This is a genomic window from Gloeomargarita sp. SKYB120 (assembly GCA_025062155.1).
Lineage (GTDB): Bacteria > Cyanobacteriota > Cyanobacteriia > Gloeomargaritales > Gloeomargaritaceae > Gloeomargarita.
Window position 1 is genome coordinate 111,976 of sequence record JANXAM010000003.1, and the last position, 48,689, is coordinate 160,664.

At 57.3% G+C, this 48,689-nt stretch carries 49 protein-coding genes, 2 tRNA genes and 1 pseudogene (1 of these 52 running past the window's edge); 22 read left to right on the forward strand and 30 right to left on the reverse strand.

Features of this window, described 5'->3' with window-relative positions:
* The 3 genes from urtB to ureG all read right to left on the reverse strand — a co-directional run.
* Nucleotides 1–245, reverse strand: the 5' portion of a protein-coding gene (urtB, locus tag NZ705_02350; GenBank protein MCS7291802.1) for an urea ABC transporter permease subunit UrtB. Its footprint begins 907 nt before the window's first position; only the first 245 of its 1,152 coding nucleotides appear in the window; the start codon lies at nucleotides 243–245; the stop codon falls past the left edge of the window.
* Nucleotides 245–1,510 carry an urea ABC transporter substrate-binding protein gene (gene urtA, locus NZ705_02355; protein ID MCS7291803.1) on the reverse strand — a complete coding sequence of 422 codons (1,266 nt, stop codon included), beginning with the start codon at nucleotides 1,508–1,510 and terminating at the stop codon, nucleotides 245–247. The genes urtB and urtA overlap by 1 nt, the downstream gene beginning before the upstream one ends.
* Nucleotides 1,511–1,649: 139 nt before the next feature.
* Nucleotides 1,650–2,264, reverse strand: a complete 615-nt coding sequence (gene ureG / locus NZ705_02360) for an urease accessory protein UreG (protein ID MCS7291804.1) — start codon at nucleotides 2,262–2,264, stop codon at nucleotides 1,650–1,652.
* Between the two features lie 62 nt (nucleotides 2,265–2,326).
* On the opposite strand from ureG, the gene ureE reads away from it, so the two are divergent.
* Genes ureE through NZ705_02375 form a run of 3 tightly spaced genes read left to right on the forward strand, consistent with a single transcriptional unit; the run spans nucleotide 2,327 to nucleotide 4,286 of the window.
* Nucleotides 2,327–2,764, forward strand: a complete 438-nt coding sequence (gene ureE / locus NZ705_02365; GenBank protein ID MCS7291805.1) for an urease accessory protein UreE — start codon at nucleotides 2,327–2,329, stop codon at nucleotides 2,762–2,764.
* On the forward strand, nucleotides 2,761–3,429 hold the full coding sequence (locus tag NZ705_02370; protein ID MCS7291806.1) for an urease accessory protein UreF: 669 nt from the start codon (nucleotides 2,761–2,763) through the stop codon (nucleotides 3,427–3,429). The genes ureE and NZ705_02370 overlap by 4 nt, the downstream gene beginning before the upstream one ends.
* 2 nt (nucleotides 3,430–3,431) lie before the next feature.
* On the forward strand, nucleotides 3,432–4,286 hold the full coding sequence (locus NZ705_02375) for an urease accessory protein UreD (protein ID MCS7291807.1): 855 nt from the start codon (nucleotides 3,432–3,434) through the stop codon (nucleotides 4,284–4,286).
* Here the strand turns inward: NZ705_02375 and ureC are convergent.
* The 3 genes and pseudogenes from ureC to NZ705_02390 form a co-directional block, all read right to left on the reverse strand.
* On the reverse strand, nucleotides 4,254–5,960 hold the full coding sequence (gene ureC, locus NZ705_02380) for an urease subunit alpha (protein MCS7291808.1): 1,707 nt from the start codon (nucleotides 5,958–5,960) through the stop codon (nucleotides 4,254–4,256). The two genes, NZ705_02375 and ureC, sit on opposite strands and share 33 nt — an antisense overlap.
* A 20-nt stretch (nucleotides 5,961–5,980) precedes the next feature.
* Nucleotides 5,981–6,262 (reverse strand): annotated as a pseudogene (locus NZ705_02385) (urease subunit beta).
* Between the two features lie 4 nt (nucleotides 6,263–6,266).
* Nucleotides 6,267–6,572 carry an urease subunit gamma gene (locus tag NZ705_02390; GenBank protein MCS7291809.1) on the reverse strand — a complete coding sequence of 102 codons (306 nt, stop codon included), beginning with the start codon at nucleotides 6,570–6,572 and terminating at the stop codon, nucleotides 6,267–6,269.
* Nucleotides 6,573–6,730: 158 nt separating this feature from the next.
* Between NZ705_02390 and NZ705_02395 the strand changes: the two genes are divergently transcribed.
* From NZ705_02395 to NZ705_02405, 3 genes are read left to right on the forward strand one after another with little or no spacing between them, the layout of a single operon-like run.
* Nucleotides 6,731–8,023, forward strand: a complete 1,293-nt coding sequence (locus NZ705_02395) for a hypothetical protein (GenBank protein ID MCS7291810.1) — start codon at nucleotides 6,731–6,733, stop codon at nucleotides 8,021–8,023.
* A 40-nt stretch (nucleotides 8,024–8,063) separates the two neighbouring features.
* A complete protein-coding gene (locus tag NZ705_02400) occupies nucleotides 8,064–9,041 on the forward strand; it encodes a hypothetical protein (GenBank protein ID MCS7291811.1) in 978 nt (325 codons plus the stop codon).
* Nucleotides 9,042–9,052: 11 nt separating this feature from the next.
* Nucleotides 9,053–9,463 carry a hypothetical protein gene (locus NZ705_02405; protein ID MCS7291812.1) on the forward strand — a complete coding sequence of 137 codons (411 nt, stop codon included), beginning with the start codon at nucleotides 9,053–9,055 and terminating at the stop codon, nucleotides 9,461–9,463.
* Nucleotides 9,464–9,550: 87 nt separating this feature from the next.
* On the opposite strand, the gene NZ705_02410 is transcribed toward NZ705_02405, so the two are convergent.
* The 4 genes from NZ705_02410 to NZ705_02425 form a co-directional block, all read right to left on the reverse strand.
* Nucleotides 9,551–9,622: transfer RNA gene (locus tag NZ705_02410), tRNA-Val, on the reverse strand.
* A 23-nt stretch (nucleotides 9,623–9,645) separates the two neighbouring features.
* Nucleotides 9,646–12,843, reverse strand: coding sequence for an efflux RND transporter permease subunit (locus tag NZ705_02415; protein ID MCS7291813.1), 3,198 nt, complete (start codon nucleotides 12,841–12,843; stop codon nucleotides 9,646–9,648).
* Nucleotides 12,840–14,210 carry an efflux RND transporter periplasmic adaptor subunit gene (locus tag NZ705_02420; GenBank protein ID MCS7291814.1) on the reverse strand — a complete coding sequence of 457 codons (1,371 nt, stop codon included), beginning with the start codon at nucleotides 14,208–14,210 and terminating at the stop codon, nucleotides 12,840–12,842. The genes NZ705_02415 and NZ705_02420 overlap by 4 nt, the downstream gene beginning before the upstream one ends.
* A complete protein-coding gene (locus NZ705_02425; GenBank protein MCS7291815.1) occupies nucleotides 14,207–14,740 on the reverse strand; it encodes a PadR family transcriptional regulator in 534 nt (177 codons plus the stop codon). The genes NZ705_02420 and NZ705_02425 overlap by 4 nt, the downstream gene beginning before the upstream one ends.
* Nucleotides 14,741–15,117: 377 nt before the next feature.
* On the opposite strand from NZ705_02425, the gene NZ705_02430 reads away from it, so the two are divergent.
* The 7 genes from NZ705_02430 to NZ705_02460 all read left to right on the forward strand — a co-directional run bounded on the left by NZ705_02430 (nucleotide 15,118) and on the right by NZ705_02460 (nucleotide 18,668).
* The gene (locus tag NZ705_02430; GenBank protein ID MCS7291816.1) at nucleotides 15,118–15,843 is read left to right on the forward strand and encodes a 4-vinyl reductase; all 726 of its coding nucleotides are present in this window, start codon (nucleotides 15,118–15,120) and stop codon (nucleotides 15,841–15,843) included.
* Entirely contained in the window at nucleotides 15,828–16,040 is a 213-nt protein-coding gene (locus tag NZ705_02435; protein MCS7291817.1) for a hypothetical protein, read from the forward strand. Before NZ705_02430 ends, NZ705_02435 begins: the two co-directional genes overlap by 16 nt.
* Nucleotides 16,041–16,044: 4 nt before the next feature.
* Nucleotides 16,045–16,482, forward strand: coding sequence for a hypothetical protein (locus tag NZ705_02440; GenBank protein ID MCS7291818.1), 438 nt, complete (start codon nucleotides 16,045–16,047; stop codon nucleotides 16,480–16,482).
* An 18-nt stretch (nucleotides 16,483–16,500) separates the two neighbouring features.
* Nucleotides 16,501–17,151 carry a 4-vinyl reductase gene (locus NZ705_02445; GenBank protein ID MCS7291819.1) on the forward strand — a complete coding sequence of 217 codons (651 nt, stop codon included), beginning with the start codon at nucleotides 16,501–16,503 and terminating at the stop codon, nucleotides 17,149–17,151.
* Nucleotides 17,152–17,154: 3 nt separating this feature from the next.
* Nucleotides 17,155–17,649 (forward strand): 2Fe-2S iron-sulfur cluster-binding protein, encoded by a 495-nt coding sequence (locus NZ705_02450; GenBank protein ID MCS7291820.1) that lies wholly within the window; start codon nucleotides 17,155–17,157, stop codon nucleotides 17,647–17,649.
* A 24-nt stretch (nucleotides 17,650–17,673) separates the two neighbouring features.
* Nucleotides 17,674–18,144 (forward strand): hypothetical protein, encoded by a 471-nt coding sequence (locus NZ705_02455; GenBank protein ID MCS7291821.1) that lies wholly within the window; start codon nucleotides 17,674–17,676, stop codon nucleotides 18,142–18,144.
* Between the two features lie 209 nt (nucleotides 18,145–18,353).
* Entirely contained in the window at nucleotides 18,354–18,668 is a 315-nt protein-coding gene (locus tag NZ705_02460; protein ID MCS7291822.1) for a hypothetical protein, read from the forward strand.
* Here NZ705_02460 and NZ705_02465 read toward each other — a convergent pair.
* A tRNA-His gene (locus NZ705_02465) sits at nucleotides 18,669–18,741 on the reverse strand. It abuts the gene before it with no gap.
* Nucleotides 18,742–18,820: 79 nt separating this feature from the next.
* On the opposite strand from NZ705_02465, the gene dacB reads away from it, so the two are divergent.
* Nucleotides 18,821–20,398 (forward strand): D-alanyl-D-alanine carboxypeptidase/D-alanyl-D-alanine-endopeptidase, encoded by a 1,578-nt coding sequence (dacB, locus tag NZ705_02470; GenBank protein MCS7291823.1) that lies wholly within the window; start codon nucleotides 18,821–18,823, stop codon nucleotides 20,396–20,398.
* Between the two features lie 38 nt (nucleotides 20,399–20,436).
* Here the strand turns inward: dacB and NZ705_02475 are convergent, their stop codons facing one another.
* From NZ705_02475 to NZ705_02490, 4 genes are all read right to left on the reverse strand, one after another.
* Nucleotides 20,437–22,563: a glycosyltransferase gene (locus NZ705_02475; GenBank protein ID MCS7291824.1), complete on the reverse strand. Its 2,127-nt coding sequence runs from the start codon at nucleotides 22,561–22,563 to the stop codon at nucleotides 20,437–20,439.
* Nucleotides 22,563–23,867 (reverse strand): HlyD family secretion protein, encoded by a 1,305-nt coding sequence (locus NZ705_02480; protein ID MCS7291825.1) that lies wholly within the window; start codon nucleotides 23,865–23,867, stop codon nucleotides 22,563–22,565. The genes NZ705_02475 and NZ705_02480 overlap by 1 nt, the downstream gene beginning before the upstream one ends.
* Nucleotides 23,868–23,961: 94 nt before the next feature.
* Nucleotides 23,962–25,290 carry a peptidoglycan DD-metalloendopeptidase family protein gene (locus tag NZ705_02485; GenBank protein ID MCS7291826.1) on the reverse strand — a complete coding sequence of 443 codons (1,329 nt, stop codon included), beginning with the start codon at nucleotides 25,288–25,290 and terminating at the stop codon, nucleotides 23,962–23,964.
* Between the two features lie 231 nt (nucleotides 25,291–25,521).
* The gene (locus NZ705_02490; protein ID MCS7291827.1) at nucleotides 25,522–25,773 is read right to left on the reverse strand and encodes a DNA-directed RNA polymerase subunit omega; all 252 of its coding nucleotides are present in this window, start codon (nucleotides 25,771–25,773) and stop codon (nucleotides 25,522–25,524) included.
* A 127-nt stretch (nucleotides 25,774–25,900) separates the two neighbouring features.
* Here NZ705_02490 and NZ705_02495 point away from each other — a divergent pair, with 127 nt between their 5' ends.
* Together NZ705_02495 and NZ705_02500 are read left to right on the forward strand one after the other, a co-directional pair.
* Nucleotides 25,901–26,512, forward strand: a complete 612-nt coding sequence (locus tag NZ705_02495; protein ID MCS7291828.1) for a shikimate kinase — start codon at nucleotides 25,901–25,903, stop codon at nucleotides 26,510–26,512.
* A gap of 30 nt (nucleotides 26,513–26,542) precedes the next feature.
* Nucleotides 26,543–27,736: a trypsin-like peptidase domain-containing protein gene (locus tag NZ705_02500; GenBank protein MCS7291829.1), complete on the forward strand. Its 1,194-nt coding sequence runs from the start codon at nucleotides 26,543–26,545 to the stop codon at nucleotides 27,734–27,736.
* Nucleotides 27,737–28,027: 291 nt separating this feature from the next.
* On the opposite strand, the gene NZ705_02505 is transcribed toward NZ705_02500, so the two are convergent.
* From NZ705_02505 to mnmG, 10 genes are all read right to left on the reverse strand, one after another.
* Entirely contained in the window at nucleotides 28,028–28,282 is a 255-nt protein-coding gene (locus NZ705_02505) for a FeoC-like transcriptional regulator (GenBank protein ID MCS7291830.1), read from the reverse strand.
* A gap of 3 nt (nucleotides 28,283–28,285) precedes the next feature.
* Entirely contained in the window at nucleotides 28,286–30,592 is a 2,307-nt protein-coding gene (gene feoB, locus NZ705_02510) for a Fe(2+) transporter permease subunit FeoB (GenBank protein ID MCS7291831.1), read from the reverse strand.
* 2 nt (nucleotides 30,593–30,594) lie between these two features.
* Complete coding sequence (locus NZ705_02515; GenBank protein ID MCS7291832.1) at nucleotides 30,595–31,179, reverse strand: ferrous iron transport protein A; 585 nt, start codon at nucleotides 31,177–31,179, stop codon at nucleotides 30,595–30,597.
* A 77-nt stretch (nucleotides 31,180–31,256) separates the two neighbouring features.
* The gene (thiL, locus tag NZ705_02520) at nucleotides 31,257–32,261 is read right to left on the reverse strand and encodes a thiamine-phosphate kinase (GenBank protein MCS7291833.1); all 1,005 of its coding nucleotides are present in this window, start codon (nucleotides 32,259–32,261) and stop codon (nucleotides 31,257–31,259) included.
* Entirely contained in the window at nucleotides 32,252–32,848 is a 597-nt protein-coding gene (gene hisB, locus NZ705_02525) for an imidazoleglycerol-phosphate dehydratase HisB (protein ID MCS7291834.1), read from the reverse strand. Before hisB ends, thiL begins: the two co-directional genes overlap by 10 nt.
* Entirely contained in the window at nucleotides 32,827–33,693 is an 867-nt protein-coding gene (locus NZ705_02530) for a metal ABC transporter permease (GenBank protein ID MCS7291835.1), read from the reverse strand. Before NZ705_02530 ends, hisB begins: the two co-directional genes overlap by 22 nt.
* Before the next feature lie 163 nt (nucleotides 33,694–33,856).
* A complete protein-coding gene (locus NZ705_02535) occupies nucleotides 33,857–34,300 on the reverse strand; it encodes a DUF3592 domain-containing protein (GenBank protein ID MCS7291836.1) in 444 nt (147 codons plus the stop codon).
* A gap of 600 nt (nucleotides 34,301–34,900) precedes the next feature.
* A complete protein-coding gene (locus NZ705_02540; GenBank protein ID MCS7291837.1) occupies nucleotides 34,901–35,248 on the reverse strand; it encodes a hypothetical protein in 348 nt (115 codons plus the stop codon).
* A 39-nt stretch (nucleotides 35,249–35,287) separates the two neighbouring features.
* Nucleotides 35,288–36,088, reverse strand: a complete 801-nt coding sequence (locus tag NZ705_02545; protein ID MCS7291838.1) for a hypothetical protein — start codon at nucleotides 36,086–36,088, stop codon at nucleotides 35,288–35,290.
* Nucleotides 36,089–36,092: 4 nt separating this feature from the next.
* Entirely contained in the window at nucleotides 36,093–37,973 is a 1,881-nt protein-coding gene (gene mnmG, locus NZ705_02550; GenBank protein ID MCS7291839.1) for a tRNA uridine-5-carboxymethylaminomethyl(34) synthesis enzyme MnmG, read from the reverse strand.
* A 63-nt stretch (nucleotides 37,974–38,036) separates the two neighbouring features.
* Between mnmG and NZ705_02555 the strand changes: the two genes are divergently transcribed.
* Complete coding sequence (locus NZ705_02555) at nucleotides 38,037–38,783, forward strand: HAD family hydrolase (GenBank protein MCS7291840.1); 747 nt, start codon at nucleotides 38,037–38,039, stop codon at nucleotides 38,781–38,783.
* Here the strand turns inward: NZ705_02555 and NZ705_02560 are convergent.
* Nucleotides 38,716–39,558 carry an undecaprenyl-diphosphate phosphatase gene (locus NZ705_02560; protein MCS7291841.1) on the reverse strand — a complete coding sequence of 281 codons (843 nt, stop codon included), beginning with the start codon at nucleotides 39,556–39,558 and terminating at the stop codon, nucleotides 38,716–38,718. The genes NZ705_02555 and NZ705_02560 overlap by 68 nt on opposite strands.
* A gap of 88 nt (nucleotides 39,559–39,646) precedes the next feature.
* Between NZ705_02560 and NZ705_02565 the strand changes: the two genes are divergently transcribed.
* Together NZ705_02565 and NZ705_02570 are read left to right on the forward strand one after the other, a co-directional pair.
* Nucleotides 39,647–40,693 (forward strand): adenylate/guanylate cyclase domain-containing protein, encoded by a 1,047-nt coding sequence (locus tag NZ705_02565; GenBank protein MCS7291842.1) that lies wholly within the window; start codon nucleotides 39,647–39,649, stop codon nucleotides 40,691–40,693.
* Between the two features lie 2 nt (nucleotides 40,694–40,695).
* The gene (locus NZ705_02570; protein ID MCS7291843.1) at nucleotides 40,696–41,661 is read left to right on the forward strand and encodes a TIGR04168 family protein; all 966 of its coding nucleotides are present in this window, start codon (nucleotides 40,696–40,698) and stop codon (nucleotides 41,659–41,661) included.
* Here the strand turns inward: NZ705_02570 and NZ705_02575 are convergent.
* Complete coding sequence (locus NZ705_02575; GenBank protein MCS7291844.1) at nucleotides 41,552–42,025, reverse strand: pentapeptide repeat-containing protein; 474 nt, start codon at nucleotides 42,023–42,025, stop codon at nucleotides 41,552–41,554. The genes NZ705_02570 and NZ705_02575 overlap by 110 nt on opposite strands.
* 125 nt (nucleotides 42,026–42,150) lie before the next feature.
* Here NZ705_02575 and NZ705_02580 point away from each other — a divergent pair, with 125 nt between their 5' ends.
* On the forward strand, nucleotides 42,151–43,137 hold the full coding sequence (locus NZ705_02580; GenBank protein MCS7291845.1) for a CsgG/HfaB family protein: 987 nt from the start codon (nucleotides 42,151–42,153) through the stop codon (nucleotides 43,135–43,137).
* Here NZ705_02580 and NZ705_02585 read toward each other — a convergent pair.
* Together NZ705_02585 and NZ705_02590 are read right to left on the reverse strand one after the other, a co-directional pair.
* The gene (locus NZ705_02585; GenBank protein MCS7291846.1) at nucleotides 43,118–44,251 is read right to left on the reverse strand and encodes an EAL domain-containing protein; all 1,134 of its coding nucleotides are present in this window, start codon (nucleotides 44,249–44,251) and stop codon (nucleotides 43,118–43,120) included. The genes NZ705_02580 and NZ705_02585 overlap by 20 nt on opposite strands.
* Before the next feature lie 541 nt (nucleotides 44,252–44,792).
* Nucleotides 44,793–46,721 carry an FAD-dependent oxidoreductase gene (locus tag NZ705_02590; protein ID MCS7291847.1) on the reverse strand — a complete coding sequence of 643 codons (1,929 nt, stop codon included), beginning with the start codon at nucleotides 46,719–46,721 and terminating at the stop codon, nucleotides 44,793–44,795.
* Nucleotides 46,722–46,937: 216 nt separating this feature from the next.
* Between NZ705_02590 and NZ705_02595 the strand changes: the two genes are divergently transcribed.
* Nucleotides 46,938–47,894, forward strand: coding sequence for an FkbM family methyltransferase (locus tag NZ705_02595; GenBank protein MCS7291848.1), 957 nt, complete (start codon nucleotides 46,938–46,940; stop codon nucleotides 47,892–47,894).
* A gap of 19 nt (nucleotides 47,895–47,913) precedes the next feature.
* Here the strand turns inward: NZ705_02595 and NZ705_02600 are convergent, their stop codons facing one another.
* Nucleotides 47,914–48,156 (reverse strand): cation transporting ATPase C-terminal domain-containing protein, encoded by a 243-nt coding sequence (locus tag NZ705_02600; protein ID MCS7291849.1) that lies wholly within the window; start codon nucleotides 48,154–48,156, stop codon nucleotides 47,914–47,916.
* A gap of 99 nt (nucleotides 48,157–48,255) precedes the next feature.
* On the opposite strand from NZ705_02600, the gene NZ705_02605 reads away from it, so the two are divergent.
* Nucleotides 48,256–48,432 (forward strand): helix-turn-helix domain-containing protein, encoded by a 177-nt coding sequence (locus NZ705_02605; protein MCS7291850.1) that lies wholly within the window; start codon nucleotides 48,256–48,258, stop codon nucleotides 48,430–48,432.
* The last annotated feature ends 257 nt before the right edge of the window (nucleotides 48,433–48,689 follow it).

A 48,689-nucleotide genomic window follows, 5' to 3' on the forward strand; every position in this document is an offset into this window, starting at 1 on the left:
AACAGGGCCGTGACGGCAAAAGCCGCAACCAGCGCCACGAACACGTAACTCTCCTGCCAAGGCTGTCCCCAATTTTTGAACGCATTTTGCACCACAAAGGTGGTGTAGGCCCCTAGCATCATGAATTCGCCCTGGGCCATGTTGATAACCCCCATCAGCCCGAAGGTGATGGCCAACCCCAGGGCCGCCAGCAGGAGAACCGAACCGGTGGCAATCCCGTTAAAAACCGCCTCCAGTAGCTCCATTAGACCTTGTATTTCCCTCCTTTCGCCGGGTCTGACCAATCACAAGCAAACCCCTTCGTCTCGGCCACGTACTGGTTCCAGGGCACCGGGTCCACCGGTTTATCCGTCGAAAACACAATGTCAAACAGGCCATCATCCCGGACTTGACCGATGCGCACAAACTTAGACAGGTGGTGATTGCTGTTCATTTTGACGAGACCTTCCGGCGCATCGAAAGTGAGACCATAGGCTGCCTGGCGCACCTTTTCCAAGTCCTCAAAGGTACCCGCCTTTTCCACCGCCTGTTTCCACATGTAAACCGCGATGTAAGCCGCTTCCATGGGGTCATTCACCACCCGGTCTGCCCCATATTTGGCCTTGAAACTCTCCACAAATTTTTTACTTGCCGGTGTATTTACCGTCTGGAAGTAATTCCAGGCAGCGTAATGCCCCTTTAGGAATTCCACCCCGATGGCCTTGACCTCCTCCTCGGCAATACTGACGGACATCGAAGGGTACTTATCTGGCCCCAAACCTGCCCCCTTCAACTGTTTGAAGAAAGCCACATTACTGTCCCCGTTCAGCGTGTTATAAATCACTCCCCCATTCGGCAAGGCGGCTTTGATTTTGGTGATAATAGGCGTGACCTCCGTACTGCCCAGAGGAACGTAATCTTCCCCCACCACCTTGCCACCTTTGGCTGCTAATTGGGCTTTGATAATCGTGTTGGCGGTGCGAGGGAAAACGTAGTCCGAACCAACGAGGAAAAATTCTTTCCCCTTGTTTTTCAAGAGCCAGTCCACTGAGGGTTCAATTTGCTGGTTCGGTGCCGCGCCGGTATAGAAGATATTTTTGGAGCACTCCTGGCCCTCGTACTGCACGGGATACCAGAGCATGTGCTGCTTTTCTTCAAACACAGGCAAAACGGCTTTGCGACTGGCTGACGTCCAACAACCAAAGACTGTCGCCACCTTATCCTGGTCAATCAGTTTCTTCGCTTTTTCGGCGAACGTGGGCCAGTCTGAGGCGCCGTCCTCTACAATTGGCTCAATCTTTTTGCCCAGAACCCCACCGGCGGCATTAATCTCGTCAATGGCCAGCATTTCCGCGTCCACAACGCTTTTTTCACTGATGGCCATCGTCCCGCTCAACGAGTGCAGAATACCAACTTTGATTGTGTCGCCGGCCCCTGGCCCCGGTGGTGTACCACAGGCTTTCATCAACACACTTGTGCCTACAAATAGGGAGCCTGAAACCAAAAAACGACGACGCTTAATCCCAGTCATGAAAGACCGTCCTCCTCATCTGTAAAACTAACAGCTTTGAACAGCATGAATTTGTCACTACAGACACAATTCAGACTATGGGCCATCATCAGCCAAAGGCCAGGCAATTAACTGTATCCAACTATACAAAAACTTCAGGTCAAACCCGAACAGTTTTCTGGGGAAGGAATTGCAACAGGAAGTCGAGGACGTGGGACAGTCCGAATCCTGTCTTGAGATTGGTAAAGACAAAGGGTTTATCGCCGCGCATTTTGCGGGCATCTCGCTCCATCACCTGCAGGTCAGCGCCGACGTAGGGCGCTAGGTCAATCTTGTTAATCACCAGCAGGTCGGATTTGGTGATGCCAGGGCCGCCCTTGCGGGGAATCTTGTCGCCGGCGGCCACGTCAATGACAAAGATGGTAATGTCCACCAGTTCGGGGCTAAAGGTGGCTGAGAGATTGTCGCCGCCGCTTTCGACCAGCAGCAGTTCCAGGTCGGGAAACTGTTGTTCTAGGGCTTGAATCGCCGCTAGATTGATGGACACATCATCCCGAATGGCGGTGTGGGGGCAACCGCCGGTCTCGACGCCGACAATCCGGTCAGGACTGAGAGCTTGGGCGCGGGTCAAGATGAGAGCGTCCTCCTTGGTGTAAATGTCATTGGTCACCACGGCAATGCTGTACTTATCCCGTAGTGATTTGCAAAGCGCTTCCGCTAGGGCGGTTTTTCCTGACCCTACGGGTCCAGCAATGCCGACGTGTAAGACCGCCATTTCTGTTGCTCCTAACCCCTATAATGCGATGGTAAAGATAGCCCAAAGGACGATTCGTAACAATGGCTACCTACGCTGCTGTGTTACTGGAGCGGGGTACGTCAGCGCCGGTGACAGGGACGTTAGCCTTGACGGCAGAGGAGCGACGCAAGCGCCTTTTGAGTTGGCAAGACCCCCAGGGGGAACAGGTCTATTTGGAATTGCCTCGGGGCCTTCATCTTCAAGACGAAGATTTATTGCATGTGCCGGCGCGCCATTGGGTGTTGCAGGTAACAGCACGACCGGAGCCGGTACTCACGGTGACAGCTTGTCATCCCCTGTTACTGTTGCGGGCGGCCTATCACCTGGGCAACCGCCATGTGCCGTTGCAGCTCAGCGAACAGTGGTTGCGGCTTGCCCCTGACCCAGTCCTAGCCGATATGTTGCGGGAGATGGGATTATCGGTGATAGAAGAAACAGCACCCTTTTACCCGGAAACCGGCGCTTACCACCACCATTGAACGGCACGAATCTGCTGGCGATGCTGCAACTGGCTAGCCCGGCGCTTCCTGTGGGGGCCTATAGCTACTCGGAAGGCGTCGAATGGCTGGTGGAACGGGGTGTGATCCGCAGCGCCGCAGACTTGGAACAGTGGCTGCGCCACGAGTTGCAGTATGGCTCCGTGCAGTTGGACGGGCGGGTGCTCCGGCGGCTGTATGGGGTGATGGAGCAGGCGGACCCTACTGCCTTGGCCTATTGGAACCAGTGGCTATCGGCGCAACGGGATACGGAAGAGCTGCGGTATCAAAGCTGGCAAATGGGCAATGCGCTCATTAAGTTGTTAAAGGACATGGGTTTGTTTCCGTCCTGGATAACAACTGCTCTCCAGCCCTGCAACTATGGGGTGGCCTTCGCGGTGACGGCTTACCAGTGGGGCATTTCCCTGGCAGACAGTCTCAAGATTTATCTGTTTAGTTGGACGGCCAATATCATCAGCGCTGGCATTCGCACCATTCCGATAGGCCAGACTGAAGGACAAAAAATGCTCTTTCGCCTGCATCCGCTCATCCAGGAGCAAAGCGACCTGCTCACGAAGGAAGCTGGCGAGCTAGAAAGCTGCACGATTGGCCTGGGGCTGGCCAGCATGTACCATGAGACCCAATACAGCCGTCTGTTTCGGAGCTGAGGGTGGGTTACTGGCAGGGGGAACTCATCGCAACTTGGAGCCGCCAGGAGACAGCCACCGTTTTAACGTCCGCTTACGTGACCACGCCCTGGCAACTCCAGCGCCCGTTTTACCCGGAAGGCCCTGACTGGTGCCATACAGTGGCGCTGCAACTTGGTGGGGGGATGGTGGGTGGCGACCAACTCTGGCTCCGGGGGCATTTGCAAGCAGGAACTAGGGTGTGCTGGACCACTGCCACCGCCGGCAAGGTTTATCGCAGCCTGGCGCCTGAAGTCCGGCAGGTGAGCAAGAGCCACTGGCGGGTGGAGGCCCAGGCGATTCTGGAACTGTTTCCCCAGGAAACCATCCTGTTTGCCGGCGCCCAGTTCCACCAGCATTTGCTAATTGAACTGCATCCGACGGCGCTCTGTTGTGGCTGGGAAATTTACCGCTTCGGACGGACAGCGCGGGGGGAACGCTTCCTGGGGGGCACTTGGCGCAGTTACACGGAAATCTGGTGCCAGGACCAACCCCTGTGGATTGACCGGCAATTTCTGAGGGGGACACCGGAGTTTTTAGACAGCCCCAACGCCCTGGCGGGTCAACCGGTGGTGGGCACGTTTTGGCTGGTGGGCTGGGAAGTGACCGCCGATAGAGTAGGCAAGCTGCGCGAGTTGCTGGCGACGTGTGCCGGTGAGATAGCGCTGACCCGTTTGCTCAAGGGCCTGATGGGCCGGTATCGGGGCAGGTCTACCGCCGAGTGCAAACACTACTTCATATCCCTGTGGCAAGCGCTGCGGCAGGAATATGCCCACCGGCCCGCCTGTCTCCCCCGCGTCTGGCAACTAAAAGAGGAAGTACCGCTGGGCCATGGGTAGTTCCTTGGCTGGCTCGCAGGTCAGAACTTCTCCATTGGCCCGCACGATGTAGGTTTCGGGGTCCACCTCGATGTGGGGGAGCGCGTCGTTGAGCTTTAAATCCTTCTTGCTCAAACGGCGGATGTTTTCCACTGGCAGTACCCGCTTTTGCAAGCCCAACTGCTGGGGAACGCCCTCCTCCAGGGCCACTTTGGAGACAAACGTAAACGACGTGCTGTAGCTGCAGCGGCCAAAACTGGCAAACATGGGCCGCATATGCACCGGCTGAGGCGTGGGGATACTGGCGTTGGCATCGCCCATTTGACTCCAAACAATTGCACCCGCTTTGAGCACCATTTCCGGTTTGACCCCAAAAAACGCCGGTTTCCAGAGACACAGGTCGGCGAATTTCCCCACCTCCACCGACCCCACATAGCGGGCAATCCCGTGGGTGATGGCGGGGTTAATGGTGTACTTGGCCACGTAGCGCCGTACCCGGAAGTTGTCAGCTCGCTCCTCTTCCGGCAACGGTCCCCGCTGCACCTTCATCTTGTGGGCGGTCTGCCAGGTGCGAATGATTACTTCCCCCACCCGGCCCATCGCTTGGGAGTCGGAAGAGATGATGCTCAGCGCCCCCATGTCGTGCAGGATGTCTTCAGCGGCAATGGTTTCGCGGCGGATGCGGGATTCGGCAAAGGCCACATCTTCCGGAATGTTGGGGTCTAGGTGGTGGCACACCATCAACATATCCAGATGCTCTTCCAGGGTGTTGACGGTGTAGGGACGGGTGGGGTTGGTCGAAGAGGGTAAAACGTTTGGTTCGCCACAGACTTTGATGATGTCGGGTGCATGGCCTCCGCCAGCGCCCTCGGTGTGGTAGGTGTGAATCACCCGCCCTTTAAAGGCCCGAATCGTATCCTCCACAAAGCCCGCCTCGTTCAAGGTGTCAGTGTGAATCGCCACCTGCACGTCAAACTCTTCGGCCACGCCTAAGCACACATCAATGGCGGCGGGGGTCGAGCCCCAGTCCTCATGGAGTTTCAAGCCAATGGCGCCCGCCCGGATTTGTTCCCGCAGTCCTTCTGGTTTGGCGCTGTTGCCCTTGCCCAAAAACCCGAGGTTGATGGGAAAGCCATCGGCGGCCTCCAACATACGGTAGATATGCCAAGGTCCAGGGGTGCAGGTGGTGGCGCAGGTTCCTACTGCCGGTCCCGTGCCGCCGCCAATCATGGTGGTGATGCCCGAAGCGAGAGCCACTTCAATTTGCTGGGGACAAATGAAATGAATGTGCGTATCAATGCCCCCCGCCGTCAGGATCAAGCCTTCTCCAGCAATAATCTCAGTTCCCGGCCCAATGATGATGGTCACCCCATCTTGGGTGTAGGGGTTACCGGCTTTACCGATAGCCGCAATCTTACCGTCTTTAATCCCCACATCCGCCTTGACAATGCCCCACCAGTCCAGGATGAGGGCGTTGGTGATCACCGTGTCCATCGCCCCAGCGCCCCGCGAGATAGGTGATTGCCCCATGCCATCCCGAATCACCTTCCCCCCGCCGAATTTCACCTCCTCCCCGTAGATAGTGAAATCCTTTTCCACCTCTATGAAGAGTTCCGTGTCAGCCAGGCGTACCCGGTCTCCGACCGTTGGTCCATAGGTATCGGCGTAGGCCCGCCGGCTCATCCGGTAGCTCATAGTTTGCCTTCCACCTTCGCGTTGAACCCGTAAACTTCGCGACTGCCGCCGTAGGGCACCAGCGTGACCTCCTTCGTGTCGCCTGGTTCAAAGCGCACGGCTGTGCCTGCTGGAATATCTAGGCGCATTCCCCTGGTTTTTTCCCGGTCAAACTCCAGGAACGAATTCACTTCGTAGAAGTGATAGTGAGAACCCACTTGAATGGGCCGGTCGCCTCGGTTGGAAACGGTGATGGTGAGCGTTGGTCTGCCCGCATTCAACTCAATCTCGCCGTCGGGGGTGATGATTTCGCCGGGGATCATGGCGCTAGTCGCGAATCGGTTGATGGACCGTCACCAGTTTCGTGCCATCGGGAAAGGTCGCCTCCACTTGCACTTCGGGGATCATTTCGGCAACACCCTCCATGACGTCCGCCTTCTTGAGAATCTGCGTGCCTTCACTCATCAGTTGGGCGACCGTTTTGCCCTCGCGTGCCCCCTCCAAGATGGCAGCGGTAATCAACGCCACCGCTTCCGGGTAGTTCAATTTTAATCCCCGACTCCGGCGCCGCTCCGCCACCAACGCCGCTGTGAAGATGAGCAGCTTGTCCTTCTCCTGAGGCGTCAGATGCATTGCCCACACCTGTCCCTTTTCGCCCGAACCAGTATCAAGCGGCAGCCAACCCACTTTCTGTTACGGTTTATACAGAGTTTGGTTTTGGCCGTCCTGCGCTGCGGGCCGGTCTAGGTATGGCTTTGCTAAAATGACCGAAAGAAAATGCCAGTTGAGCAATGCTCCCGAACCCAAAAGTTATTGCTGCTGTTGAGAAGTTAAATCACCAGGTCACGGTTGCTGATGTGGCTGCGGAGACGGGTTTAGCCCTACCCATTGCCAACCGCGAATTGGCCAACTTAGCCAGTTTGACCCTAGGGCATTTAGTGGTCTCGGAAAGCGGCGAGATTCTCTACAAATTTAGTCCCAACCTACGCATCATCCTGTTGCAACGCTCGTTAGCTGCTAGGGTCCGTGAAACTTTAAAGCAAATCTGGCGGTTTGTTTTCTATCTCATCCGGATTTCCTTTGGGATCGTGTTAGTTATCTCGATTATTTTGGTGTTTATTGCGATTGGGGTAGCGCTAGTGGTCATCAGCAGCAGTGGTCGCCAAGGTGACAGCGAACGAGGTGGCGGCTATCGGGGCGAATGGAGCGGTGGATTTGGCGGCGGTTTTTGGTTGAGCCCCTTCGACATTTTCTGGTTAAGTTATGACTATGACCGTCCACGAGTAAAAGAGACTTCCGAACCTAAAAAAAGCAGGGGATTTTTAGAAAATGTGTTTGCCTTTTTGTTTGGCGATGGCAATCCCAACTATGACCTGGAGGAGCGACGCTGGCGCCTGATTGCCCAAGTGATTCGCAATCATGATGGGGTGGTGGTTGGAGAGCAGATTTTGCCCTATTTAGACGAGATACCCCCTGGCGCTCTGGAATCGGAAGACTACATGTTGCCGGTGCTAGCGAAATTCAATGGTTATCCAGAAGTAACGCCTCAAGGGGGATTGGTATATCGCTTCCCCGACCTGCAACGGGTGGCATCCCGACGGCCTAAAAAAGAGGTGCCTGTTTATTTGGAAGAAAAGCGCTGGGTGTTTAACGAGGCGGGCTGGGGAGCGAACATTCTGTCGGCAAGTTTGGGGGGATTGTACTTGGGGGGTTCCTTGGTTTTGGGTTCACTTTTGGCTGACCCAGTGGTGCAAGCGCAAACCACAGGTTTCTTGGGCTTTATCCAGGGCATCTATAACTTTTTGCTGGGCTATGCCATTTTGTTTTTGACGATTCCCACCGTCCGTTACTTGTGGTTGCAGTGGCTCAATCGCAGGATTCAACAGCGCAATACTATTCGCCGACAAAGAACCCAATTATTAAATCAACCGCCAGTGCAAGAGAAATTGGCCTTTGCACGCCAACTGGCCATTGCCCAAACCGCTGTGGCCGAAGAGCAGGTGATTTACACCACAGAAAAGAGCTTGTTACAACAGGAATTTGAGCAATTGTTTGCTGGCGAACAACTGCTTGAGAGCGCCTAGTGTTACCCTGTAAAACAGGGGTGTTGGAGCAGGACAGGTCATGGTTTTTGTGCCAGTAGTACTGGGAGCTGTGGCGCTAGGTACGGCGTTGCAGGGAGTTGCCAAAGGAATTGAAGGCTGGCAAAAGCTGGAGATGGCCAAGGAACTGGGTCAGGGTGCAGAACGCCGCTATCGCCAGAAACGACAAGAATTGGCGCAGTGTGAAAGTGAAATTCGTGCCCTGGTTCTGGACCATGAATTTTTGCGGCGGCGGGTCATGGGCGAAACGGTGGGGCGTTTTGTTCAACTGGCAGAGCGGCTGCGGCAGAAGGTTTCAACGCGCGACATGGTCACACTGCAAGCGTTCAACGGTGCCAGCCCAGCAGAGTTGCGCCGCTATCAAGACAGTGTGATGGAGGCAACGGAGCAGCTTGTCAAAGCAGGTGTTGCCCTGGGGTCTATGGCAAGTACCGCTGTAGCGGCGTCCAGTAGCGCCTTTGCTCTCGCCTCCTTAGTCGGCACTGCGAGTACAGGAACAGCCATCGGCAGTCTCAGTGGAGCGGCGGCGACCAATGCGACGCTTGCCTGGCTTGGCGGTGGTGCGCTTGCAGCAGGTGGCGGCGGCATGGCGCTAGGAGCGGCGATTTTAGGAGGGATAACGATTGGGCCGGCCCTGTTAGTTGGAGGCTTTATGCTTGCCGGTCAGGGGGAAGAAGCCTGGACCCAAGCGCAAGAATATGACGCCCAAGTGCGGGTTGCCATTGCCAAAATTGACGCTTACATCCAGTTTCTAAAAACGGGTGTGCAGCCGCGCCTTCAAGAAGTGATGACAGCGATTAACCAGTTGAATCGTTCGAGTCAACAGGCGCTGGATGAACTCGAAGCGGCAATTGACAGGGGATTTGACCTAGAACGAGATGCCTTTGTGTTTCAACGAGCAGCCCTTTTGATCAAAAGTCTAGTGGAGTTGCTACACACACCAATTTTAGATAAAGAGACACAAATACAGGCACAGCGGCTGATGGGTTCAGGAAGCTAGTTTGAAAAGCCATGATGCCACCTCTATTCGCCCCCCGAAATGCGCTGGCGCTGGCACCGGAAGTGCTAAACCTGGTTTATTCCCTGACCAAGGCTTACCAAGACTATCAACAAAAGTGTAAACAGGAAACCACACGTCGCCAGCAAATCGCTACCTGGGAAAAAGCAGTCCTAGCCGAAATCGAAACCAAACGCCAATTACTGTTGGGTTATCTGGAACATTCGTTTGCCGAACGCCGCCGCAATTTTCAGGAGTTGTTTGCCAAAATTGACCAGGCGATTGCCCAGCGGGATAACACGCAGTTATCAGTTCTCTTGCAGGCCCTGGTGATGCTTGCCCAAAGTACGCCCTTCAAAGACTTGGCAACACTCCAGCAGGTGCAGGCGAATCTCGCCAACCCCAACCACGTCTGGGAGCTTTGATGCTGTAGATGGGGCAGCGTTTGCTCGCAATCCTACCCCAAGGCGTGCCCGCACCGGCAAAACCTAGGCAGTAGGGTAGTATCTGCATGGGCGATACTGGATTCGAACCAGTGACCCCTTCCGTGTGAAGGAAGTGCGCTACCACTGTGCTAATCGCCCGCAGGAACCCTATTATACCAGAACTAGATGCTCTCCGAGGGAGAGTGCTTCCAAAAGCGAGCTTCCAGATTCTTAATCACAATATACAGCACAGGCACCACGAACAAGCTCAGTAAACTGGCAATGCCCATCCCGCCAACGATACAGGTTCCCAGCGAACGTCGTGCTGCTGCCCCGGCGCCTGTGGCAATCCACAAGGGAAACGCCCCAATAATGGTGGACAAAGCGGTCATCAAAATTGGACGCAACCGCTCCTGACAGGCTTCCATCGCCGCCTTGGTGATACTAAACCCTTCCGCCACCAACTGGTTGGCAAATTCCACAATCAGAATGGCGTTTTTACTAGCCATGCCGATTAACATCACAAACCCGATTTGGGTGTAAACATCAACGGTCAAGCCCCGCAGAAAAATGGCAATCAAAGCCCCCAAAACCGCCAGCGGCACCGTCAGCATGATGATAAAGGGGTCCACGTAGTTTTCGTACTGAGCCGCTAAGGTCAAAAACACAAACACCACCCCCAGCGCAAAGATGCCCACGGCCTGGCCCGCTGATTCCACTTCTTCTAGCGACAACCCCGACCACTCAAACCCAAACCCGCGCGGGAGGGATTGCTTGGCGACAGTTTCTAATGCTTGAATCGCTTGCCCCGATGATTTTCCTGGACTGGCAACCCCGTTAATTTCCACCGCCCGAAACAGGTTGTAGTGACTGATGACCGAAGGCGCGGTTATTTGCCGAATGGTGACTAAATTGCCCAGGGGAATCATCTGGTTATTGCTGGAGCGGACGTAGAACTGGTTGATGCTTTCGGGATTCGCGCGAAAAGCGCCGTCAGCCTGCACATACACCCGGTAGGTGCGTTGAAACTGCTCAAAATCATTGACGTAGGTCGAACCCAGCAACGTCTGCAACGTATCGAAAATATCGGTGATTTTGACGCCCAAGGCATTCGCCCGGTCCCGATTCACCTGCACTTCAATTTGGGGCGTATTGCCACTGAATTCAGCGCGCAAGCGAGTGACTGCCGGACGATTAGGACTGGGGAAATTGCGCACAGCAGTTAAAAATTGCTCTAACGTTTCCCCGAGCGTTTGAAACCCTAAACCAATGCGGTCTTGCAACTGGAATTCAAACCCGCCAAAGTTGCCCACCCCTGGAATCGCTGGCGGCGCAAAAGGAACCACAGTCGCTTCCTTGATGCTGAGAAACTGGGGGAATAAACCCCGAGGGGGCGGTGGGAAAAATCCCCCGATAATCCCGCTTACGGATTGCTCAGGTCGAGGGCGTTCTGCCCAAGGGCGTAGCGTCGTGAAAATAATGCCGACATTTGGCGTTGCGCCGCTGAAGCTAAACCCCCCCACTGCAAAAATATTGCGTACTTCCGGTCGCTGTTTTAGGATATTTTCGACCTTTTCTAAAACCTTTTCCGTATATTCCAACGATACCCCTTCCGGCGCCCGCACCACCGTAATGAAATACCCCTGGTCTTCTTCCGGTAAAAAGGCTTTGGGCATCAGGTTGTAAAGGCCATAGCTAGCCACCAGTAGCAGGGCAAATATCCCGACAATCCAATGCTTGCGTTGCACCAGTTTGGGTAAGAGCCGGCCATATTGTTCTCGCAGGGAAGTGATCCATTGATTGATGGTGCGAAATACCCAATGGTCGGGGGCCTGATTGGGACGGATGAGCAGGGCGGCCAGGGTCGGGGTCAACGTGATGGCATTAAAGGTTGAAATGGTGATGGAAAAGGCGATGGTTAAAGCAAATTGGCGATAGAGTTGCCCCGTTGTACCAGGTAAAAAAGCCACAGGGATAAATACAGTGATCAAAACGACGGATGTGGCAATAACCGCCCCGAACAAGGCGTCCATCGAAGCCATGGCTGCTGGCAACGGCGCCATCCGTTGTTCCTGAATACGCTTGGTAATGTCTTCGACAATGACAATCGCATCGTCCACCACTAGACCGGTGGCGAGAGTTAACCCAAACAGGGTTAGCGTATTGATGGAAAACCCAAAGACTTTCACAAAAATAAAGGTTCCCACCAGCGCCACCGGAATGGCAATCGAAGTGATCAACGCCGACCGCCAGTTTTGTAGGAATAGAAAGATAATGGTGACCACTAGAACAATGGCCATGATTAACGAAACAATCACTTCCTTGGTGCCGGCTTCTACAAACGCTGTGGTGTCAAAAGCAATTTCATATTTCATTCCCGGCGGAAAACTCTTTTGCAATTCCTGCATTTTTTCTTTCACTTGCCGGGCCACCACCAGCGCATTGCTCCCTAGTTCCTGGCGAATGCCTAGGCCCACACCCCGGTGCGACACACCGTCTTCAGAGGTAAACCGCAGCACTGAACTGTAATTTTCTGCGCCGAGTTCCACCCGCGCGACGTCTTGCAAGCGAATCAGAGAGCCATTCGGTTCAGTGCGCAACACCAGCTTGCCAAACTCTTCCGCGCTCTGGAATCGCCCCCGCGCCGTGACCGAGTATTGATACTGCTGGCCTTCTGGCACCGGCGGTTGACCAATTTGCCCGGCGCCCACCTGTAAATTCTGCTCCCGAATCGCCCGTACTACATCCTGGGGCGTGAGATTGCGTGCTGCCAACTTGAGCGGGTCCAACCAGATACGCATCGCATATTGCCGCTCCCCAAAAATCTGCACGCTCTCGACCCCTTTGATGCGTTTCAGCGCGTCATTGATATACAAATCGGCGTAGTTACTGAGATAGATATCGTCGTAGCGGTCTTTACCGGTTTCATCAGGTTCGGCATACAAACCGATAGCGAGTAAAAAACTGCTGTTAGCTTTGTTGACCTGAATGCCGGTGCGATTGACCACATCGGGCAACCGTGACCGTACTGCGGCTACCCGGTTTTGCACTTCGTTGGCGGCAATGTCTTGGTCCCGTCCCAACTCAAACGTCAAGGCAATGTTGCTGGTGCCGTCGTTGGCGCTAGTGGATTTGATGTAACGCACCCCCTGAATGCCGTTGAGTTCTCGCTCCAGGATGTTGGTCACGGTGGATTCCACCACTTCCGCATTGGCCCCCACATAGCGCGAGGTCACCACAATTTGCGGCGGCGTCACGTTGGGGTATTGCGCCACTGGCAAGGTGGGAATTGATGCCGCTCCCAAAATCACAATCACCAGGGACAACACCGTGGCAAACACCGGACGGCGGATAAAGAAATTAGAAACAGAAAAAATCATGGCTGCTTCCGGGATGAAAGTGGACGTTGTTCAGCAATCCAAGCGCAGTGATTCAGTTGCAAAATACCTATCGGCACCAAGCGATCCGCCGGCGTCAGTCCCGTCAAGACTTCCTGTTTATCCCCCACGATTCTACCCAATTGCACGGGTGTCTGCACGGCCACCAATTCATCGGGCGTGACAGGCGGCGGCGGTCCCGGACTGGTGGACACCACGTTTTGACACCCCGATTGCGCCAAGGGTTTGGCGACGAATACAAAATTTTGCCCCCCTAAGCGAGAAATGGCGGTTACCGGCACCAAAACGCCCGGTCGGCGTTGCCACACCACCCGCACCCGCACGAATTCGTTGCTGCGCAATTGCCCCTGGGGATTGGTAAAGTTGGCTTTGACCTGCACCGTCTGGCTCTGGGTGTTCACCGTCGGCGAAATAAAGGCAATGCGCCCCGTTTGTACAACCCGTCCCTGCCCATCCAGCATTTCCACTGGCAACCCCAGCCGCAGGTCGGTGGCGCGCTCGAGGGGGATGTCCAAATTCAGTTCCAAATCCCGATTCTGGGCCAAGGTGAGCAACGGTGTATTGGCATTGACCAAATCCCCGACTTTTACGGGAATATCTCCGACTTCCCCCGCAAAGGGCGCGCGAATGTTGTAGAGGTCTAAGTTGGCGCGGGCGCGAGCGAGATTGGCCTGGGCTTGGCGTAAGTCGGCTTGGGCGCGCACGAACCGGGCCTGGGCGCGGGCAATCGTAGCCTGTTGGGTGCGAATTTGGGCGTTGGCTTCTTCCAGGCGGGCTTGGGCTACCTGTTGTTGATTAATTTGCCGGTCCAGTTCCTGGCGGCTGATCGCACCTTCGCGGTAAAGCTGTTGCAATCGCTGGGTTTCTCGCTGCGCCAATTCCACATCGGCCCGCCGCGCCTGTTGATTGGCCTGGAGCGATTTCAAGGTGGCCTGTTCCGCTTGGATATCCATTTGGGCGGCTTGCACGGCGGCGCGGGCGTTTTCGACAGCGGCCTGCTGGCTTTGCACCTGCGCTTGCTGTTCCCGGGCATCCAATTGCATCAACAATTGTCCTGCTCGTACCGTCGCCCCCGGCTGCACCAGAATCCGCCGTACCTGGGCACTCACCTGGGGCTGCAAGGTCACCGACTGACGCGAATCCAACCGCGCTACAAACTCGGATGCTTCGGCCACGGTTTGCACCTGGGGGGTGGTCAAAACCACAGCGGTGGGTTGAGGTCGCAACCGGCTGATGGCCAGAAATACCCGCACAAACCGGTTGTAAAACCACCAGCCCGCCCCTAGCAGTGCCAAGAATGTCACCCACCAGACCCACCCGCGCCGGGGCCATGTCAATCGCCTGCTCATGCCTGCACCTGCTGTAACCCTTCCTGCTGCGCCAATTCCTGGAGCCAGGCCAGCTCCTGCTGCACCATCTGCACCGCCCGTTGGAGAGCCAACCGCTGGTAGGGGTCATTGAGCAACGCTTGGGTTTCCCAGGATTTCAGTTGGGCCAACCGCTGCTGGCATTGGTGAACGCGCCGTTGCCACAGGATTTGTCGCTGTTGGGGCGTTAAGTCACCAAAAAAACACAGCATGACCATGAAGCGCGCCCGGCTGTTGACCCAGCTTTCGCGATACTCCGCCAGCATCAACCGCAACCAGCGCTCCTGTCCCTGGGGCGTGATCTGGTAAATCACCCGGCTGGGGCCCGCTTCTCCCCGCTGAATCGAAAGACTGCTGATGTCGCCCCGTCGCTCCAGGCGCCGCAACAGCGGGTAAATCGCCCCGTAATTGACACTGATGCAACTGCCCATCAATAGCTCCAACAGCTTGGTTAGCCGATAGCCATGCAGCGGTTCCCGTCGCAATAACCCCAGCGTTGCTAGCTCTAGCATCAGGTGTATCAGGGCGATATATACATACGAGTGCCATAGTAGCACAGGAATCCATCCGTAGAGGATTTTACGCAGGATTGCGGAAGTAATTCTTTGATTGAACTCTCCGCAAAACTACTCGTCAGACAGTAGCACATTTCTCAATTTCCGTGATATTGCATAATTTTTTAACAAATATCACAAATCAAGCCAGTTTTTGGGTAAAGGTTTTAGAATTTGTGTGTAGAAAAATCAGGCATTTTGATGAGGCTGACGCCTGGATCATCGGATGCCCAGTTCGATCAGAATGCCATAGTCGTTTGCTTCTGATCGCAGTGGGGATTCGGCCCCATGATTTTTCATTTCACTTATATCCCGTGCATGGGGGAGATAGTTGTATGACGAAAACAGCAGCAGGTTCGTCGGAACTGAATGCCCTGTGGGGGGAACCGACATCACCAACGTCCCTATTTGATAAAAACCGGCACAATCATTACGACTTGACCACGTTTTTCCGTTGGGATTTAGCCCAAGGAACGGTCACCGATTGGAATGGGGCGGTGAATTTTTTTGCCAGTGAAGATTTGATCACCGGACTCATGGACGGCCTGACGGAAGAGGTGGGGGACGCAGCGCCGGTCGTGTTGTATCAAATTGGGCGGCAATGGGGCGCGCTGGATGGGCAAGCCTTTGACCGCTGGTTTACCGAGGAATTTCAGCGTCCGGTGCGCCAGACGAATCTATTGTTTTTGCTGGAAACCTGGTGGTGGCCCTTTACAGCCCAGGGCTGGGGTCGCTGGGAAATTGACCTATCGCTGCAAAAGCAGGGGTTTTTGTTGCTGAATATCTTTGATTCGGCGATTGCTCGCACGCTGGGGGTGGTTGGCAAGCCTGTGTGTCATCTGTACGCGGGACTGTTTGCTGGGTTTTTGAGTCATCTGGTGAGCCAAGTGCTAGAGTGCGCCGAAATCCAGTGCTACTCGATGGGTGCCACCTATTGCCGGTTTGTGGTGGGCAAAGCCGCTGCAATCCAACCAGTTCACGCTTGGGTCAACCAGGGCTTGGGCGTGCGCGAGATTGAAAAACGGCTCGCGGGAGGACAGGCGCTATGTCCCACGACTTGACCATGCCGGTGCGGTTGTTTTTCCAGCAGTTTCCCTGGCAAGGAGTTGCGCTTGCCAACGGTCACTCCAGCTTGCCCTTGGATTTGCACCTGACGGTGACCCAATTTTGGCAACAGTGGCCCTGGCAAGGCGGGGGTGATTGGGCGGAAACTACGGTGCCCACTTTGGCGGAATGGATGATGTGCTTGGGGGTCTAGCGCGATGAATGCAACGGTTTTGAGGTTACTGAACACGGCAGAACAACGGTATTTGGACGCGGCGGAACAGCAGCAGTTATGGCAGCAGTTGCAGGGGATGAGCCAGCGCTTGGCGGTCTATGAGCAATTGCGCAGCCAAGAAGCGCAGATTTTTCGGCCAGTGGCGCGGCAAATGCCCACCGTGGATGAGGCAACTGCGACCAGCGTTCTGCGGGATTGGGTAGGGGCCTTGCGCGGCGCAGCGCTCGCCATGGTGTTGGACAGTCCTGAGACCTTTGACCAGCGGGTAGGCCAGTGGTTGCAATCCCGTCCCCGGCACCCGCTTCATGCCACCGTCGCGCAACTGTTGGAAGCCCAGTTGAAAACCGTACTGGGGGCGCAGGGGTGGTCGCTGTTATCTCCCTACTGGGAACAAGCCCGCCGTTGTTTGAGTAGCCATTGAACGCAGGAGAACGGAACCATGAACATTGAAGCCTTACTCCAGCAACCGGTGCCAGGAGATTATTTTGCGCCGGGGGTTTACGTACAGGGGGATTTGGAACTGGGCACCCTGAGCAATCGCCGGGGCAATCGGCTGCTGGCCATTCCCGAGTATCTGGTGCAGGGGATTTACCAGGGTTTAGCGCAGGAAATTGGCAAAGCATCGCCGCTGGTCTTGCAACGCTGTGGTCGGCGCTGGGGGCAACATTTGTTCGCTCGCCTGGCGGAGGAACTGGCGGAGTACTACGGCAAGCCGATTGGCGAACTCACCATGCAGGAATTGGTGTACTGCCTAACCCGCTGCTGGCAGGTGCATGGCTGGGGGCAGTTGCAATTTGACTGGCGTTATCGCCCCCACGGCTTTATCCATGTGCTGGTGCACCATTCGCCTTGGGTCCAGCCGGGTCAGGGCAACGGTCAACCCAGCGCCCATGTGGAGGTGGGATTGCTGGAGACCCTATTTCGACAACTGACCGGGCGGGAGGTAGCCTGCGTGCAAATCGCCTGCATTTCCCTGGGGCATGGCGCGAATCAATTCCTGATCGGCCTGCCGGAGCGGTTAAAAACTGTGCAAGAGCAGGTGGCCGCTGGGGTGGATGCAGCAACCATTCTGGCCCAGCTAGGGGGATAACCCATGACCTGGACGGTGCGCCTGGAACCGATTGGGGTTACTGCCACGCTCGCCGACGGTCAACCCTTGATTGAGGCGCTGGTGGAGCACGGGTTGCACGTGCTGCAGGAGTGTGGTCGCCGGGGAATGTGCGCAACCTGCCACGTCTATATCGAGCAGGGCATGGCGCAACTGAGTCCTAAAAATCGCCGGGAAGAACGCACCCTGGCTGTGGTGACCACCGCCCAACCCCATTCCCGCCTGGCTTGTCAAACCAAGGTGCTGGGCAACGGTGTAGTGGTGCGGGTGCCCCAGGGGATGTACGTGGATGTCATGGAGGACATCGAGGCCCTCATTGGCCGCCGCACCGAACAGGACCTGGTGCATCCGATTACGGGGGAAGTGCTAGTGGAAACTGGTAAACTCATCACCCGTTCCATCGTGGACCAGCTCCGGGCCACCCGCATCCAGGTCAGCGAGTATCTCAGACAAACCCGCGAAGCAAGTCTTTCGGACTAAATCAGACTCAATAGGAGGACAACCATGTTAACCGAACTGAACCACATCACCCTGCAAGCCGACGGTCGCTATGTCACGCCGGAAGAGTGGCAACCTGTCCAAACGTACCTGGCCCAACTGCGGCAACGCTTCAGCGCCTACAGCAAAATCCAGGCGGCTGCGGACCAGATTCTCCAGGAAGTGGAACGCCGGTTGCTGCAACGCGCTCCGCGCATCTTCCACAAGGGCCAGCGGGACATGAGCGCCATTTGTCGCCGCGACCGGGCCGACGTTTTGCGATACATTTGCGCCACCTTGTTAACCGGCGACATCACCGCCTACAAGCAACGCCTGCTGTGCTGGTTGCAAACGATTGCCCGTTCGTTCCAAGACCAGGTGGCCGCTCGCCAAACCTACGAGGTGCTGGGGGAAGTGCTCAAGGAAAAACTCCCGCCCCAGGAATTTGCCTTGGTGCGTCCGATTGTGGAGGTCACCGCCGAAATGTTGGGTAGTTGATATAAACGAGCCTGGCTACATCTTTTGGGTCCCAGGGCGAAACCTACCTTGGGGTTTCCTAAATCATTAAAACGGCTTGGCGATGACGGGCATAAAAAGAGCTTTTTTTCGCCATAAAGTAGCCGTAAATTTTCGTGAAATCTATAGCAATCTAATTCTTAAATCAATCTAAAATTGGGATAAAGTCGTGGATAGGTTGTGTGAGACCTATGAACAGGCTATCGGTCTTTTGTAAATACGTCATCCGTAAGATTTTGAGTAAATATCGGGGGCAAATGAAGTCGGTCTTGGTCAGCGGTGCTGGCCCAGAGATCACGACCACTTCTGATTTGGATACCGCGTTGATGGAGTTGTATTTAGAGGAACGGGCCGTGAACCAAGCGGTGGCCGAATTGGAACACTTAACCGAGGTGTATAAACGCTTGGAGGCTGAACCCTTGAGCCATCAACGGGAACTGGGTTTGATTGAAGGAAAAATTCTCTGGATTTTTGGGCTGAAATCGCTGGCTGATGTTGCTCATTGAGGCGACTGACGGGATTCGAACCCGCGAATCGAGGAGCCACAATCCTCTGCCTTAACCGCTTGGCTACAGCCGCCGTTTGCAACTATCCAACATATCAATTCTAGAGGAGACTCGGCAAGTTAAGGTTGGGCGTCATCCCGTTTTGCAGGCGGTTGAGCTATAAAATTTGGGAGATTGCCGCGTTGAGTCGCTGCAACGTGTGGATTGCCCAGGTGCCCACGCCAGTTCAACTGTGTTACTCGTCCCTGGCCCAAAGCCTGGATGCAATTCGCCAGCAACCGGAGTACCAACGGGCGCACTGGGGCGTTGTGGTGCAAACCCAGGAAACGCCGCCCCGTACTCTCTACGAACACCAAAGCCAGCAATTTTTTATCCCTGCTTCTACGACCAAACTATTGACCACAGCGGCGGCGCTGGTGGAACTCGGCCCAGACTATCGCTTGCGCACCACGGTCTATCAGCGAGGCCGACGACTCTATCTAGTGGGTCAGGGCGACCCCACCTTGACCACTTTGAAACTGCAACAACTGGTCCAAAGAATTCCACCTCAGCGACGTCGCACCTTCGATACAGTGGTGATTCACACGGGTTTTTTCCAGGGACCCACCTTCAACGACCAGTGGGAATGGCAAGACCTGTTGAACACCGATATTGTGCCCGTCAACAGCTTGATTCTCAACCGCAATGAAACCCATTTACGGTTAGTGGCCCAGGCGGTGGATAAACCCGCACAGGTGCAGTGGTCGGACCCGGTGGCGGGACGTTACTGGCAAGTGTTCAATCGCACCCGCAGCACCGCGACTCCCCAGCAACCGATTCAGATTTGGATTCCGCCGGGACTGCCGCAATTGCACCTGCGGGGGGATGTAGCCGGGTCATCGCTGGACTTCACCGTGCCCATCCTGGACACCGACCGCTATCTGGCGCAAACTCTGGCCCAGTTATTCCCCAACAAAAAAATCGAGATTCAATCCACACCGAGACCGGCAAACTTGGGAGACGCCCTTGCCATCGTGGAATCCCCACCTTTAGCGCAATTGATCACCCACATCAATCGCCGCAGCGACAATCTCTACGCCGAAGCGCTCCTGCGTCATCTGGGAGCGACTCGTCAGCCCCACATCGCCAGTGACCTAGCTGGGATTCAGGTGATACAAAAGGTGCTGGCTCGCCTGGGGGTCGATACCACCGGCGTGCGCCAGGCCGATGGCTCCGGTTTATCGCGCCACAACCGGGTGACTCCCCTGGCGTTGGTACAACTGCTCCAAGCGCTGGCTGTTTCCCCCTGGCACCAGGTCTATCGGGATTCGTTGGCCGTGCCGGGACTCCCAGGTACCCTGCGCCGCCGTTATACCTATACTGACATCCAGCTCCAGGCCAAAACCGGCACGCTGTCTGGTGTTGCCGCCCTAGCGGGCTATCTCTACCCTCGCCGGCGCCCGCCCCTGGTGTTTGCCATTATCGTGAATCAATCGGAACAGCCCGCCAGCGTCCTACGGCGTGGGATTGACCAGATGGTCATGGCGCTGTATCGCTGGGCGGAAACGGTCTCGCCGGACGAGTGGGACAACTGCCCTATGTCCGCTCCAGTTGCTGCAGGGGCCTTTCCCGAACCAGCGCCGGCTCTTGTCCTGGGCCGCAGGGCGTCGTACCGCTTTCCGACAAACTCAAGTGGTTTAGCCCTATCTCAGCTAGGCAGTCAGGTTGGTCTGGCTCGCGCCTCGCAGTGACCCTCAACGCCCCTTGGGCGGCACGTTTAGCGCCATCATCAAACTTCCGCCAGCGGATGGAGCCGTAACACACTGGTCACCATTGCCCACAGGGTCTTGAACTCCGGCACTTTCACCTCGCGCCACTGGTAGGGCTGGCAATAGAGATGGGGAATCAGTCGTCGCAGCGCCGCCAGCGGCATCTCCAGAAACGTTACCTGCACCTGGGATCCTTGAGCATCAACCTGCACTGGCAAACTCAGCCCCGCTAACGGGCTCGGTTGCACAAAGGTCAAACGCCCTCGGGCCAAGACCTGGCTGGGAGCGTCCGGCAGGACCAGCACCGCACCGCCTTCCGACAACGCCAGGGTTTCTCCCGTCCACACGTGACCCGCCACCGCCAATTGACAGGCCTCGCGCCGGTTAAACCAGGGATAGGGCGCTTGAGGAACGTCAATCGCTGCCAGGACACAGACCGTCAGTAACATCAGGTTGTAGGTTGCCCACAGAAGGTTGACGATGTAGCTATCGGGATTGACCGCTACGGTTGTCCACCCGAGTACCGGGCGCAGGAGACCCAAAACCGACAACCCCATGAGCACCAACAAGGGCCCCGCTATCCGCCAATTCACCTGGATGCGGTCTGGGTTCCTGTTTCCCTTGGGTGTGACCTTGAACGGCTTGTTGTAGGGAGCCAGCAACGTCTTGAGCACTGTCAGGGACATCGGCAAACATATGAGAGTCTCATAGACGTCCGACCAAAAGACAGAACGCCGGTTTTCGGTCAACCAGGAAAAACACATCACCCCACTGATGTAGTAGGGCAGGTAGAAAAAAATCAGCTCGTCAACCGTCGCCCGCAGCGGTGGAATATCCAGCAGCAAGTAGGCCAACGGCGCTAGGAGAAACACCAGCCGGCACAGGGATAAAAACCAGTACAGGAACCCCAGGGCATGGGAAAAACGCTGACCCCACCGCAGCCCCGGCATAGTCAAAACATTCGCTCCCAAAAACAACAGTTGCAGCGTGCCTTGACCCCATCGCAGTCGTTGGTCGATAAACGCTCCTATCGTCTCTGGTGCCAGTCCCGCTGACAGGGCCTCGTTGAGGTATTTGACCCGGTAGCCCCGCGCCTGCAATTGCAAGCTCAGGAAGTAATCCTCGGTAATGCTGCCGGTGGGAATACCGCCAATCTCGTCAAGAACGCTACGGCGCACCACAAAACAGGTCCCGCAGCAAATGACCGCATCCCACCAATCCCGGCTCGGCTGGATGTAGCGGAAAAACAGAGTTTGCTCGTTACTGACAATCCCCTCCAGCCCCAAATTCACCGAGATAGGGTCTTCGTTGAAGAAGTTTTGGGGGGTTTGCACCAGCGCCGTCTGGGGGTCTTGGAAAAAGCCCACCGTGCGCTCCAGAAAATTGCGACTGGGGACAAAATCGGCATCGAAAACGGCCACCAATTCCCCGTGAATCGTGGGCAAGGCGTGGTTGAGATTGCCCGCTTTGGCGTGGCGATTGTCGGGGCGGTCTCGGTAGCCGCATCCCAGTTGCTGGGCCAGCTTTTTGACCTCGGGACGTCGGCCATCATCCAGCAAGTAAACCCGTTTGTGGGGGTAATCCATCGCCTGGCAACCGATAACCGTGCGGCGTAGGATGTCCACACTCTCGTTGTAGGTAGGGATGAGCACATCGACCCAGGGCAGATAGGTACCCTCCAGAACTGCCCGGCTCCAGCGGTCCGCCTCTCGTGACCGGTCCACCTGGAAGAGGTGATGCAGATAAAACAGCACCGTGTTGAGCAGGTTTACTGCCTCAGCAGCAAAAAGTGCCAGGGAAACCGCCGCCGTTGCCCCATTATCCCAATTGAGGGTGGCAAACCCCCGCCACAGCAAGTAGCGCAGTCCCCAGAACGCCGTAATGCCGCCGACCACCGCCCGGCTGAAGACATTGGGCGTCGGAGACAGTTCCTTGAGCACCACGGTCAAGGCCAACCAGAGAAGCGCCGGGAGCGCCAGCGCCTGCAACGTCGTTTTCCAAGGGCGAAAGGTGGCCCGACCCCAGACCCACAGGTCTAAAACGGCCGTTCGCACCGCCACCGTATCCACTTGCGATAACCCGAGCACCACCAGGGCAGCAAGCCCCAGCCCCAGCACCCAGGCATCCAGTGACCACCGCCTTTTCACTACGCTCCTTCTGTGAGAAATTCCACCTCGACGCGCTGCCCAACCCCACAAAACCGGCCAGTGCGTTCTTGCAGACGCCAGGGGTCCGTCAGTTCCACCTGAACCTCGAGTTCATTGCGCACCAGTTCGGGGGGAGGCACAGCCACGTCAACGCCAACCGTCACCTGGCCCGGTCCTCCGCGGATGGCTCGCACCCAACCCGGCAAAACCCAGTGAGTGCCGTCGAGAAAACGAATGATAGCCCGCTGGCCCAGGAATAGCCGGTGGTTGGCCCGCTCCGCCACCAGGGCGCTCACCCACACCTGCTCGCAGTTCAACAGTTGCAGTAGCGGTGTCCCCGCCTCGACATGTGTGCCCAGTTCCCCCGTGCGCAGTCCCACCGACCAAACCACCGTTGCCGCCGGGCTGCGGAGTGTCGCAGACCGCACTAATTGCAACTGCCGTTCGGTTTTGCGGATTTCTTGACGTAGGTTGTGGAGGGTGGTCTCGAGTTGTCGCTGCTCCTGCTCCAAATCGGTGATTTCCTGGCTCAGGTCCAGCAGCCGGATGGCTGGGAAACTAAACGTCCGAGCCGAGTCCAGTTGCAAGCCTTTCTTGATGGCCTGCAAGCTGGCCCACTGCCGCTGTACGTCGGCTTGGCGGTTAGCCACCTGTTCCTGAGCCAGCCGCAGCTCCGTCCGGGCCTGGTCCACCCGCTGCTGGGGAATCGCTCCTTCCCGCGCTAGCGCCGTCACCCGTTCCAATTCCTGTTGGGCAAAAGCCAACTGAGCCTGCGCCGCCCGTAGCTCACTGCGACTGCGTTCCAGGGCCGCTTGGAAAAATTCCACATCCAAGGCCGACTGCTGGCGGGATTTTTGGGTGAGCAAGGCGTAGGTCTGTTGCCGCTGGGCCAGCCGCCGACCCAGACTCCGGTACTGCTGTTCCGCCAGACGCAACCGGCTGCGGAGATGTTGCAACTCGATTTCCAGTTGGGCGTTGCGCTCGTTGGTAATAACACCGATAACCGCTCCCTGGGGCAACGACATCCCCGGCTGTAAGGGTTCCAACCGCAGGGTACCTGTGATAGGCGCGTGAACCGTAATCACCTCGGCGTTGACATAACCCACCCGGCTGGTCACCCGCGTCAGTCGTTGCCAGCCCAGCCCGACCGCCAACCCCAGCAATCCCATCCCTAGGATTAACCGGAGCGCCCGGAACCAGCGCTGCCGGCGTTGCCCAGCTTCTTGAGGCTTAAGCGGGGAAGGGGGTGGCAAAGGGCCACTCAGCCATCGGCCTGGCAGCAGATGGAGGGACCGGCGGTTCATGTTCCCTGCCAAATTCCCATTGCTTCTACAGGGCCAGTGTAAAACCCTATAGCCGTTAGAATGTCAAGGGGTTGTGCCTTGGAAAACTCCCGGACTAGGAGGCCAACCGTTCCCGGTTTTGCTGGGCGTACATTTCTCGCAGGACAACCGCCGGGTCAATCCAACGCCCATCGTGGCGTAACCCCCAGTGCAGATGGGGTCCCGTGGTGCGTCCTGTCATACCCACCCGCCCAATGCGCATCCCGGCGGTCACCCATTGCCCCTGGCGAATGTTCAAACCGCTGGAGGGGTCGAGCAGATAAACCCCCTGGCTGTCGCGCGCCGCCCGGCCCCGCAGGTGGCAGTAAATATGCTCCCAGCGGCCTGACCGGATGACGATGCCCGTCCCACAGGCGGGGTCATTGAAAATATCCACAATCCGCCCGTCCCACCAACTACGGACGTAGCTGCCTTCGGGAGCCGCCAAGTCCAGGCCGTAGTGAAAGCCTCGGCCACGGGGACCAAAGGGAGATGTATAGGCTTGGAAGTTTTCCACTGGGAAGGACCCCAACGCCCAGGATTGGGGCTGCATCTCTGGACGCAGGAGGGCGACCGGTTGAGGGTCGGAGGCAATGCCCCATTTGTCCGGCGCGGTCACCGCCTCGGCCAAGGGCGGAAGGTCCCCTCCGCGTGCCAGCAGGATACCGCCCAAGCGGCCCACTTGCTGCACATGGGCTTGCCATTGGGTGTGGCCTGGCTGCACCTGCAAGATTACCCGGGTCACTGGCGGTTGTTGGGCAATCTGCACCAAACGTAGATTTTGCACTCCCAGTCGCGCCAGCTCCGGCAAGGGCTGTGGTTGGTAGCTCGGCGACAGGGCTGTATTGCCCAGATCAATCCACACCTGGCGGTTGTCAGGGCTGCGTTGCACCCGCGTCCCGCCACTGCGTCCATAGGTTTGCAGAAAAATACCGGCCTCAGTGACCCGCACCCCCTGCACAAGGGCTTTGGTTCTGCTGGCGAGGCCGAATTCCGGCATCCCTGGCGCTGCGGCGACCACTCCGCTCGGCAACTGGACCCGCCACCGTCCCTCGCCTAGGGCTTCCACCTGAACGTCTTGGGCCGAGAAGGTGACACCCGGATGGAACTCCACCACCACCCGTGTCGTTGTCTCGTCAAACTGGGCGACCCGCACCTGGCGAACTTGCCCGCGTTGCCAGCTCTGGCTGTCCCGTCCCAGTGACCAGAGCGTGTGCGGTAAATCAATCACCACCCGCAGCGGTTGGGAGAGAATCTGGACGCGCGGCTGGATGGCGCCCTCGGTTCTCAGTTCTAAAACGTAGGTATCCGGGTTGAAGTGCCACTGTTGCAGACGCGCAGCATGGGTGGGCACGGCCAGCAACGAAAACCCCACTGTACCCGGAGCGAGCCAGGTCACTTTCATAACGTGCGTCTCCTGTTGAGAAGCTACTTGCCGTGTGAGAAGCCTGTCGGTCGCAGAGTTACCCAGCAGTTTACCACAGGCGCCCCAGGACACCAGGCCATTGATAAAAAAGTCTTATCAAAAAAAAGGCCGGTTCTGGCACCGCCACCCCGGCTTCTGCGTCTGTCCTCAATCCTCTCTAGGTTTAGACCGGGACGCCAGGCCAGCGGTTCAATCGGTCAGCAAAATTTTTTAGTTCAGGGGTTCGGTCAGGGTTTCGCCCCCCACCAGTTCTGGTTTGAGTTTCTCTGCCATCTCGATAATCGCCCGGATCACCGGTTTGTTGAAGGGGTCCTCCAGGGCGTCCAGGTCCTCATAACGACAGCGTTTTGCGCACAGAGCAACCTGGTGCGTGATCTCGTAGCGGTTCCGCGCATCCCGCAACAACTCCTCCGTGCGGAACAGGATTTCAACCGGGTCAATGCGGTGACGGCGTTGCATCATGCGACTGCGGTGAGCCATAGCGAGTATTGCCATCTTAAACCAGCCACTTCGTCAGTTTAACTGAGAGCGGCTCCAGACTGGCACCGTGGATTATCATGGCGTTGCAAGGCGTCAGGCAGTTGGGCTGATGGCGATAGATCCGTCGTTGGTTGAGCAAGCACGCCGCCAGCTAGGGGGCGTGACTGTGTTTTTAGTAGGGATGATGGGCTGCGGCAAAAGCACCACTGGCAAATTCCTGGCCCGCCAGTTGAAGTATGGGTTTAGCGATACCGACCAGTTGATCGCCCAGGTGACGGGGCGCTCGATACCGGCGCTGTTTGCCGAGGGCGGCGAGGGCGAGTTTCGTCGATGGGAAACCCAGGTGCTGGCGGAAGTCGCCAGTTACACCCGCCTAGTGGTGGCGACAGGAGGCGGCGTCGTGACCCGGCCCTTGAACTGGAGTTACTTGCATCACGGGGTGGTGGTATGGCTAGACGCGCCGGTGGAGGTGTTGGTGCAACGCTTGCACCAGCGGCAGGACCGTCCTCTGTTGGCCCAAGCGGCGACTCCCGAGCAACTGCACCAGCGGTTACAGGAGTTGCTGGCTCAGCGGCGGCCCTACTATGCCCAGGCGGACGTGCAGGTGAAAGTCACGGCGCAGATGACGGTAGGACAGGTGACGCAGGCGGTGTTGCAGGGCATTGTGGGGAACACTCACCCTCATCGTCAGTCATTCCAAACAGCCGCAGAAATAGAATAAAGAATGACAAGGCGAGTCCGGGGGATGGTTATGCGACCCAAAGCATGGTTTCAGTTGCTCACCCATGCCTTAGCGGTCCTGGTTGGCGTGGTGGTTACAGTTATCGGGTTTCACACCTTGCCTTCCCAAGCGGACCCGCTGGACCAGGTGGTGGCCAATTCGCCGGTGGCTTTGACAGGGAGCGCTCGACCAACCCCGAGTAACTTTGTAGCGGCGGCGGTGCAGAAGGTGGGACCAGCGGTAGTGCGGATCGACACTGAACGAACCGTCAGCTTGGCGATTGACCCCTTCTTTGACGACCCCTTTTTCCGGCGCTTTTTCGGCGAGTTCAACATCCCCCGGGAACGGACCGAGCGTGGCCAAGGCTCCGGTTTTATCATTGACAAAAACGGCACCATTCTCACCAATGCCCACGTGGTGGAGGGGGCGCAGCGGGTGACGGTGACTCTAACGGATGGGCGGCGCTTGGCCGCGCGGGTGCGGGGGACAGACGAGGTGACGGATTTAGCTGTGTTAAAGCTGGAGAACCCGCCGAGTAATTTGCCTGTGGCGCCCCTAGGGGATTCCAGCAAGTTGCAGGTGGGGGACTGGGCGATTGCGGTGGGAAACCCCTTGGGACTGGACAACACGGTGACGCTTGGCATCATCAGCAATTTGCGCCGCACTAGCTCGGAGGTGGGGATTCCTGACAAGCGGCTGAACTTTATCCAGACCGACGCAGCCATCAACCCTGGCAATTCGGGGGGTCCCCTGCTCAACGCCAACGGGGAAGTCATTGGCATCAACACGGCGATCCGGGCGGGTGCTGAAGGGATTGGCTTTGCGATTCCAGTGGACCTGGCTAAAAAGATTGCCCCGATCCTGGCGGAGGGCAAAACAGTGCCCCATCCCTACATCGGGGTGACCATGAGCACCTTGACGCCGGAGTTGGCGCGCCAAATCAACAGCGACCCCAACAGCCTGATGCAGGTGCCCGAGATCAATGGGGTGATTATCCGGCAGGTGTTGCCCCGGAGTCCGGCAGCGGAAGCCGGCCTGCGTCGCGGCGATGTGATTGTCGAAGTCGAAGGACAAAAGATTACCAAGGCGGAAGACCTGCAACGGGTCATTGAACAGAGCCAGGTGGGTCAACGCTTGCAAATGCGTATCCGGCGCGGCGACCAGACCCTGAGCCTGACCGTCCGCACGGGGGACCGCAAGCAGGTGCTCGGCCAACAACGGTGATGGTTAGCGGCTGAGCTGTCTGTGCTTGTGCAGGGCCTGACTTCAACATGGGTTTTATAGCTGGGCCATCTATGGTTATCAGCTTTTGGGTCGCAAGGCGCAGCGATTATCCCTCTGGCAAGCTAAAGTGGCTTGGCTATAAAGCAGCCTATAGCCGAGCCATCTATGGTTGTCAGCCCTTGGGTCCCAGAGCACGGCCCCGCCTTTGGGTTTTCTCCCTTGTCCCCTGACAAACTAAAGCAGCTTAGCTATAGCTATGCAACGTAGTGCTGCAACAGCACTCAACAGGATTCAAAGTTGATTTACTCGTTCAAATGCCGGGTTATTGTTCTCCTGAGCGATATAAGTGTAAGTTTCCAATTCTTCTGGGCGACAGGCAAAACAGCCGCCGCACCCAGAACGCTTCTCAATGCGCACCCGCCCTTTGCGCGCCAGTAACTCGACCATCGGTCGCACGGTGTCGGGGTCGCTTCCTAATTTTTGCGCCAAAACCGCCAGGGTCATCGGGCTATGGCGTTGCAAAAGGGTCTGAATCCGCTGTAACATTGGTCATCCGCTCCCAAACCGCATCTGTGTTCGCCAGCGCCGCCGCCCTGCTCTCGCCATTCCCCATAGCACAGCGATGAACACCAGCGCCAAACCTCCTAGCCATAGAGTGGAAAACAGGGGATGTTGCCTCCAGGTCATCAGTTGGTAGTAGCCCGTCGCTGTCCAGTACGCCAGCCCCGTTGTCCACAGAGCAATAAAAACCGTCCAGCCCAGGTTGGTTTCCCGATAGACCGAGGCGGTGGCCGATACGCAGGGGAAATAAAACAGCACAAACAGCAGAAAGGCAAACGCCGCAACCGGTGTCCCAAATCGCAACGCCATTTGACCGAAAGTGGTGGCGTGAACTTCCTGAGCCTCAGCCGCCGCCTCTGGGTTTTCTGTATCGGCCAGAATCCCCAAGCCCAGCGGGTCAAGTAGTTGTTTCCCAACTTCAGAGAGATTGGCAGGAATGGTCGCCACCGCCGCCTGGAGTTTCGCCAGCAAATTGAACGGTTCTTCGGGTTCTGCTGGTTCACCTGCTTCCGCTTGCGCCAGTTGGGTGTAGAGATTGTCCATGGTCCCCACCATGACTTCCTTGGCAAACATGCCGGTGAAAATGCCCACCGTCGCCGGCCAGTTTTCTGCCTGGATGCCCATGGGGGTAAAGACCGGTGTAATCCCCCGGCCAATGGCTGCTAGCAGTGAATCGGGCCGGTTTTGTTTCCCGAAGGAGCCATCCACCCCCACCGAATTCAGCAGGCCCAGAATTATCACCATCAGCACAATCATCCGTCCCGCCCGCCAGATAAACGCCTTGAGCCGTTCCCACGCCCGCAACAAGACCCCGGTCAGCGACGGCACATGATACGGGGGCAACTCCAGCACAAACGGCGTCACCGGCCCAGGTAACAGCGTTTTCTTGAGCAACAGCGCAGTAAAAATCGCCGCCCCAATCCCCAGGCTGTACATCACAAACACCACATTTTGAGCGTTGCGGGGGAAAAAGGCGGCGCAGATCAGGGCATAGACGGGTAAACGCGCCCCGCAGGACATGAAGTGGTTAATCAACGCCGCTAGCAACCGGTCCTGAGCATTCTCCAGCGTCCGCGTCGCCATGATTCCTGGAATGTTGCAGCCAAACCCCACCAACATGGGGACAAACGCCTTGCCCGGCAGGCCAATCCAGCGCATGATCCGGTCCATGACAAACGCCGCCCGCGCCATGTAACCTGAGTCCTCCAGGATGGCCAGGTACACAAACAGCAACCCAATTTGGGGAATAAAGGTGGATGTCGTTTGAATCCCGCCGCCCACCCCATCGGCGAGTAAACCAATCAACCACCCCGGCGCTTGCCAGGACTCCAAAATATGGGCCACTCCCTCTACAAACACAGCTCCCACAGCTTGGTCAAAGAAATCAATAAATGCGCCCCCCACATTGATGGAAAACCAAAACATTACGTACATGATGGTCAGGAAAAGGGGAATGCCCAGCCAGCGATTCAGCACCCAGCGGTCTATCGCATCGGAAACGGTTTGATGCACCACCCCGGCACGGCTCACCGCCTGTTCCACCACCTGGCGAATCCACTCGTAGCGGGCATCGGCAATGATTAAATCCAGGTCATCAGCCAGCGTTTGCCGCAGTTGTGATTGCCAGCGCGCCAGCGCCTCGTGAACCGGCACGGTCCATCCATCCCCCGCCCCAAATTGCAACAAATGTAGCGCGTGCCAGCGCCGGGCGTTTTCTCCTAGCTGGGGCAGTAGGTCTTGCAGCGCGCGTTGAATATCGGGGGGATAAGTCACCTGAGCGTTGGGCAGTTCGGGATGGACTAGCCCATAATCAATGACCTGTTTCAACAGGGGAATCCCCTGGCCGCGATGGGCACACAGGGGCACGACCGGACACCCTAGTAAGTGACTCAACTGCTGCACATCAATTTGCAACTGTCGCCGCCGCGCCACATCCATCATGTTTAGAGCCAGCACCAGGGGTACGCCCATCTCCAGAAGCTGGGTGGTTAAGTACAAATTGCGCTCCAAGTTCGCGGCATCCAGAATGTTCACCACCAGTTGGGCCTCTCCCGAGAGCAGATAATTGCGGGCGATCTGTTCATCCAACCCGATGGTGGTGTCGGTCACATCTAGGGAATAAATCCCCGGCAAATCTACCACCGTCACCGTGCGCCCACCAAAGTGATAGGTCCCTTCTTTGCGTTCAACCGTTACCCCCGGCCAGTTGCCGACTCGCTGCCGCGCTCCGGTCAGGGCGTTAAACACCGTGGTTTTTCCGCAGTTGGGATTCCCCACCAAGGCAATTGTTGCCATCGCTACACCGGCTCCACTACCAGGGCATCTGCTTCCCCCTTACGCAGGCTCAGGGCAAATCCTCGCACCAGAATTTCTGTGGGGTCTCCCAGGGGCGCATGGCGTTTCACTTCCAAAACCGTCCCCGGCGTTAACCCCATTGCCAGCAGCTTGCGCTTGTAATCCCCCGCCGCTGGTGCGTATCCCACCACCCGCAAGCGCGCTCCCACCGTTGCCTCCCGCAGTTTCATCGGTTTTCCGCTCCCTGCATAGGGTACAACTGCTATTTGTTGCGCTAGTTCTGCCCCTAGCCCCAACCGTTGCCCATCCAGCGCCACCACTACTGACCCCGATGGCAAACGACTAGCGATTTCCACCACAACCCCCGGCACTAATCCCATGCTTAGCAGCTTGGCCTGAGATGGCCCCGGTAGGCCCTGAATCTGCACCCGTTCGCCTAGGGGCATGTCTGCTAATGTTTGCGAGAGATTCTTGTCTAACGGGGCTTCAGCCGTAGGGTCGTTGTGATAGGTAAACCCAGTATTGATCGCCTGGGAACGACCTTGATTTCGCCATTGCCTCCATCGCTCTCGCCAATGCAGTGCCATTGGTCACCAGCACTTATCGCTAATAATACTCATTATTAGTTCCAGGATAGAGCACTGGGCAGGGTGATAGGGGAGCCTTAACCGTTTCTTAAGTCTTGCTGCCTAGCGGGTGATGAACTCTGAAAATGCTGAAACCCCCCTGTCGGTTCGAGTGGTTTTTCTCCCCACCACACCTGGTCACCCGCGACGATTTCCCCCAAGTAATGGGCCGGCGGTCCCAATCGTTCCATCAACTGCTGCGCTACATCCGGCGCTAACGCCAACACCAGTTCAAAATCTTCACCGCCGTACCACAGCCAGGCTTCGGCCTGCTGGGGAAAGCATTTTTCCAACAACGGATGCACAGGAATATCGGTGCCCAATTTCGCCCCGACTTGACTAGCGCGACAGATTTGCCAGACCGCATCGGCCAACCCATCACTGGTGTCCATCCCAGCGGCCCGTCGAATCCCTAGTTCCCGTAGCGCTGTCACGACATCCAAGCGGGGCTGAGGCCGCCGGTGCGCTGCGACGAGCGGGGCAATTTCTGGCGCATCAATGCCGTTTTGAATCATCTCTAAACCCGCCCGCGATAGGCCGTGGTAGCCTGTTGCCACCAGCCAATCCCCCACCTGGGCTGTCGAACGTTGGATGCGTACATTGTCCAGCCAACCGACTGCGGTAATGCTGACGGAAACCACTGGTGAGCGCACGACATCGCCGCCCCAAATCACACCGCCGTAAGTCTGCAGGATTTCGCGCATCCCTGCGTAGAGTTCGTCCACCCAGGCGACTGGCAACGCAGGCGGCAATCCCAGCCCGACGGTGATCCCTAGGGGTTGGGCGCCCATCGCCGCCAGGTCGGAATAGTTAGCCGCCACCGACCGCCAGCCCACATCGGTTGCTGACATGGTGAGCACTGGCAATGGACTCAGGGGACTGCTGCTAAAATGCACCCCTTCGACCAGCACATCCGTCGTGATGACCAGTTCCTTGCCAGCCGGTGGGCAAAACCAGGCCGCATCATCGCCAATAATTTCCGCTGGGCAAAAGGCGTGCAACCGCTGCAATAATCCCGCTTCGCCGATGTCGCTTAGCCGCACAGGGAACCTTTGGAACTGGGAATTTGCCCCATCCGTCGCGGGTCGTAATCTACCGCCTGCCGCAGCGCCCGCGCAAACGCCTTAAACGTGGCTTCAATGATGTGGTGGGAGTTGATGCCCGCTAGTTGCCGGATGTGCAAGGTGATGGCGCTGTGATTGACCAACGCCACAAAAAACTCCCGCACCAGTTGGGTGTCGTAGGCGCCAACGCGCTGGGTGGGGATATGCAACCCGTAGCTCAAGTGGGGCCGCCCCGAGCAGTCCAACGCCACTTGGATCAACGCTTCATCCAACGGCGCCAGAAAATGCCCAAACCGGTGAATGCCTTTTTTATCTCCCAACGCCTGCGCCAGCGCCTGTCCCAGGGTAATACCCACATCTTCATTCGTGTGGTGGTCGTCAATGTGTAAATCCCCCTTGGCCTGCACCGTCAGGTCAAACAGTCCGTGCGCCGCCAACTGGTGCAACATGTGGTCCAGAAACGGAATCCCCGTATCCGCCTGGCATTGCCCTTGCCCGTCCAGATTCCAGGTCACCTGCACCTGGGTTTCCTGGGTTTGTCGCGCTACGGTGGCGATACGTTGCATGGGGCGTCGGTCGTCTCGTCTTTTTCCATCTTACGCCAGCGCCACCGTTGTCCCAGCACCGCCAGCACCAGCAACACCGTATTCGCTAGCACAATCAACGGCCCTGGCGGCAAGTTCAAGTAATAACTGCTGTAGACGCCTACCGTGCTACTGAGCACACCCACGCCTGCGCCAATAGCCATCATGCCCTGCAAATCGTTCGCCAGGACGTAGCCCACCAGCGCCGGTCCAACCATCAATGCCATCACCAAAATCACGCCCACCGCCTGCATACTGACGATGATGGTCAACGTCACGCCTACCAGCAGTCCCCAGCGCAACCATCGCACCGGCAATCCTAGGGCCTGGGCTCCGACTGGGTCAAAGGTGAGAAACAACAACGGTTGATAAAAGCGCACGAGCAAAACACTAATGACCGCTGCAACGATGAAGGTTTTGACAATATCCTGACCCGTCACACTCAACAAATTGCCGAACAAAAGATGTTCCAAATCTTGGCTGGGGCGCAACCAGCTAATGAGTAAAATTCCCAGGGCAAAAAAACTGGCAAAAGTGAACGCCATTGCTCCATCGACCTTCATGCGGGTCTGGTGTTGGAGCCAGTGGATCACCCCCGTGCTGAGCAATCCTGAGACCAGGGCGCCCCAGAGCGCATCAATCCCCAAAGCCAGCGAAAATGCTACACCAGGCAACACCGCATGGGCCATGACATCGGCAAGCAGAGCCATGCGTTGGACGACCAAAAACGCACCCACCAGTGGGCACAAACCGCCGGTGAGCACGCCCATGACTAGCGCCCTTTGCATGAATTGAAATTGCAGGGGTGCGGTGAGGATTTCCCACATGACGGAGCAGTGATGAGAATGGGTTTAAGTTTAAGGAATCAGGGTGTTCATGTCTATAGCTAAGCACAGAATGTTTGACATGAGTGACGGCTGAAATCCCTGAGCTGCCAACCCTAATTCCTGTCTGTCTGAGACAAACTGACTGTTTTTAGCTATAGTAAGCTCATCGCCCCGACCTCACAGGAGCCACTAGACCCATCACCAGGAAGAACAGGCCAAATCCGCCCCAAAACAACGGCCCAAGCCACAGCTCCAGAAAGTTATCGATGCGGGCATCGAAAGGGTCGTTCGGGTTGTAGAGTACTTCCACTATCTGGCCCAGGCGATAACGGGGCGGGTCGGAGCCAACCTTAGCTGTAAATCGCACTCGACGACCATTCGGCAAGCTGTACTCCACAACTGGATAATAGCTCAGCGAATAGGAGTATCTGCTTGCACGACGGCGGTCATCGATGTCTTCAGTTCGTCGGGACCAGCGCCGTTCTATGTCTACCACCTCGCCCCTGGTTTTGACTGCGCCTTGCAGAAATTGCCAAGTGCGGTGAGCATTCCACAAACCCACTCCTAGCAGCGCCAGGCCGATAAGGACAAACACTAGCCTAGCCATCCATATTACGGAATGAACCCTACCCCACGACTTTATGATAGAGCTAAGCTGCTTTTTTGTCAGAGAGAGAACGGGAAAACTAAGGATGAGTTTCACCCTACAACGCAGGGGATGACTAGGCTATATGGGTGCAGGGTCAACGAAAATTGACAAATCATTGCTACGGGGCTTGACTTTCCCTACTGATGCCATGGAAGGCTTCATAGCTTGGCATCTTACCAGTTTCAATCAGTTCAAAAAACTGAGATTCGTCTAGAAGTGGTACACCCTGTAACTTGGCTTGTTCAACTTTTTTTCGGCCCAGCATTTTCACCACAGCACAAAAAATTTAGGTCCTTTGTAACAGATGAGACCACTTTGAAATTATGGCTTTCTGCAATTCTAGAGAGTTCTTCTAAAGTATATTTTGGAACGATTATCCTTGGTTCTACTGCTTTTAGGTTTGGATATTGAATAGACGAGCTTCCAGGCCTCAGCTTCTGACAAAGCTTCTATTTCTTCCCTAGCTAGATCAGACTTAGCTAGGAGAATCATCCTGACTTTTTCACTTACCATGATGTAACCTTCCAATTCAAGCAAACACTACCTGGGTTGAGAGTTTCAAGACCAAAACCCTTCCCAATCAGGACAGCTTGTGCCTTCCACGCCGTAGGGATGCATCGCACACACCAGAATCTGGCCGTTATAGACTTGGCCGTGGTAGTGCTTGCAGCCTACACAGGCGGGTTGCTCCATCACTAGAGGTTCCAAGGTGCGGGCAAGGGGTTGCACCAAGATTTCCTCCAGCCAAGTCGCTGCTTCGGCTAGGGGAGTTTCCCACTCCCACAACATCTCCTCCAGTTGGTTGTCCCATGCCTCCCACTGCTCTGCCCATGCTTGGGCATGCGACTCCCACTCCAGCAGGGTTTCTACAATCAAGCCGTTAAGCTGCTGCCACCAGTCCGGCATAGTCGTCTCCGGTTCGTTAGCTTTATTGTACCCACCGACTCAATCGCTGAGAGTCTGTCCCACCAGGAGGACGCGGTTTTGATTCCCTTTGACCAGCACTACCTCCCGTTCCCGCACCTCCTGCAGTCGCCAACCCGTTGCACCCACCAGGCCGCCAATGGTTACATTCTGTGTGGTGTCTCCTATCTGGAACAAGGCCGTGGATTGGGGCCCCATCTGCAACAGACCAACTAGCGTCATGGTTGGACGTTCTGGCGTTGGACTAGGAGAAGGACTCACCACTGGACTTACAGGGGACCTGGGCAAGCTCGGTGCACTCGGTGTTCGCAGAGCAACGGGTGGTTGAGGAAGGGGTGCTACCGTCACCGGCGGCGGTGGCGGCGGTAGCGAACGCACCTTAGGCGCAGGCTTTGGCGCTGGAGACGGCGGCGCTTCCGGAATATGGTCCAACGCCCTGTCCAAATAGGCAATGAATTCGGTGTGGGCCGGTTCCGGCTGGGTCACTATCGGTCGCGCGTGCCAGTGCCGTTGCCAGCTCCAGGCGCCCAGCATCACAACCAGCCCAAGGCCCAGCCAGAGCCACCAGGGCCACTCCCGCTGCTCAGGCGTCTCCACAAAGGCCGCCGTCAAAATCGGTTCCACCGGCTGGGGCGGCTGTGGCCGATAGGTCAAGACAACCATAGGCCCCGGTTCACGGGAAACGGGCGCAATGGCAAACGACTCACGGGTCGGGGGCAAACGACGCTCCGGCGGCAATGGCGTCTCCAGTTGGGCAAACACCTCCTCCACTAGGGCGTCCGCCTGCGCTTCCCACGACTCTTCGGGTAGGAAGTCCTTCATTCCTTCATGCAGATAGGCGGTGATGCAGCTCTAAGTAAACTAGCAGGGCCTGAATATCAGCGGGATTTACACCCCCGATGCGGGCGGCTTGACCAAGGGTGAGAGGGCGAACATGACTCAATTTCTCCCGCGCCTCCATTGATAGCGTAGGAATGCGGTAGTAGTCAATATCTTCAGGCAGGCGCCGGTGGGCCAATTTCTGCATTTGCTCAATCTGCTGACTCTGGCGCTGCAGGTAACCAGCGTACTTGAGACGAATCTCAACACTTTCCTGCACTGCGCGCGGTAAATCCGCCCGGCCCAAACCCCACTCCACCAGGTTTTGGTAGTGAATCCCCGGTCGGGTCAACAACTCCGCCAGGGTGACTGCGGTGCGCAAGGATTCTCCCATCGCCAGAATGGGCGCTGCTGCCGGGTCGTGGGGTTTGAGGCGCACCTGCTGCAACCGCTCTTGCTCTGCCGTAATCTGCCGCTGCTTGTCCAGGTAAATCTGCCAGCGCCGGTCGTCAATCAACCCAATTTCTCGCCCCAAGGGGGTCAACCGCTCGTCGGCGTTGTCGGAACGCAGGTGCAACCGGTACTCGGAACGGGAGGTGAGCATCCGGTAGGGTTCCCGCAAGTCCCGCGTACACAGGTCGTCAATCAGGGTGCCGATGTAGCTCTGCTCGCGGGGGAAGATGACCATCTCTTTGCCCTGGACATAGCGGGCGGCGTTAATCCCAGCGACAATGCCCTGGGCAGCGGCCTCCTCGTACCCAGTGGTGCCGTTGATTTGGCCCGCGCAAAACAGCCCCTGGACCTTCTTGGTCATCAAGGTGGGAGCGCACTGGGTCGCTGGCACGTAGTCGTACTCCACCGCATAGGCGGGGCGCAGCATCACGCAGTTTTCCAGGCCCGGCAGGGTGCGCAGCAGGGCCAGTTGCAGGTGCTCTGGCAGCCCGGTGGAAAACCCCTGCACGTAGAGTTCGGGGATGTCCCGCCCCTCTGGCTCCAGAAAGATTTGGTGGGATTCCTTGTCGGCAAACCGCACGATTTTGTCCTCGATGCTGGGACAATAGCGCGGCCCTTTGGCCTCCACCCAGCCCCCGTAGACTGGCGTCAGGTGCAAGTTTTCCCGGATGAGCCGGTGGGTCTCCGGTGTGGTGCGGGTGAGATAGCAGGCCATTTGCTCCCGCTCCTGCCACACTTCGGGGTCAAAACTAAACCAGCGCACTTCAGGGTCGCCCGGCTGGGGTTCCAAGCGGCTGTAGTCCACGGTGCGTCGGTCCACCCGCGCCGGTGTGCCCGTCTTCAAGCGGCCCACCTCAAACCCCAGGCGGCGCAAACAGTCGGTCAATCCTTCGGCGGCGAATTCCCCCGCGCGTCCGGCGGCCATCGAGCGGTTCCCCACCCAGATGCGGCCTCCAAGAAACGTGCCGGTGGTCAAAATGACCGCCTTGGCCCCAAAACGGACCCCAAAGTAAGTGGTCACCCCTTGAATCTCGTCGTTGGGCCCCAGGAGCAAATCCGTGACCATCCCCTCGCGCACCCACAGGTTGGGCTGGTTTTCCACCACTTGGCGCATCACACGGCTGTACTCCCGCTTGTCTGTCTGGGCGCGCAAGGCCCACACCGCCGGTCCGCGCGAGCTGTTGAGCAGGCGTTTTTGCAGGTAGGTCCGGTCTGTAATCTTGCCGATTTCCCCGCCGAGGGCGTCCACTTCATGCACCAACTGGGACTTGGCCGGCCCCCCCACCGCCGGATTACAAGGTTGCCAGGCAATCCGGTCCAAATTCAAGGTCAACAGTAGCGTCCGGCAGCCCAACCGCGCGCTAGCTAGAGCCGCTTCACAGCCGGCATGACCGGCCCCCACCACAATGACATCAAAGACGTCCAAAAAGTCCATTTCTACATACTTTTGCGGTCTGTTTCTCATTGTAAAATTGACCTGCGACGTTTTCCAGGTGCCATGAGCCGGCTGACCCTGCTGACGGATTTTGACGGCCCGATTGTGGACGTTTCGGAGCGCTACTACCAGGTCTATCAGGTGTGCCTGCAAAAAATGCAGCAGCAGTTCCCCGAGGCGACCCTGACCTACCTGGATAAAGCCACGTTTTGGGGGTTGAAACGGGCCAAGGTTTCCGAAACGGACATCGGTATCCGCTCTGGGTTGACGCCTGAACAGGCGCGCCAGTTCTCCCAGTGCCGCCAGGAGACGGTGCATACCTTTCCCTACTTTGAGCTGGACCGGTTGCAGCCTGGGGTGCGCGAGGTGCTAGCGTCGCTGGAGCCACAGGGCATTGACGTGTACGTGATTACTATGCGGCGGGTGCGGGAACTGACCTTTGCCCTGCGGCAATTTGCCCTGGAATCGCTGTTGCCCTTCTCGCGCTGCTACTGCGTTGCCGATGACTTTGTCAAAACCGCCGACCACCTGGACAAACCGCTAGTGCTGGCCCGCGCCTTAGCGGCCATTGCCCCTAGTGGTCCCGTAGGGATGGTGGGGGATACGGAAGCGGACATTATCGCCGCCCAAACCCACGGGATTCCGGTGGTGGCGGTGACCTGCGGCATTCGGGATGCGGCGACCCTGCAGCGCTATCAGCCGGACAGCATCCAACCCGACCTGGTCAGCGCGGTGCGGTGGCTCAGCGCAAGACGCCCAGACCCCAGCCCACCAGTAGCACTACCCCCAACACCAGCCGATACACGATGAAAATGCCGGTGCTGTGGCGTTGCAGATACTTGAGCAAAAAATCAATCGCCAGGTAGGAAAACCCGAATGCGGAAACCGTCCCCCAAAACACGCTGCTCAGGCTGGCGCGGCTTAATTCAATCTCGGTCAAAAACTCGACCACGCCCGCCAACAACAAAGCTGGAACGCTCAGAAGAAAGGAAAAGCGCGCGGCAGCTTCCCGCTCCAGACCGATGAGCAGTCCTCCGACGAGCGTTGCGCCCGAACGGGATACGCCTGGGATCAGGGCAAACGCCTGGGCGCACCCCACCCAAAACCCATCGCTGACCCGGAGAGCGTCCATGCCCCGATTGCGCCGGCCCACCCGTTCTGCCCAACCCAGCAGCAGCCCTACACTAATCAACGCACCCGCAATCACAGGCAAACCACGGGGGGGCGACCCTACCGTGACTTTCACCACTGTGCCCGCAATAAGCAGGGGTAGGGTACCCACAACCAGGCTCAGCAGCACCCGCGCCGGTTGGGATTGCCACTGGCCCTTGCGCACCGCCAGGACAAACCCCCGTCCGACGTGGGCCAGGTCTTGCCGGAAGTACCACAGCAGCGCCGCCAGGCTCCCCAGTTGGATCACGGCGCTAAAAGACACTCCAAAATCCGGCCAGCCCAAAAACGCCGGCAGGATTCGCAGGTGGGCGATGCTGCTAATGGGCAAAAACTCGGTGACGCCCTGGATCAGCCCCAGCACGATTGCTTGCCACCAAGATGGGAGCGGGGGAGCGGTGAGCAGCCACAGCATACGGACCACCTCTCTAGGCCACTGTCCATCTAGTGAACCACAATTCTCTTGGGCTAAACTGAACGTGAGGGCCGTTGTTCCCCGATGGATGGGCAATGTGAACACTTCCACGGCGTATCTACTGGTCACCACCCCCACGGGCGAGCAGTACATTCCTTTGGTTGGCGGCAATACTTGGAGCATTGGGCGGGCAGACCGCAACGGGATCGTATTGGCGGACCGGTGGGTGTCCCGTCACCACGCCATGATCCAGCGCCTGGATACGGGCGAGTACTACTTTATTGATTTCGGCAGCCGCAACGGCTCGTTTTTGCGAGGACGGCGGGTGAGTATTCCCGTGGCTTTGCAGGACGGGGACCAGTTAACCCTGGGCGAGACCAAAATTGTGTTCCACGTGCGCCATTCGGTGCCCCCGACGACAGTGCCCCCTAAGTCCAAGGGAAGCGACGCGGGTGAACACACCACGGAGGTCCTGCACGTGCGCTGTTTGATTTCGGTGCTAGTGGTGGACATCCGCGAGTACAGTCTTTTGGCGCGGCAGTTGGATGAGGCGCTTCTGGCCCAGGCGCTTGGGTCCTGGTTCCGGCAGGTGGGGGAAATCATCCAGCGCTTTGGCTCGCGGGTGGACAAGTACATTGGCGATGCGGTGATGGCCGTCTGGATTCACAGCGCCCAAGGCCCGTCCCAAAACGATATGCTGCGGATACTGCGCACGGTCTGGGCGATTGACAAGACCACGGCGAATTTGCACTACCAACATCCCTTGCCAGGCCCGTTGCGCGTCGGGGTTGGGCTCAATACGGGCTATGCGATGGTGGGCAACAGCGGCAGCGGCGAACGCCCCGAATACACAGCGCTGGGGGATACGGTGAATGCGGCCTTTCGCTTGGAGTCGGCTACCCGCACGTTAGGACTCGACCTGGCGATGGGGCAAAGCACGTTCAGTTACATCCAGGACATGGACCAGGCGCGGGAGTTTTTTGCCCCCTACACCACTACTCTCAAGGGCTACGACGAGCCGGTAACCCTGTGGGGCACTTCCTTCAACAACCTGCGCTTGTTTTTGCAGTTGCACAATCCCGAGGGTGGCACCCGCAGCGGTACCTTTACGTTTCCATTGAGACAGCCGGATTGACCGTGGTGCGCTTGGCGGTGGTGGGGGATGTGCATCAACAGTGGCAGGCCGCTGACGCCCTAGCGCTCCGCCATCTGCAAGTGGATTTGGTGTTATTTGTGGGGGATTTCGGCAACGAGGCGGTGGAGGTGGTGCAGCAAGTCGCAGCCTTGCCCTGGCCGAAAGCAGTGGTTTTAGGGAATCACGACGCCTGGTACACGGCAACGGACTGGGGACGGCGCAAATGCCCTTACGACCACAGCCGGGAGGATTGGTTTCAGCAGCAACTGGACCTCTTAGGGGATTGCCATGTGGGATACCGGCACCAGGAATTTCCTGCTTTGGACCTCACGGTGGTAGGTGGGCGGCCCTGTAGCTGGGGCGGGTCAGAGTGGCAATGGGGGCCATTTTACCAGCAATATTTCGGGGTTGATGGCTGGGAGTCTTCTCAGGCGCGCATTCTCCAGGCTATCCGGCAAGCTGCGTCATCGCGGGTCATCTTGCTCAACCACAATGGCCCGGCAGGTTTGGGCGGTCAACCCTGTGACCCCTGTGGTCGTGACTGGGCACCCGTGGGGGGCGATTTTGGCGACCCGGATCTGGCGGCGGCGTTACACACCGCTCGAGGCGAGGGGATACCGATTCCCCTGGTGGTGTTTGGCCACATGCACCGGCAGTTACGGGGGAATCTGGGCCAGCGCCGGATGGTTCACCAGGATGCCCAGGGCACAGTTTACTTCAACGCCGCTGTGGTGCCCCGAATTCGGGATGGCCTGCATCATTTTGGCCTGGTGACCTTGAGCGCCACCGCCGTCCAGCGCGTGAGCTATGTGTGGGTGCATCCCCAGGTTGGTGTGGTGGAAACCGAAGACCTGTGGGTTAACGACAGCCCAAGCTCTCCCGCGTGGCCACACCCGTCACAGGATTTACCCCGCTGGCCCGCTCACACAACTGCATCTGGGCATCCCGCCGCAGCACAGCGCCTGTAAAATCGGCTCCGGTGATGTCGGCATCGGTGAAGTTGGTGAGGTAGGCGTAGGCGTCCCGAAGGATGGCGTTTTTCAGATTGGCGTGGGTCATCAGTGCCATATCCAGCGTCGCACCGGTGAGATTGGCGCCCTCAAAATTGGCCCGGTCTAAATTGGCCCCAAAAAAGCTCACGCCCCGCAAATCAGCCCCGGCAAAATTGGCCTGGCGCAACAGGGCCTTGACAAAGCTGGAATCAGTTAAATTGCGACCGGAAAAATCAGCTCCCACCAGCATCCGTTTGTTGTAGTCTTCGGCATGCGCTGGCAAACCCATCAGAACCCACATCACGAGGGCAATAGCTAGCCAGCGTCTCCACCGCCGCATCACAGGCCTCCTCAGCCAGCCGACATGGGAACTCTACCCCAATTATAGGGGCACGCCTTGGAAGGTTTCACGCCAGATGAAAACGTGCTAAAGTTTTGGGCAAGTGTTGGCAGCGGAGTGGGGAGATGACAGCAGGGCTACGAACGGTGGCAGTGCTGTGCCTGTTAAGTGGGAGTGTGTATTTCGTTACCCCTCAAGTGGTCACGGCACAGGGCATCGGCGTTGAGCAAATCCAGGTCCAGACCAAAAAGCGGTTGGCTGTTTTAGATTTTGAGTTCGCCAGCACGGGCTTGACGGGTTTAGGGCTGTATGGTGCTGTAGGTCCGGCCAAAGGCGTCAGCGATTTACTAACCAACCGGCTGGCCCAGAGCGGCGCGTTCATTATGGTGGAGCGCAGCCGGATCAACCAAATCCTGGCGGAGCAGAATCTGGGGGCTGCGGGACGTATAGAACCGGCAACGGCGGCGCAGATTGGTCGGCTGCTCGGGGCGGATGCGGTCATTATCGGTTCCATTACGCAATTCAATGTGCAAGAATCCCGCTCGCATATCAACATCGGCTTTTTTGGCATTAGCACCGCCAGCCAGCGCCAGAAGGCGGATGTAAAACTCTCGGCCCGGATTGTCAATACCAGTACCGGTGAAATTCTAGGCGTCGCCGAAGGGACTGGCACAGCAGAACAGAGCAGCGGTGGCGCGACCGTTTACGGCATTGGCGGCGAGAACTTTACCGATGCGGCGGACCAACTGCTAGCAGCGGCGGCAGAACAGGCGGTAGCCCAGTTGACAGAAGGAATTGTCCGTTTGGAGCCAACTTTAGCGGCGCTTCCTCCCTTGCTCCCGGATGTGATTGCCATCGTGGCGGATGTGTCCCCTGGACGGGTGGTATTGAACAAGGGAGCCAAAGACGGCCTGCGCCCCGGCATGGTGATGTCGGTGGAACGGGTGGTCAAGGAAATCAAGGACCCCCAAACGGGCAAGGTTCTGCGCAGGGACACTCAACCGGTGGGACGGGTGCAGTTGACGGAAGTGGATGCGGTTTCCGCCGTTGGTCGCATCTTGAGCGGCCGGGGCCTGAAGGTGGGGGACGCTGCTAAACCCGTGCCGAACTAAGATAGTTGGGAATTTGGTTGGCCGGTAGGGGTTCAGAAAACAGGTACCCTTGCGCCAAGTGACAGCCCAGCCGTTGCAGAAACAGGCGTTGCACGCCTCGCTCCACACCTTCAGCTACCACGGTCATGCCGAGATTGACCCCCAGGTTCACGATTGCCCCTACGATAATCTGCGCTCGGCGACTCATGCTAGCCAAAAAACAGCGGTCAATTTTCAGGTATTGAATCGCCAGGTCGTGTAGTCGCCCCAGGGATGAATACCCCATGCCAAAATCATCCAACCCGATGGCCACGCCGAATTCCTGTAACTGGACCAAGTTGCGCTCTAGACTGGCGACCGTCCCCAGCCCGCTGCTTTCGGTGATTTCCAAAACCAGTTGTTCTGGCTGCACCCCCGCTCCTTGCACCGCCTTGAGCACATCCGTTACGAAGTGTTGATGGGTCAATTGCGACGGTGACACATTCACGTGCATCCGCAGCGGACCCATCTGGGGGAACTGAGCCTGCCATTGCTGCAACTGGTGGAGCGCCTGCTGGAGCACCCACCGGCCCAAAGGGATGTTCAACCCACACGCTTCCGCCAGGGGTAGAAACGCCGCCGGCTGGAGCAACCCAAACTGGGGATGTTGCCAGCGCACCAATGCTTCAAAACCAACCGTGGCCCCTGTGTTCAACGCCACCACCGGCTGGTAGTGCAAAACAAACTCGCGCCGAGCCAGCGCCAGCTCCAGGTCATACGCTTGGCCTTGCACGTGGGTCGCCTCAACATCGGGACAGGGCCGCCATTCCAGCAGTTGCACCCTCACGACGACGGCGCGGACACTGGGTTCAGCTAATTGATTGGTAAACGTCAAACGCACCCACGGACAGTGATCCTGCGCACTGCGCCAGCACCCTTGCCAGGCTATGTCCGTGCGGGGATGGGCCAACACCTGGTGCCACAAGTCCATCGCCTCGGTCAGGTCGGCGGGGTAAAGAAACTGCCACCACGGTTGACCGACTACATCCTGTAGACTGCCCAGGTACGACGCAGCCTGGGGGTTTTGTACCGTCACAATGATTCCCTGTTCATTCAGACACAGATGGGTTGCCAACTCTGCTTGCTCAGACGACATAAAAAATTCCTTGAAACTGGAGAAACGAACCCTGGACTAAAGAATTTGTTGGACAACCACCCATGCCCGCGTTAGTGATGCAACCCATTGCTTAGTCCTTCTTCATATTAGGCGGTCACCCCAGCGATTGTCATCCGTAAAGCCACCGAGCACCCAAGAAAGACCGACTCGTAAACCCGCTTAATCCAACGTTAATCTCACCCCCGATTTTTAGGTCATTGTCAGGACATTACTGTTGTTATCCAACGGATAAAATTGTATTTTTATAGCTAAGCCATCTCTGCTTGTCAGTTTTGGAGTCGCAGGGCCCAGCCCCGCCTTGGGTTCTCCTAGTATCTCCCTGACAAACTAAAGCAGCTCGGCTATACTAACAGTTTTTCAGGGTCAATTGTGTATTGCGAGACTAGGGGTTTATCTGACGTTTGACTTGGGGAAGAGCAATTTCTATATGTCTGCTGCTGTTTCCAAGGGCAGGAGCAACAAAGAGGTATGACCGCATCCCACCGGCCCGTGAACGATAAAGCGTGCTGCCGACAAGGGGTTAAGTTAGGGTTAAATTAGCCAGCCAGCCGCGCGGGTGGACTGAGTACAAGGGTCGCCGTTGCAGGCCCTGGCGGTGCAGGATTTCGTTGGCGGCTAAAAACCCACTGCTGACGGCCCGTTCCATCAGGGCGCAGGGAAAAGGCATCTTCACCCAATCGCCGGCAAAAAACAGGTTGGGGACAGGGGTCGCGCTTGTAGGCCGGTTGGCGTAGCTGCCTGGGGGAAAACCGGAGAAATTCTTTTGATTCACCAGTTCCCGGTGGAGGATGGTCGCGCCCCGCAGCGCCGGCACAATCTCGTACAATTCCTGCTCAAAGGTGGTCAGAAGCGCTTCCTGGGTCGGGAAGTCCTTTTCCTTGTAGCAGTAGGCGTGCAACTCCACCACGCTCCCGCCGGTCGCTTGCGCCCAAGCTTTGTAGTCGTCCTGAATCCGGTGGTACAGGGTGATGCTGTCGGTCAGGCGGTAGCCCGACAGGGACGTGAAGTAGCTATAGGGCCACTCGAAATCCCGGTCGAGCCAAAAGCGCACCACCGCGAAGGGGTCGGCCACCGCTAACCCTTCAATCTGGCGCACCACGTCGGGATGGGGGTCTCCTTGGCTCAAGCGGAGGATTTGCTGCGCCCCTGGAACGTCGGTGGCCAGAACATAGTCCTCGGACTGGAGAAATTCCTCCGCCGCTGGGGATGCCTGGGACGCTACCAGTTGCACCCCCTGGTCGGACTGGGCCAGGACGGTGAATTTACGGAGGTTGCGCGTCGCCGGGCCTTTGACGACCTCCCCTTGGGCGGTAAATTCCGCCCCGTGACAGGGACAGCGATAACTTCCGTCCGGTTGGACCTGCACCGTACAGCCCTGGTGGGGACAAGTGAGACACAGGGCATCCTTCCCCTGCACCCGATAGACCGCATCTCCCGCCCCGTAAAACCCAGGGGGCAACACAGGGTTGGCGGTGACCCAAAAAGGCGCCGTGCCACCTTGACCCCCCGACTGCACGGTTAACCCTGCAATTTCCCCATCGCGCCAGTGCAGTGCCGTCACCGTGACCCCCGTTTTGATGGTTCCGCCGTTGGCCCGAATCCGCGCGGCAATCGGTTCAACCAGGGAGCGGCGCATATCCTGGCGAGTGCCTCGAAACGCCAAGCCCTCGGGATTGCCAAAGAAATAGAAGTGGAAAAACTGCATGAGTTCACCAGCGCTGAGCACGTCGGGAGCGTTCAGGCTGGATTTGGCAAAGGGTAAAAAGTACAGGTCAAACAACCCACGTGGGAAGTCGTCCCCCGCCCATTCCAGCACCGAGAGATGGTCCAGGCGCTGGTAGCTCCCCACCGGGTCAAAGCCGGTAATTTCTCGAAACACCGCCCAGTGGGCCGGGCTGGCCAAATTCAAGCCCCAGCGCCAGCGGTTTGGGGAAGCCACCGCCAGGTCCACAATGTTCCAGGGAAACGCCGAGCGACGGGGGCGAAACACCTCGGCTGCGTACCCATGCCGGTAGACCACTGCGTAGGAGTCCAGAAACACGAAGTGGTCATCGCACCCCAGTTCCCGCACCAGTTGGTTGAGATTGTAGTACTGGGGGAAAAAGCCGTGGAAGCCGTGCTCCATCTGCAACGTAACGCCGTTGACTTTCACCGGCCAGCTAGCAATTTTGCCCCCCAACTGGGGCGCCCGTTCCAACAGCGTCACCTGAAACCCCCGCCGGCTCAATTCATAGGCGCAGGCCAGACCAGCCAGCCCTCCACCGATCACGGTCACGCGCCGGGGTTGGGTTAACCGCCAGGGCAACGTCGGCGGGTCCGGCTGCCAGACGGTGGGCTGAGGTTTGACAAAGCGGGAGTATCCCACTAGCGTCCCCAATCCTCCGACCCCGAACAGCTTAAGCAACTGACGGCGGGATAGGGGGTGATGCGCTTCCGGCGATGGCTGCATAGCAAGTCAGGAACGAACCAACTCCTCACACACCACTTCTACCCCTAGATGATAGGGAGCAACCATGACCACTTCCGCTATCTAGCCACAAGCAGCAAAGAAATGTCAAGAACAAGGGCAAGGTAATTCTAGGGACACAACTGGCGCGGTGGGAATAGCAGTTGTAAGTCCGGTTTCATGCTACGATAAGAGCGGAAAGTCGAGGAATCACAAGCAATGCCTGCGTTTTTTACCCCTTGGCTCAAGCAGGCAGGTTTTTTAGATAACCTGTGGGTGCGGGTTGGTCATGTGGGGTCGCGGCCCCTTTGGGATGCGGACGACTGGGAAAAAAGTGGCTGGGGGATTTTTGTACCGAATTTACAGGTTTACGGGTTTGACGCCGACCCCGATGCCTGTGACGAGGCCAACGCCGCCGCTGCCGAAAAAGGGGTTACCTGGCAAGAAACCCATGTGCCCCTCGTGCTGAGCGACCGCTGTGGGACGCAAACCCTCTATATCACCGAACACCCCGCGTGTTCGTCCCTGTATCCCCCCAACGAACCGTTTCTGGAGCGGTTTCGACTGGAGGTAATGCGGGGAGTGGCCACAGTGGAGGTCGAGACGACCACGTTGGATGCCTTCTGCCAGGAGCAGGGGATTCCGGGGTTGGATTACCTGCGCGTGGACGTGCAGGGGGCGGACCTGGATGTGCTGCGAGGGGCGCCGAACGTGGTGAATCACAGCCTGCTGGCGCTGGAAATCGAAGTGAATTTTTCACCGCTGTACATTGGCCAGCCCCTGTTTGCGGATATTGATACCTTCTTGCGTCAGCAAGGGTTCATGCTGATGGATCTGGGACTGCACCCGGGGGTGACACGACGGTTGCTGCCGGTGACCAGTCGCACGGATAGCTACCGAGGCCAAAAACTCTGGGGCGATGCGGTCTATGTGCGAGATTTATTAGCTCCAGAGACTCCAGACCAATGGCGCACGCCCGATCACATTTTCAAACTCGCTTGCATCATGGACGTCAAAGGCTACTGGGATTACGCAGCGGAACTGCTCGTGCATTTGATAGAAACGCATCAATGGCCGCTGCGGGATGTGATGTTGAAAGCTATTCAAGAGCAGGTTGCGGCTGATGACTATCCCCACATTCCCCTGGTTGCTCACTTAGCTCCAGCGGGGACGTAAATCTGGGGTTTAGTCAATGTTAGTCAAGGGCGTTGGCGGCCCAGGCCACCGGCAACATGGGGAGCATTGGCAGTAGACAAATCAACCGGTTCTCACCTAACAGGGGTGCTGTGGTAAACAAAGTATTCACGACCGGCCATTGACTGAAAAGAATCTGTAAAAGTACAGCGACAACCATGCCTAAAAAGACAGTGGGTGCAGGCGTAATGTGACGGGTTTTCCCTCGCAGAAAGGCCCCTAAACTGAGGCCAAATTGACTCACGCTGATCAATAGCTACAGCTAAGCTTTTTAAGGTTGTCATATAATGAACGTGTTGCTAGGGAGTGAGAAAATGCCCAGACCATATAACTAGAAGCTATCTTGAATGGCGCCACTATCATGGAAGTCAGTCAGTTCCTAAAGGTCAGCTATCGAACGGTACAGCGCTGGCTCAGACAAGGGTCAGAAACAGGAAATGTTCACCCCAAGGAAGGCTATCAAAAAGGCCATCGTCATAAGCTGAAAGACCTAGAAGCATTCCAGCAGTTTGTGGATTAACGGGAGATGGCCGCTCACTTCGGTGTGAGTTAAGGCCCTGCAAAAGATAGGCTATAACCACAAAAAAAACGTATTTCTAAGAGCGACAGGCTTACTGTGAGTCAATCGAGCAGATACCGCTAAATCAGGTGGTCTAGATGGACCAATCTGGCGTAGATTACCGGGATATTGATGAATAAGGAGAGAGTTTAATCGTGGAGAACGAATTAGCATGATGGCGGCTTACCCATCAGGGCGTGTGATGGAACCATTTACTT

Coding starts and splice junctions, on each gene's coding strand:
- NZ705_02555 (MCS7291840.1), top strand. CDS start 38,037: ATGAGCCGGCTGACCCTGCTGACGGATTTTGACGGCCCGATTGTGGAC.
- ureE (MCS7291805.1), top strand. CDS start 2,327: ATGGCTACCTACGCTGCTGTGTTACTGGAGCGGGGTACGTCAGCGCCG.
- NZ705_02565 (MCS7291842.1), top strand. CDS start 39,647: ATGGGCAATGTGAACACTTCCACGGCGTATCTACTGGTCACCACCCCC.
- NZ705_02515 (MCS7291832.1), bottom strand. CDS start 31,179: ATGGCACTGCATTGGCGAGAGCGATGGAGGCAATGGCGAAATCAAGGT.
- NZ705_02500 (MCS7291829.1), top strand. CDS start 26,543: ATGCGACCCAAAGCATGGTTTCAGTTGCTCACCCATGCCTTAGCGGTC.
- NZ705_02505 (MCS7291830.1), bottom strand. CDS start 28,282: ATGTTACAGCGGATTCAGACCCTTTTGCAACGCCATAGCCCGATGACC.
- NZ705_02455 (MCS7291821.1), top strand. CDS start 17,674: ATGTTAACCGAACTGAACCACATCACCCTGCAAGCCGACGGTCGCTAT.
- NZ705_02480 (MCS7291825.1), bottom strand. CDS start 23,867: ATGAACCGCCGGTCCCTCCATCTGCTGCCAGGCCGATGGCTGAGTGGC.
- NZ705_02495 (MCS7291828.1), top strand. CDS start 25,901: ATGGCGATAGATCCGTCGTTGGTTGAGCAAGCACGCCGCCAGCTAGGG.
- urtA (MCS7291803.1), bottom strand. CDS start 1,510: ATGACTGGGATTAAGCGTCGTCGTTTTTTGGTTTCAGGCTCCCTATTT.
- NZ705_02405 (MCS7291812.1), top strand. CDS start 9,053: ATGATGCCACCTCTATTCGCCCCCCGAAATGCGCTGGCGCTGGCACCG.
- NZ705_02450 (MCS7291820.1), top strand. CDS start 17,155: ATGACCTGGACGGTGCGCCTGGAACCGATTGGGGTTACTGCCACGCTC.
- NZ705_02595 (MCS7291848.1), top strand. CDS start 46,938: ATGCCTGCGTTTTTTACCCCTTGGCTCAAGCAGGCAGGTTTTTTAGAT.
- NZ705_02535 (MCS7291836.1), bottom strand. CDS start 34,300: ATGGCTAGGCTAGTGTTTGTCCTTATCGGCCTGGCGCTGCTAGGAGTG.
- NZ705_02575 (MCS7291844.1), bottom strand. CDS start 42,025: ATGCGGCGGTGGAGACGCTGGCTAGCTATTGCCCTCGTGATGTGGGTT.
- feoB (MCS7291831.1), bottom strand. CDS start 30,592: ATGGCAACAATTGCCTTGGTGGGGAATCCCAACTGCGGAAAAACCACG.
- NZ705_02560 (MCS7291841.1), bottom strand. CDS start 39,558: ATGCTGTGGCTGCTCACCGCTCCCCCGCTCCCATCTTGGTGGCAAGCA.
- NZ705_02425 (MCS7291815.1), bottom strand. CDS start 14,740: ATGCTAGAGCTAGCAACGCTGGGGTTATTGCGACGGGAACCGCTGCAT.
- NZ705_02400 (MCS7291811.1), top strand. CDS start 8,064: ATGGTTTTTGTGCCAGTAGTACTGGGAGCTGTGGCGCTAGGTACGGCG.
- NZ705_02485 (MCS7291826.1), bottom strand. CDS start 25,290: ATGAAAGTGACCTGGCTCGCTCCGGGTACAGTGGGGTTTTCGTTGCTG.
- NZ705_02445 (MCS7291819.1), top strand. CDS start 16,501: ATGAACATTGAAGCCTTACTCCAGCAACCGGTGCCAGGAGATTATTTT.
- mnmG (MCS7291839.1), bottom strand. CDS start 37,973: ATGGACTTTTTGGACGTCTTTGATGTCATTGTGGTGGGGGCCGGTCAT.
- NZ705_02395 (MCS7291810.1), top strand. CDS start 6,731: ATGCTCCCGAACCCAAAAGTTATTGCTGCTGTTGAGAAGTTAAATCAC.
- NZ705_02390 (MCS7291809.1), bottom strand. CDS start 6,572: ATGCATCTGACGCCTCAGGAGAAGGACAAGCTGCTCATCTTCACAGCG.
- NZ705_02440 (MCS7291818.1), top strand. CDS start 16,045: ATGAATGCAACGGTTTTGAGGTTACTGAACACGGCAGAACAACGGTAT.
- NZ705_02460 (MCS7291822.1), top strand. CDS start 18,354: ATGAACAGGCTATCGGTCTTTTGTAAATACGTCATCCGTAAGATTTTG.
- NZ705_02580 (MCS7291845.1), top strand. CDS start 42,151: ATGACAGCAGGGCTACGAACGGTGGCAGTGCTGTGCCTGTTAAGTGGG.
- NZ705_02540 (MCS7291837.1), bottom strand. CDS start 35,248: ATGCCGGACTGGTGGCAGCAGCTTAACGGCTTGATTGTAGAAACCCTG.
- NZ705_02435 (MCS7291817.1), top strand. CDS start 15,828: ATGTCCCACGACTTGACCATGCCGGTGCGGTTGTTTTTCCAGCAGTTT.
- ureC (MCS7291808.1), bottom strand. CDS start 5,960: ATGAGCTACCGGATGAGCCGGCGGGCCTACGCCGATACCTATGGACCA.
- NZ705_02430 (MCS7291816.1), top strand. CDS start 15,118: ATGACGAAAACAGCAGCAGGTTCGTCGGAACTGAATGCCCTGTGGGGG.
- NZ705_02590 (MCS7291847.1), bottom strand. CDS start 46,721: ATGCAGCCATCGCCGGAAGCGCATCACCCCCTATCCCGCCGTCAGTTG.
- NZ705_02545 (MCS7291838.1), bottom strand. CDS start 36,088: ATGAAGGACTTCCTACCCGAAGAGTCGTGGGAAGCGCAGGCGGACGCC.
- NZ705_02415 (MCS7291813.1), bottom strand. CDS start 12,843: ATGATTTTTTCTGTTTCTAATTTCTTTATCCGCCGTCCGGTGTTTGCC.
- hisB (MCS7291834.1), bottom strand. CDS start 32,848: ATGCAACGTATCGCCACCGTAGCGCGACAAACCCAGGAAACCCAGGTG.
- NZ705_02420 (MCS7291814.1), bottom strand. CDS start 14,210: ATGAGCAGGCGATTGACATGGCCCCGGCGCGGGTGGGTCTGGTGGGTG.
- ureG (MCS7291804.1), bottom strand. CDS start 2,264: ATGGCGGTCTTACACGTCGGCATTGCTGGACCCGTAGGGTCAGGAAAA.
- NZ705_02585 (MCS7291846.1), bottom strand. CDS start 44,251: ATGTCGTCTGAGCAAGCAGAGTTGGCAACCCATCTGTGTCTGAATGAA.
- NZ705_02490 (MCS7291827.1), bottom strand. CDS start 25,773: ATGATGCAACGCCGTCACCGCATTGACCCGGTTGAAATCCTGTTCCGC.
- NZ705_02530 (MCS7291835.1), bottom strand. CDS start 33,693: ATGTGGGAAATCCTCACCGCACCCCTGCAATTTCAATTCATGCAAAGG.